The sequence below is a fragment of the Streptomyces sp. NPDC060000 genome, from assembly GCF_042737375.1.
Classification (GTDB): Bacteria; Actinomycetota; Actinomycetes; order Streptomycetales; family Streptomycetaceae; genus Streptomyces.
The window spans coordinates 1-49,234 of record NZ_JBHWUU010000073.1 but is presented as its reverse complement, the minus strand read 5'-3'; the positions used below and the strand labels follow the sequence as shown (position 1 = coordinate 49,234).

Sequence of the window (49,234 nt, the reverse complement as noted above, 5' to 3'; positions counted from 1 at the left end):
CCCTGACGCCCACACCACACACCCAAATCCCCACCAGAAACACAAAACAGCAAGCCATAACAACCCGACCACCGCAGACCCAACGACCCGTCACAAGGTGGCATAGCCCGTGGCCTCCATGTGTGGCTCAGCCTGGCCCGCAGCTCCATCGGCGGGATTGACTCCTAAGCTAAAGCTGATAGCTTTCAGTTAACGCAGTTAGCCACCGGGCTAGCAGGCCACACGGAGGTAGTCGTGACCGAGTTCCTGAACGTCAACGGTGGGACCATCGCGTACGAGGTCAGCGGAGTCGACGGACCGCTGGTGGTGGTCGCCCACGGCATGGGCGACAGTCGCGAGGCCTACCGGTTCTTCACCCCCGCCCTGGTGGAAGCCGGGTACCGGGTCGCCGCGGTGGACCTGCGCGGCCACGGTGAGTCCAGCGTCGGGTGGGCGTCCTACACCCGCACCGACCTCGCGGGGGACCTGATCGCCCTGGTGAAGCACCTCGGCGGACCGGCGGTACTCGTCGGCCACTCCATCGCCGGCGGTGCGGTCACGATCGCCGCGGCCAAGGCCCCGGAGCTCATCACCGCGGCGGTCGAGCTCGCGCCCTTCACCCGCAAGCAGCAGGTCCGGCTCGGTGACCTGCGAGTGGCCGGCTACCGCCGCGGCGCGACCCATCTCATGGGCACCACCATCCTCGGCAGCACCCGGCAGTGGGCCAAGTACCTGGACGCCGCCTACCCCGGCAACAAGCCCGCGGACTGGGACACGCGCATGGGGCAGATCACCGCGATGCTGGAAGAGCCCGGCCGGATGAAGGTCCTGCAGGCGATGGGCAGGATCTCCCCCGCAGATGCCGGTGAGCAGCTGGGCAACGTCACCTGCCCGGTGCTCATCGTGCAGGGCACCCTCGACCCCGACTGGGCCTCGCCACAGGCCGAGGGCGAGGCGATCGTCGCCGACCTGCCGACCGGCCTGGGCCGGCTGCAGATGATCGAGGGGGCCGGTCACTACCCGCACGTCCAGTTCCCCCAGCAGACCCTCACCGCGGTCCTGACCTTCCTGGCCGGTGTCGGTGCCTAGGGCAGGCCTGGACGCGGCCACGATCGTCGCCGCCGCCGCCGAGCTCGCCGACGAGATCGGCTTCAGCGAGCTGACCATGGGCCGGCTGGCCGAGCGGCTCGGAGTGCGCGCCCCCTCGCTCTACAAGCACATCGCCAGCCAGGAAGACCTCCACCGGCGCATCGCGGCGCTCGCCCTCGACGAGGCCGGCACCGCGATCGGCACGGCCATCCAGGGCCGCGCCGGCCGCGACGCCCTCGCCGCCGCGGCCGGCGCGCTCCGCGACTTCGTACTCACCCACCCCGGCCGCTACGCGGCCACCCTCGGCCTCACGCCGACCGGTCCCGACGACCCGATCATGCTCGCCGGCAGACGAGGGATCGGCCCCTTCGAAGCGGTACTGCGGGGATACGACATCCCCCCGCAGGACATGACCCACGCGCTGCGGGCAGTGCGCAGCGTCTTCCACGGCTTCGCCAACCTGCAGGCATCCGGCGGATTCCAGTGGTCCACCGACGTCGGCGAGAGCTTCGAATATCTCATCGACCTCGTCGACCGGGGCCTTCGCTCCGCCGCGGACACAGACTCCGCCGCCGCAGACCCCGCCGACCAACACCGGTAGACCACATGCTCGCCGGACCGCCAACCTCTCGTCCCCGCCCCCGCCCGCCCGCCAGAAGTGGAAAGCCGTCATGGACGCAGTGCTCACCGCCGTCATAGACATCGACGCCACCCCGGAAGAGGTGTGGGACGTCCTCACCGACTTCGCCACCTACGGCGAGTGGAGCAACTTCACCGCAGCCGAGGGAACCGCTCAAGTGGGAAGCAGGCTCACCATGCGCATGCCGGGCATGACCTTCAGGCCCACGGTCACCGTCGCGACCCCCGGCCAGGAGCTGCGGTGGGCAGGCACGCTCGGCACGAAGCGGCTCTTCCACGGCCAGCACTCCTTCGTCCTCTCCCTCAATCACGACGGCACTACCCGCCTGACCAACCGCGAGGAATTCTCCGGCGCCCTGACCACCCTGACCAGGCGGTTCCTCAAGACGCCCAAGCACGACGGGTACGCCGCGTTCAACACGGGCCTCAAGCAGTGGGTGGAAGGCCTCACCGACAGCACACGCTGACGACGCCCTCACCTGCCAGGACGACGCGATCCTTCTGTTCCTGGCCTCCCACCGCCGGCGAGCGCTGATCGGGGTCTTCCTCGCCATGGTGCTTGTCGGCGTACTCCTCGGAGTGACCCTCACCGTCTTCCGCGCGGAGCATCTGGACCACCTCCCGCCGGGAACGCACGCGGACGCCGCGGGCGCCATCTACGACTCACTCGTGAAATTTCTGCGCTCCAGCATTCGGGCGCTCGGTGCCCTGGTCCCTGGTCACCGCCCGCGGTGCATTCTGCGTCGGCCCCTCCCGGCCCGCCGTGTTCATTCGCCACTTCTGCAGCACGGGCATCGGGGCGGGCCGGGACGTGGCCGCTCAAGCAAGGCTGCGCCTGGGCGTGGTGGGCCTGTTCGTCCACCGTTTCAAGCCGTGGATCGGCGCGGCGATCCACGCGATGGCCGCGATCGTCCTGTTCACCTGGAGCTACCCGACCATGGCGGTCGTTATCTGGACGGCGGTGATCGTGCTGGTCGCCTTCGCCATCCGGGAGTTCCTGGACACCGCTCCAGTCATGACGCGACGCCTCGTCATGACCGGCGCTCACACATCCGGCACCAGATCACCCGCCGGGCGGTGCCCGACATGCCGTCGTGGTCTCGGCTGTCGGCGTCCGGTAGACAGTGCATGGCTCGGCCCGCGCGTGAGCCGTATGCCACCCACCTCACCGGGCACAGGAGCGGTCCGGCCAACGTCGCCTGGACGGACCGCTCTACAGGGGGAATAGGTGCGTCGTTTGCAGGTCTATCCGCCGCCTGCGGCCGGGCCGTTCATGGCCGGGCCCAGGTCCACCGGGGTGGACGTGGCGTTCGCCGGCGGGGGAAGAACAACCAGCGGCTGACCGGCGGGCGGGACCGGCGGGGTCATGTCCGACTTGGGCAGCTTCGGCGGGGTGGTCTGGGTGAACAGCGTGGTGTCGAAGTCGACCAGACCGGTCTGCTCCATCACCGTGATGTGGTCCAGGACGGTGTCGTTGGCCTGGTCGGCCAGCGCGCGCACCAGCGTGTTCTTCGTCGTCGAGCGGACCTTCGCCACCGTGTTGAAGATCGACCCGTGCGTCATGCGCAGGATGTTGGCGAAGTCGACGTCGAACTGCTTGCCCTGGTCCGCCTTGAGGGTGTTGACGAAACCTTCCTGCTGCGGACTGGCGATGTTGGGCAGGGTCACGTTCAGCAGCGGCGCGATCTTGCGGCAGGACTCGTCCAGCGCCGCATGTCCGTCGACCAGGTGCTGACTGGCGGTGATAACTCCCTTGCTCTGCCCTTTCTGCAGCCCGATCAGCCCGACCGGATGCTCCCACAGACCGGCCGCCCGCACCGCCACGACGAAGGCCCGGTCGCCCTCGGTGAACGGCCCCCACTGGGTGTTGGCGATGATCCGGTCGCCCGAGGTCGACACGGTGTCCAGTCCGAGCATCGACGGGTAGGCGAGAGCACCCAGCGTCAGGGCCAGGGCGCCCCCTACGACAACAGTGCCCACCATGTTCCGCGAAAGTTGCACCATTCCTCCTGCCCGTCAGGAAATCCGCTGACCTGCCCACCCGATGGGGAGCAGACGAAGAGAACTACGCGCGCGACACCCTTTCGGCTCACCAGACCAAGCAACAGCTTCACAGGCAGGGCACAGGAGGAGTCTCTGAGGTCCCCACAGTCGAACCGGCAAACCCGTACACCTAGAATCAAATTGGTGTTCGAAGACCTGCCGGAGGACCTGCCGCGTCTGGAGACGCTCGGGCGTGGCACACGCTGTGGCTGACCCGCATCGATGCGAAGATCGCCGCCGTGCAGCAGCGGCAGGCTGAGACCGAGCAGGGGCGGCGCCGCCGTCCCCAGCCGCCGCAGTGGACGGTCGAGCTGGGCATCGGCGCCGGACGCCCGCCGATCCAGGTCCATGCCGGTGACTGTCATATGGCGGGCGAGCGGCGGCGTCCCGTCGGCCGCGACGAAGCCCGCCGCCTCCTCGCCGGAGGCCTGCGTCCCTGCGCCCACTGCCGCCCCGACACCCAACTCGACATCCCCGGCTTACCCCGCGGCACCACCCCGGCCCCCGTCCCCTGCCGCAAGGACACCAGCACCATGAGCACCTCAGCGCCCCGCCTCCGATCGCAGACCCTGACCCGTCCGCGTTCGCCTGTCTGGGCAGCCAGGTCAGCCCTTGTGCCACCTGCCAGCAAGACACCCAAGTACGGCCACGGAGGCAGCCCCCTCTGCCAGTGGTGCCTGGCACACGTCCTGGAAGGCTGGGGACCGACCGCCCGATTCACCAGCACCCGCGCCTGACGGTCAGCACGCCCACCACCGAGTGCCGGACCGTCCCGGAGTACGCCCGAACGCCACGGCCGTCCGGTGGAAGAGAACTCCGGTGACATGGATGGGGTTTCGTTCTGTCCGTTGTCCACTGCAGGCATGGCTCAGGGCCCTCCGGCGTGAAGGGCCCTGGACCAGTGGTGGCGTCGGTTGGGGAGCCGTTAACGAGCGGCGAATCAGGTGCCAAGTAACTCGTGAACCACCTCCGAGTCGCCGCCGCAAAATTTCAGCTGGACGGCGAGCCCAGCCTGGTGGCGCCGCCTTTGTTCCGTAACCAGCCCGCCTCGTCACAGGACAGGGTGAAGTAGTCCACCACCCCGTCCAGACCCAGATCCCGCCCACCGACAGCCCCTCTCGGCACCCCCGTTCCCAGCGTTCGGGCTGGACGGTATGGGCGCCGGTGTACAGCGGGGACGGATATCGGCGAAGGACTCCCTCACGGAAGGCGGACCTGGTAAATGGGCCGCCGCCGGAAAACTGTCATAGGCGTCAGCTGTGGCCGAAGGCCGCGCACGAGAGCGATGTGCTCGACGAGGTCACCGAACGCAGGCTGCTGACCAGGAACTTGCGGACCGTCAACGCCCTGCCGGACCCGACGGTCCTCGAGCCGGTGATCGCCGGTGTGACCGCGGGCTCAAAGGGGCGGGCGCGGTGTCGCCGGTCGGGCGCCTGTCCATGTGTGAGTGGGGCTGCCGCATGGACAGGCGTGACCGTGGGCCTCAAGCCGCTTCGAGGAAGGGGTAGTCGGTGTAGCCCTCGGCGCCCGGCCCGTAGAACAGTTCCGGGCGCGGCTCGTTCTCCGGGTGGCCACCCTGCCAGCGCTCGACCAGGTCGGGGTTGGCGATGAGGGCCCGGCCCACGACCACGGCGTCGGCGTGGTCGGCCTCGATGTGCTGGAGCGCCTGCTCGCGGGTGGTCTGCCCCCCGAAGGGGCCGCTGTTGACGATCAGCTTGCCGTCGAAGCGCCGCCGCAGCTCCTGTACAAGGTCGCCGCCCGGCTCGGCGTGCAGTACGGAGAGGTAGGCCAGGCCCAGCGGGCGCAGTTGGTCCATCAGGGTGCCGTAGGTGGCCAGGACGTCGTCCCGGTCGGTCTCGAAGACGTCCCCGAGGTCGACCTCCGGCGAGATCCGCAGCCCGACCCGCTCGGCACCGACGGCCTGGGCGACCGCCGTGACGACCTCGACGACGAAGCGGGCGCGGTTGTGCGGCGAGCCGCCGTACTCGTCGGTGCGCTGGTTGGCCGCCGGGGAGAGGAACTCCTGGAGCAGGTAGCCGTTGGCGCCGTGGATTTCCACGCCGTCCGCTCCCGCCTCGATGGCCCGGCGGGCCGCGGCGACGAAGTCCTCCAGGGCTGCCCGGATCTCCGCGGTGGTCATCGCTTCCGGTACGGGGTAGGGCTGCTCGCCCTTCTCGGTGAACGTCTTGCCGTCGATGGCGATCGCGCTGGGGGCGAGGATGCGGCGGCCGCCGTTGATGTCGGGGTGGGTGCCGCGGCCGGCGTGCATGATCTGCAGGACGATGCGGCCGCCCTCGGCGTGCACCGCCTCGAACACCCGCTGCCAGCCGGCCGCCTGCTCGTCGGTGGCGATGCCCGGCTCACCGACATACCCCTGCGACGCGTGGTCGGGGTAGGTGCCCTCGGTGATGATCATTCCGACGCTCGCCCGCTGCCGGTAGTACTCGGCCATCAGGTCCCCGGGAATGCCGGAGGAACCGGCCCGGACCCGGGTCAGCGGTGCCATGACGATGCGGTTGGCGAGCTCGATCTTCCCGAGGGAGACGGGGGAGAAAAGCGGGGGAACGGGCGAAACTTCTGAAATGTTGACAGTCATGGGTTTCTTTCTTTCTGCAACACGAAGGAAAACGGGATGAAGGTCTGCGACGCAGGGTGTCCCGGCGGAGGCGCGGATGCGGTCCTCGGGCAGGCGTGGCCCGCTGACGGTGACGCGGTTCCATGACCGCGATCGGGGTGTGGGTGGTGTTGGCGGCGAACGCGGTGAGAGCCGCATGCCGTCGGCGCCGGCGCCGGCGCCGGTCAAGCGCAACTGCCCGCCGGAGTACGGGCGTTCGCCCCTTGCGCACGATCAGCAGTAAGCCAGGTGACGAGTCATGGGTGCCGCCGCCGGAGTCGGTACGGATCGGTGTCTGCAGGCCGCGCCGCGACCGGCTCCCTCGACGCGCCTCGGCGAAGAGGACCGATACACGGCTTCACCTGGAACGCGTTTTTCGGCGGTGGCGGGAACAGCGATCTCAGCGCTCCTCATTCTCACCGGCCTGAGGCACTTCCGCCGGCCGATCGCCCATCGGACAGCGCGCTCCACGAAGGCGCGGGCCTAGTTGAGCGGCACGTCCGCGACGGCCTTGAGGTGGCTGAACGTCTCGAGGGAGTACCGGCCGTGGTACCGGCCCATGCCGCTTTCGCCGACGCCACCGAAAGGCAGTCCCGGCATGAGCAGCTGCATCACCGGCTGGCCCCAGGCGACGCCGCCGGAGGACGTCTCATTCACGAGGCGCGACTTGGTGGCCTCGGACGTGGTGAAGGCGTAGAGCGCGAGGGGCTTTTCGCGTTCGTTGATGAAGGCGATAGCGGCATCGAGGTCTTCGACTTCGACGACGGCGAGGATCGGACCGAAGATCTCCTCCTGCATGACCGGCGATGCGGGGTCGACATCGGTGAGCACCGTCGGTGCGATGAACAGGTCGTCACGGTCGTGCCGGCCTCCCACCGCCGCCCGGCCGGAATCCAGCAGACGGGTGAGCCGGTCGAAATGCCGCTCGTTGATGATCCGGCCGAAGTCGGCTGCGGTCTGCGGAGTGGAGCCGAACTGAGCTTCGACCGCCGCACGCAGGGCGGGAACCAGTGCGGCAGCGGTGGCAGGATCGGCCAGAACGTAGTCAGGGGCTATGCACTGCTGCCCCGCGTTGCCGAACTTGGCGCCGACCAGCCGCTTCGCGGTCTCGTCCACGTCGGCGTCGGGCGCCACGAAGACCGGCGACTTGCCCCCGAGTTCAAGCGTGACCGGGGTGAGGTTCTTGGCTGCCGCGGCCATGACGATCCGGCCGACCGCGCCATTGCCGGTGTAGAAGATGTGGTCGAAACGCTGCGCCAGGAGGGCCGTGGTCTCCTCGGCGCCCCCCTCGACCACGGTGAGCACGTCGGCGTCGAAGTACTCACGCAGGAGCCGCGAAGCGACCGCCGAAGTGTGCACCGACATCTCGCTCGGCTTGGCCACCACGGTGTTCCCGGCGGCCAGCGCGCCGATGATGGGGTCGATGAGAAGGTGCAGCGGGAAGTTCCACGGGGCGATCACCAGGACGACCCCGAGCGGGTCGTACGTGGTGTAGGCCGTTGTCGTGGGACCGAAGTGGGCAGGAACCTCCACCGGGCGAGGCTCAAGCCAGTTCTCGAGATTCGCCAGTGCCTCGTCGATGTCGGCGACGGTGAAGTCGATCTCCTGAGTCTTGGCCTCGGCGGCGTTCTTCCTCAGGTCCGCCCAGAGCGCTTCGATCAGCTCCTGCTCGTTCTCGACCAGCAGGGCCCGCAGCCGCCGCAACTGGCTGACGCGCCAGTCCAGCCCGCGGGTCACGCCGGTGTTGAACGTCGCACGAAGGCGGCCCACCACCTCCGCGGCCGTTTCGGTCCGGTGCGTCCTCGACTCGGTCGCCTGTGTTGTGGTCATGGGGTGTGCTCCGCTCTTGATGCAGGCCGCGCCGTCAAAGGCGTTCGTGGCATGCCGTAGTACCGGTGATGGGCAACCCGGTGGATGACGGATGAAGGGTCAATCCGTGCCTTCACTGTAACCCATGTACGCGTTAGCGCGAACATGGGGCGGGGGATATTCTTCCCTCATGGCCAGTCGCACCTCATCCCCCCTCGTCCACCCCGACACGGACGACCTCGACCTCTTCAAGATCATGAGCGCGCTGACCGACGAAACCCGGCTCACCATCGTCGTCACCCTCTCCGTCTCCCCCGGACTGGCCTGCAGCGGCTTCACGCAGGACGTCACCGCGTCCGTACTCACCCGCCACTTCCGCGTCCTGCGCGAGGCCGGTCTCATCCGGCAGCACGACGTCGGCACCCGCCGCTTCAACACTCTGCGCAAGGAAGAACTGGACCAGCGCTTCCCCGGACTGCTCGACCTCGTCCTCAAGGAGAGCGTCGGCCGCGTGGAGCCCTACGTGAACACCGAGTGCGCCTGACCCTCCGGGGCACCCCTCCGTGGCCGCGACGAACCGGACCCACCGCAGCCAGGCGTCCTGCTTACGGTTGGCATCGATCACGTCGAACAACACCCCTGGCGCCGAGCGGCAGTAACCGGTGCCCCAGCAAGGCGCGCCAGACGCCTCCGGGGGCGGTGTCGGATTCAGGACGGCGCGGGCGTGCTGCGGGCAGGCAGTGGAAGAACGGTGCCGCCGCTGCGCAGGGCGTCGTTTTCGAGGGCCAGCTGGCGGATGGCCTCCTCGTACAGGGCGAGGGTGCGGCGCAGGTCGGTGTTCTCCTTCCGTAGCCGGCTCAGGTTGGCTTCGGTACGCGCGTCGGATCCGGAGGGTTCCGTCGGCGTCGCAGGCTGGGCTGGCGCCGGGATGCGGGACCGGAAGTGCACGTCGATCAGATCGGCGTAGTGCCGGTGGAAGGTGGCGTGCGGGATGTCCAGAAGCCGCTCGATCGCGGTCACGGTGGGGCGCCGTCCGCGGGCTGCGGCCTCGGCAAGGACGGTATCGATGGCGGCTTTGACGGTGTCGGTGCCGGGCAGGGCGCGTTTCACTCGGCGATCTCCGGGGCGTGGCGAGTGAGGAACGCGGCGGTGGCACGGTGCTGTTCCTCAAGGCGGTGACGGACGTACGGGGCAGACGGTCGTCGGCGGCCAGGGTGTGACGGGCCAGGATGCGGCGCAGGCGGGATTCGTCGGTGACGACCTGGCCGTCGAAGACCGTGTGGCGGACGAGCTCGGCGAGCCGGGCTTCGGCTTCCGCACCTGCGGGACCGGTCAGAGCCGGCCGTCAGCCGGCTGGCAGCGTTCCAGGACGGGGGCCGTTCAGAGTCCGGGGCGTCGCCGGTACCGTGGGCGCGGGCGGGACCGGGTGCATCATCTGGCGGATTCGGCAGCGCCGACCCGGCGCACCCGCTGATCCACAGTCGCGGAGTGTCCGTCCGGCCGGCGTCGGGGGTCGGACAGCGCGAGAACCTGGGGAAGCCGTGTCGCCACCGGCACCCGACTCGAGCCTGCGCCGCACCGGCACCTTCACGAGATGGCAGCCGGACTGTCCTTACTCCGAGCCCAGGGAGTAATGGACTCTGTAGTCACGGCCGAAGCGGTTGGCCTCTGCCGCGGACCCGGTCAGTCGGTGCAGCCAGAACCCGTAGGCCACCGACTCCATCTGCTCCTGCGTCAGATGCAGCCGCCACCTTCTCGCGCCCCGGTCGTACACGGCCGTACGGACCTGCTCGGCAAGGCCTGTCGCGGGCGGTGACTTCAGCTCGCCGGCCAGGCCGACGAACACCCGCAGCGCTGTCACCTGGGACGGCGCCAGCTCCACCAACCGCTGGCCCGGCGCTGCCTCCGGTCCCAGGGACATCGGAGTCGGCCGGACCCCGGCGTAGGCGAGCAGGTCGTGCCCGATCGCCGACAAGCGGACCGCCCAGCAGGAGGCCGGTCACCTGGATCCCGCCTGGGACTCCATCGACATCCTCGTCTTCGTCAGCCAGCTCGCCACGGCCTGGGCCGGCCAACTCGACCTCGTGGACGCGGCGGCCGACCAGGCCCGCGACCCCTCCCCGGCAGCCCGCCGCGCCGCCGTCGTCGCTGCCGTGCAGCGTCTGTTTCCTGCCACCGCAGGCGACGCCGGCGTCGGGGCTGGGAGCTGATCGATCGACTTCGGCATCAGCCCGGCCACATCCTTCGCCCGCTGGTAGGCCAACGTGTCGAAGAAGTAGGACTGCTCATCCCCCTGCCCCGAGCGCTCGGCCGATCGGTGTGGAGTGAGGACCTCCGCCAGGCTGGCCGACTCAGGTGCGGGCCGCCACCCTGCATCCGATGCCGGGAGGGGCCGACGACGGACGTTACCGCCGCCTCACCGTCCACCTCCCCCGCAGTACGCGCAGCGGCTCTTCGACCCCCGCGACGCCGGAGCCGGCGACGCGCAACTGCGCGGCATCGTCGCCGAAGGGCTCCAGGAGATCTCCTGCAAGGACGGCGGCCGCCGCGCCGACCACCTCGAAGTCGAACTCAACGACATCGACTACATCGACGTCAGCTTCTGACCCACACCGCACACACGACAGCGCCCGGACGGGGAGATGAGCCGAAGCGCGATAGTTGTCACGAAAAGCAGGCCTGTTGTCACCATGAGCCGCTAGTGGGTCCGTCGATGGGCGACCTTTTGAGATAGTGGCACCTGATCGAGGCGACTGACACCGACGGCCGTCAAATACCAGACGCGTGGTCGGTGGACTCGGGTGACCAGCGAGGACGCCCTGAGTGTCGGTGGCAACCGGTTCGAGCTTCCCGGACAGGTGCCAACCAAGATGGCCTTTTGATGCCGCCCATCGCGGCCAACCCGTAGGGGGGCAGCCCGGGCAACTCCGTTATGCCGACCCACCGGTGTCGGCCTGGGCCCCTGCATCCCAGCCCTGGAGCGCAGCCGGCTCTTCGATCAATCTTTGGGGCTGGTGTGCCCGGTTCGCCTCGCGAAGAGCCACCCAGGCGTCCGCTACGGGACCGACGTGCCCGAGCTTATCGGGGTTGTTCACCGTGTGGATCGTCTGGATCTGCCCGTCGAGTACAGCGAGCGCCCAGGTGCTGAGGACCTGGCCGTCCCGGTCGCGGAAGATCGCACCTGGCTGGCCGTTCACCTGCTGCGGCTCCACGACGCCACCGCCCCTGATAACCAACGGCACGAACGCCGCGAGCACCCGGACCACGTGCCCGGCACCGAGGACGACCGGCTTGAATTGCGGGGCCTTGCCGCCACTGTCGCCGATCATCTGAACGTCGGCGGCCAGCAGCTCGGCCAGCCCGTCGACATCCCCTTCCCGAAAGGCATCAAAGAAGCGTTCGGCGAGTTCCTCGCGCTCCTTCCGGTCGGCCTCGAACCGGGCCCGGCCCGCATCCATGTGACGGCGCGCCCGCACCGCGAGCTGGTGGCACGCCACTTCCGATCGCCCCACGACCGATGCGATCTCCGGGAAGCCGAAGGCGAACACCTCCCGCAACACGAAGACGGCGCGCTCAAGCGGGGTGAGTCTCTCCAGCAGGAGCAGAGCCGCCATCGATAGCGAGTCCGCCAGCTCCGCCGACCGCGCCGGATCCTCGTACGGATCGCTCAACAGCGGTTCGGGGAGCCACGGTCCGGCATACTCCTCCCGCCGGACGCGGGCCGAGCGCAGTACGTCGATCGAGATCCGAGTGACCACTGTCGACAAGAAAGCCTTGGCTGACCCGGGCCGGGTGGAGGTGGCCTGGTAGCGCAGCCAGGTCTCCTGGACCGCGTCCTCAGCCTCGCTCACACTGCCCAGGATCCGATAGGCGATCGAGAACAGCAGCGGCTGCTGCTCCTGGAACTCTTCGGTCTTGGTCATGCTGATTCCTCCTCGAATCTCTGCCGCCGGGGTGGCGCCGGCTCCCAGATGGGGGAGCCGCGCCCCTCGGCTATCAATGACCACTGCCTGTTGTGTGGCCGGTAGCAGGGCCGGGCACCTCCGGACCGGCTTTGGCGCCCGGCCCGGAGAACGCACCGCTGTCCTGGGCCGGCATCACCAGGGCACTGAGCCCTCCTCACTGAAGAATCCGGCGGTCGGGCCGTCCGCGCCGAGCGTGGCCAAGCGCACCACTACTGCGGCGCCCTGCGTGACCGTAAGGAATCCGGTGTGGTTGTTGCTGTCCGTGTCGACAAAGCCGGGGGCGACTGCGTTGACGAGGATGCCGTCCTTCCGCAGCTCATTGGCGTACTGCACGGTCAGCGCGGTCAGTGCGCTCTTGGACGGCGAATATGCAGCCGACGGCAGCAGTGCTGCGAAGGGGCCGTCCGGATCGCTGGTGAGACTCAACGACGCGGCGTGACTGCTGACGTTGACGACGCGTGGCGCCGGTGACCGCCGCAGCAGCGGCAACATGGCGTTGGTCACCGCGATCACTCCGAAGACGTTGGTCTCGAACACCGCCCGGACCATGTCCAAGTCGACAGAGCTGGGGACTTGGTCGTGGGCCTCGTCGGGCGAGACCTGCCCGGAGCCGGTGATGCCGGCGTTGTTGATCAGCACGTCGAGGTAGCCGAAGCGCTCCTCAACCTGCTTCGCCGCCTCCTGAACGGTGGCCTGGTCGGTGACGTCCAAGGTGACCGCGTGCGCGTCGCCGCCGGCCGCGCGCACCGTCGCAGCGGATTCCTCGCCGCGCCGCAGGTCTCTGGCGCCGATCAGGACCGTCATGCCCAGCGCAGCGAGTTGCTCGGCAACCCCACGACCGATCCCCTTGTTCGCCCCGGTAACCAGCGCGACCTTCTGATGTGTCATCCGCTCGCTCATGACCAGCTCCCTGTTGTCGAGGTGGGCTCTTCTCAGAACCTGTCTTCGCAACCTGAGACGAGACAGCCCGGCCGTCTCTGACACGCGGACAGAATCAACTGTTTTCGGCCGGGGCGACCTATGCCAGAGCCAGGCAGGACGGTCTGCTCGCCTGCGAGGTTCCCGAAGCAGAAACCGGTGACAGAAAGGCTGCACAATGGCCGTCAGTGACAAGCGGAATGCCTCATTGGTGACAACCAGCTTGCTTCACGAGACCCAAACCGCCGGCTCGCCCCGTCCGGAAGGTGACAAATCTCGTGCTTCGGCTCAGGAGAGGCCGCCGCACCGTCCGCCCCTACTGCAGGACGGCGTCGCCCTACACCTCGATGTATGCGACGACCACCACGGTGCGCAGCGCGGTGACGAACAGGATGCGCACGGCCTCGAGTTCGTCGGTGTACTGGCGCAGCCGGGGACCGGTCGTGTCGCCGGGGATCGCGTCGCCGATGTCGGGGTCGACGGAGATGACGACCAGGGCGCGGTCCAGGGCGTGGAGTTCGGTCTCGCTGATGATGGTCTCCAGCTGCTTGGCGGCTGCGTCGGAGAAGGCGATACTGGCGCGGCGGAGGCCGTGCGGCAGTGTCATCAGGCGACGGACTGACGCTGGCCGGTAAGACGGGTGAGGTGGGCCTCGCGCAGTTCCTCCCACGGCGTGCAGGTCTCCACCGCGGGCAGCCCGTGGGCGGCGACGTCTTCCAGGACGGCGGCGAACCGATCAGCGTCGGCACGCGTCTTGGCCGCTCAGGCGCGCACTGCATCGGCGACCGCGGGTTCCAACTGCTGCCGGGCCCCAGCTCCGCGGGGATCCTTCACGGCATATCGGAGCGGCCTTGCTGTTCGTCGGTGATGTAGTACTGGCGCAACCTGGCCCGTTCGGCCTCTCCGCGTTCCGTGTCGCGCATCGGCTCGTCGACGCCCGTGGACGCCTCGCGGTCCCTGGGGCTGTCGGAGCCGGCGGAGATGGTGTCCTCCTCCTGCTCCTTGCCGCTGCGGGCGATGCCCGACGCGGTGGTGTCGTCGTAGCCGCTCTGCGGGGTGGCGGTGTCGGGGTGCTCTTCGCCGCTGCGGGCGATGCCCGACGCGGTGGTGTCCTCGTAGCGGATCTCCGGCGCGCCGGCAGTAGTGGTGTCGGGAGAAGTCGTGGCACCGGCGTGAGCCCAGCCGCCTTCACCTGGCTGGTTGGCCTGCTGCCAGGCGGCGTCCCAGGCAAGGCCGTAATACTCGTACAGGTGGTGCTCCTCCTGTACGGACAGGTGGCCGCCTGCGTCGACGTCGACGTTGGGCGCGTCTTTGACCTTGTCCTTGGAGTAGGGCACTTCCAGGTGGTCCGCGACCACTGCGGCGTCCTGGATGGGCACGAAGGACTCGCTGGTGCCGAACAGGCCCGTTTTGACGCTCACCCACTCGGGACGACCGGTGACATCGTCGAGGAAGACGTGCTTGGCGTCGCCGATCTTGTTGCCCTCGGCGTCGTAGACCGGATGATCCAGCACTGTCGGGATCTGCTCTCGCGTGATCATCTCTCCTCCCACTTCCCTGTGTGATTACCGGTTACCTATCCGACAACCGTTCGTCTGCTCTCTGTTGATCATCGCGCTCCCTTTCCATGGGCCTCCTCGTCCGGCTAACCATAAAATGCGACAGAACACGCAAATCTTCGCTTTTGTCATGGATGCGTGTGTGGGGTGTGTACGTCCGGCTACCCGTACGACATGGTGCGAACGGTGAAACGCCATGGAAGGCACGGCGGGCACGCGGCGGCCGACCAGGAGGTCGAGGCCGGGCGGGGGACGGGTGCCGGGCCGGATGAGCAGGTGGAGGAGCAGGCGCCGGACACTCCGACGGACCTGCCGAAGGGCTCCTGGGTGGCGGTGCTGAAAGGCACCCTGAAGGAGTTCAAGAAGGATGAGCTGGCCGACCGGGCCGCGGCGCTGACCTATTAGCGCCCGGTGGGTGCTGCGGCAGGGCGGTAGCGACCCGGCACCGCTGTACCGTGCGCTGTGCGCCGACCCCGCAGCCCGACCCGCAGCCGCAGCCGCAGCCGCAGTGGGCCTCGGCGAGTGCGGGGTTCGCGAGGACGCGGACCTGGTCCGGGCGCTGCTCGCGCACTCGGCCCCCGGGGTGCGCGCCTGCGCGGTGGCGGGACTGCGAGCGCTGGAGGCGGTGCGCGTCGACGACGTACGACCGCTCCTGGACGACCCGTCGGCGGCAGTGGTCCGGCAGTCGACCGAGGTTCTGCTGCCGTGGTCCGACCGCGTACCGCAAGAGCTGCTGCACGAGCTCCTGGCCGACGACCGTCCGCGCCACCAACGGGTCGCGGCGATCCGGCTGCTGCGGGTGGTCGGAGTGCACGCCTACTAGGTCGTTTCTGATGGCGTCTATGCGGCTCGGGCCAGGGCGATTGCTGTCGCTCGGAAGTCGATTTCGTAGGCGACCGGAGACCGCCGACCGAGGCGGGAGTGCCTGCGGCGGGTGTTGTATCGGGCCAGCCAGCGGAAGACGTCGAGTCGCGCTTTACTCTCGCTCAACCAGCCTTTGCGGCCCTTGAGCGTCTCCCTCTCGAAGGCTGCGTTGATCCACTCGGCGGCGGCGTTGTTCGCGCTGGAGCCGACCGCGCCCATGCTCTGCCGAACCCCTGCTGAGCAGCAGATTTCAGCGAATGCTCTGCTCGTGTACTGGGATCCGTGCTCGTGTGCAGCACCGCTCCGGCCAGGTTTCAGCACCGCTCCGGCCAGGTTTCTGCGGGTCTGCTGGGCTGTCGCAAGGGCGTCGATGACGAGTTCGGTCCGCATGTGGTCAGCGATTGCCCACCCGGCCAGCCGTCGTGAGCACAGGTCGATGACGGTCGCGAGGTAGAGCGGCTTCGAGTGCGCGGGCCTGGCTCCGAGACCCTGCGCTACGGCCGTGCACAGCGCGGGCGGCACTTCTGCGCGTTTGGCCACCTGGCCCCACCTGGTCGAAAGAGCGGCGCGTGACGTCCCGAGGCGGCTACTGCCGATCGCCCACAGGCACGAGCACGAGGTGGGGCCACCGCAGACCGTCATCGAACGCCTGCCGGCGCCACCGTCGACCGCGGCGAGGATGGCGCGGCACCGCGGCCGACGACCGCGGGCTCGGCGTTGCCGGCAGGCACGCGTTCTCCGACGGAGCGTCAGGTCTGCTGCGCTGTGGCGTGCTGCCGGGGAGCGGCAGGATGGGGAAGCGGGATCTTCTGCGCGAGTTTCTCGCCTTCGACGTCCAGGTCGGGCAGGAGACGGTCCAGCCACACGGGAATCCACCAGGCCTTCTCCCGCGCGAGTGCCATGGTGGCCGGGATGAATGTCATGCGGATGACGAACGCGTCGATGAGGATGCCCGCCGCCAGCGCGAATCCCGCCTGTTTGATCATGGGCTGGGCGTTGAAGATGAATCCGGCGAAGACCGAGACCATGATCGTGGCCGCGGCGACCACGACGGCGCTCGCCCGGGCGAAGCCGGAGACGGTCGCGTCGAGCGGGTCGGCGCCGTGCATGCGGGCCTCGCGCATCGAGGTGACCAGGAACACCTGGTAGTCCATGGCCAGTCCGTAGAGCACGCCGGTGACGATGATGGGCAGCAGGCTCACCACAGGTGCGCTCGCGTCGAGTCCGAACAGCGCCTGCAGCCAGCCCCATTGGAAGACTGCCGTGGTGATGCCGAAGGTGGCGGCGATGCTGAGCAGGAAGCCGACAGTGGCCATCACCGGGACGACGACCGAGCGGAAGACCAGGAGCAGGACGATCAGCGAGAGCCCGAGAACGGTGGCCACGTAGAGGGGCAGGACGTCCCCGAGGCGGTCGGACACGTCGATCGCGAGGGCGGTGAAGCCGGTGATGCCGATGGTGACGCCATGGGTTTCGCGGATCTCCCGGCTCTTGTCCCGCACGGAGGTGACGAGGTCCTTGGTGCCGTCGTCGTTCGGACCGTCGCCGGGAACGAGGCTGAGGACGGCCACGGTGCCGGCGGTGTTCATACCTGCCAGAGAGATCGAAGTGGCGCCCTCGGTGTCCTTCAGCTCGGAGACGACCGCGGCGAGCGCCGTGGGAGTGAGCGGCCGCCCGCTGTCGGAGGAGCGGGCGACGAGCATGAGGGGGCCGTTGTAGCCGGGGCCGAAGGTGTCGCTGACCTCCTCGTAGCTCTGGCGCTGGGCGGTGTCGGGGTTGTAGCTGGCGCCGGACGGCAGGCCCATCCTCATGTCGAGGGCGGGCAGCGCGAGAACCAGGGGGATCAGGAACGCCGCCGTGAGAGCGGGGTACTTGTGGCGGACCAGGCGTGATCCCCAGCGGGTGGCCCGTGTCCGTGCGGCGGCGGAGGCCTGCTGCTGCGCCGTGCGTCGGGTTCCGGCCGAGCAGATGCGCTCCTTGACCAGGCCCAGGAGCGCCGGCAGCAGGGTCAGGGCGAGCAGGACGGTGACGGCGATCGTGGCAGCGGCGGCGAGGGCCATGGTGCTGAGCAGCGTGATACCGACCACCAGCAGTCCTGCCAGGGCGATGATGACGGTGCTGCCGGCGAAGAAGACCGCGCTGCCGGCGGTGCCGATGGCGCGGCCGGTCGCCTCGTGCGCGTCCAGGCCGGTGTCCAGGATGAGCCGCCGTTGCCGGTTGACGATGAACAGGGCGTAGTCGATGCCGACGGCGAGCCCCAGCATCAGGGCCAGTACGGCGGTGAGCGAGTGGATCTCGAAGACGGTGGAGAGGGTGAAGGCGCCGCCGACGCCCACCGTGACACCGACCAGAGCGATGACCAGGGGCAGGCCCGCCGCCACGACCGACCCCAGAGTGGCCAGCAGGACGATGGCCGCCACCACGACGCCGACGATCTCACCGACGCCCACGATCTCGGGTATCTCCAGCATCGCCGCCGACGGCAGGACGTCGAGGTGAGCTCGTTCGGCCTGCCGCTCGGCGGCCTCGACGGTGCTGTCGATCGTGCCGGAGGGCAGCTCATAGGTCTGCTCGTCGAACTGGAACTGCATCAGGGCGGTGGAGCCGTCGGCCGAGACGACGACCCCGGGCACCGGTCGGCCGTCCCGTAGCAGCGGGGCCGGCACCTTGCCTCCCGTCGGCTGCCCGGCGGCTTCGGCCACCGCCGCCTGGGCCCGCAGCAGCGGACTCCTCTCCCCCTTCGACAACTCCTCGGCGAGGACCTTGCGGGCGTCGATGACGTGGTCGTGGCGGTAGACCGCGTCCACCGCGGCGATGAGGGCGGCGCGGCTGTCCTCGCCGTCGATCCGTGTCCCGTTCTGCGCGCGGAACACCAGCATGCCCTGCCCGCCGGACGCCTCGGGAAGGGACTTCGCCAGATCGTCGATGACCTCCTGGGCGGGGGTGCCGTCGATGCGTACCTCGTTGCTCAGTTTGACGGGGTTGACCGCGAGCAGCGCCACCACGGCGGACACGATCGCCAGCCAGCCGGCGATCACATACCAGGGCCTGGCGTAGGCGAAATGCCCCAGCCGGTACAGCAGTACAGACATGCCCTTCTCCCTTCTCCGGCGCACCCTGCCTGGGCACGCACACTCGAACGAAGTGAGAGGGTACTACCAAAACAATAGTTGTCTATCAAAACGGTAGGGTGCTACCGTCCCGCAGGGGATTGAGTAGTCTGCGGTGCAGAACGGAAGGGTCACAGATGCCGAACGCCGCACCGCGCACACACCGGCTCCGCAGGGTTGACGCCCGCTCCAGCGTGGAGCGCATCATCGCGGCCGGACGCAATGTCCTGGGTGCGGGTGAGGGCTCTCTGGAGCAGATCGCCGCCGAGGCGGGCGTGGGCATCGCCACGCTCTACCGGCACTTCCCCAACCGGGAGGCCATCGTCCGGGCCGTCCTCGACGACATCCTCGAAACCGACCTCCTCCCACTGATCAACGACGCCACCGCCTCCAGCCACCCACGCCAGACCCTCCTGGACATCGCCACCCGGCTGCTCGACCTGATCACCGAGGAGCGGGGACTGGTCACCTTCGCCGCCAACTTCGCCGACGTCGCCGTGGATGCCCTCCAGCGCCTCAGCGAGTCCCTCCGCCCCCTCCTCGAGCACGCACAGGAGCAGGGCGAGATCCGTACCGACCTCACTGCGGACGACATTCCGCACTTCCTCGTCATGGGTATCGCAGGCCTCGCGCTCCCCGGCACCGCACCGTCCATGCGCGCACGCTTCATGGCCCTGCTCTTCGACTCGCTCAACCCCGCCGGCGCGTCCCCTCTCCCACCGGCACGCGCGGAAACGGAGGATGACGACCTCCGCGCCGCGATCAGCAGCGCCGTCCGGGACTGACTCCCGGAGCCGAGGCCGACGCCCAAGGGCGCCATCGCCGCGAGGCCGAGGAGCCCTCCACGGCAGAGCCCGGGCTCCCGGAGGTGAGGGGAGGGAGTGTCGGGCAGTCCTCGTGTGTGTCTGCCCCCTGGGCCGGAATGACCTGGCTCGGCCGATGACCAGCGCCGCCCCGTGCCGGAACCCGTGCGCTGTTCGGCGTGGTCTTCGGGTCCTTGGCGCCCGCGCCTCGCCGAATACAAGAAGCCGCTGACTGTGCGTCGATCGCGGCCGAAGGCCCTACGGGACGCCATGGTCCGTGCAGCGCATCGTCCGGGCACGTGGTTCGGGCTGCCGGAGGTGGGGTGGGTGCGGCTGGCGGTGGGGTGCGGGATGAGGGTCCGGCCGGGCAGGTGCCCGGCGTGCCCAGCGGGGTCTGCCCCGGTCGGCACCTGCAGGTGGAATCCGCAGGTGACAGCCCGCCCTGCGAGCTGGTGGCGGTCAGTTGGGTCCAGACGGCCGTCTCGCCGCGGTCCGCTGCCCGCCTCCCGAGTTCGTCGGTCCAGGCACGTTCGCCGGCCACGGCGTCGCGCCACGCCCACAGCCGGCGGGTGACGTGGTGCAGTGGGTACTCCTGGGTGATGCCCAGGGCACCGTGCAACTGGTGTGCCAGGCACCCGACTTCGGTTGCCGCCTGGGCGGTGGTGATGCGGGCCACGGCTACGGCCGCAGTCGCTTCATCCGGTTCGACGGGTTCGGTGCCCGCGTGCCCAGGGCCGGAGGCGATCGGCGTGGCCGGAGTGCGGTGCAGCAGAACCGTGTCCCGTGGCTCGCCGGCCAGGTTCTCGCCCTGCCGTACCGTGGTGTTGGATTCGAGAACCGTCACACCGCGCTCGGCAGGTCGAGGCCAGACTGGCGACGGCCCGCGCTGGGGGTATCCCCCGTTCCGATCTTGGGGTGCGCCGGATCGCGCCCCGTAGGGGGGCGAAACTAGCGTCCAGCCATGACTTCGACTCTGCGAAAGCACCTGGCCATGGCACTCGGTGTCGCTACGCTGCTCACCGCCGAGGTGGTCTCGGCCGTCGCCCAGCCCGCCGGTCCCTCCCCTGTGGAGCAGTTACGCCAGGACACCGAGGCGATCCACGCCCTCGGTATCAGCGGTGTGCAGGCCCTCGTCATCGCGCCTAACGGTCGGCAGTCGGTCGCCATCAGCGGTACCGCCGACCTGAACACCGGCCGCCCGGTCCCTTCCGGCGGCTACTTCCGCATGGCCAGCACATCCAAGACGCTGGTCGCCACCGTGGTCCTCCAACTGGAGGTCGAGGGCAGGCTGTCCCTGGACGACACGGTCGACCACTGGCTGCCCGGTGTGGTGCGGGGTAACGGCAACGACGGCAGCCACATCACCATCCGCCACCTGCTCCAGCACACCAGCGGCATCCGCGACGCCCTGCCCGGATACACCACGCCGGAGGAGTACTACCACCAGCGCCACAACATCTACGAACCCAAGCAACTGGTCGACCTCGCGATGGCCCAAGAGCCGGAGGACTTTCTGCCCGGCGAGGGCTGGGCGTACTCCAACACCGGCTACGTCCTGCTCGACATGATCATCCAGAAGGCCACCGGTCACCCCGCCCACCAAGAGATCAAAAACCGCATCCTGCGCCCGCTGGGCCTCGACCAGACCCGGTGGATGGGCACCTCGCCCACCCTGCCCCGACCCCACGCCCAGGCTTACCAGCTCTTCGGCCCCGGTTCCCGGGTGGACGTCACCGACCAGATACCGGTGGACTACGCGAACCTTTCGTGGGTCACGACCACCCGGGACGAGAACCGCTTCCTCCGCGCGCTGCTCGATGGCCGCCTCCTACCGGCACGGCAGCTGGCCAAGATGAAACAGACCGTCCCCGTGAACGCGGAGGTCCAACAGCTGTGGCCCGACGGCCGATACGGGCTCGGGCTGGTCGACCGCCCTTTGAGCTGCGGAGGAACCTACTGGAGCCATGAGGGCGGGGACGGTGGCTACATCACCCTCAACGGCGTCACCGACGACGGCAGGCGAAGCGCCGTGGTCTCCATGTCCGAGGCACGCGGCGACACCCAGGAGCACATACTGGAACAGGAGAACGCGGCCAGCACCCTGATCGACCACGCACTGTGCGCCGGGGGCCCCAGCACCCCGTGAACGGAGGTGTCGTCGAGGTGGGCGGTGACCTCAGCGCAGCGCTCGCTGGTGCCGCAGATCAGCGCTGCGCGCCCCCTTGCCTCTCATGGCCCCCTTTCGTCTCCGCGATACCCCGTCTTTGCCGTCCACATTGCTCCTGTCGGCCGTGACGATGCGCCGTCTGGGTGAGGCTGCGTGTCGGCGGTGAAGACGGGCATGCCGAGGTCGACCAGCTGTGGCCGGCCATCGGTCGGGGCCCGCTTGAGCCCTCGAGACCGTGCGCACGTACGCCGGCCCCGGCCGACTTGTACAGGTTCACCAAATCCGGGGCCTGCTCCTGCATCGTGGACAAACTGATAGCCGCGGCTTCGTTCGAAACCCTGCCCATGGTCACCACTCCTGTGTCGCGAACACCCTCATCCTCGCGGTCGCGGCGGTATCACGGGGAGAGTTCTCCAACGGGGCCCGGGCCCCCCTCGGCGACGTCACCGGCCGGTGTGTAGGCGATCTCGGCGCCGGGGCGGCCCGGCACGCTGCCCACCTGGCCGTCCACCACGAACCACCCCGCATCGTCGCGGTCGACGCCTCGCCCGCCCAGCACGCCATGGCCAAGGACCTGTACGGCCATCTCGCCCCGCGGCTGCGCCTGGCTCATTGCGATGTGCTGGCCCACCTGAGGGCCAGCGCCGACACCTACGACGTCCTCTACAGCGTCTTCGGTGCCGTTGACTTCACCGAACCGCGCGAGCTGCTGCCCGCAGCGGCGAGCGCGCTGCGCCCCGGCGGGCGGCTGGTGTTCTCCACCCTTGCCCATCACCTCGGCGGCACGCCCGCCCACCCCGACGTGCAGCACACCGAGATCGGTGCGAAGACGCCGGACGGCGTGGCGGCCCTCATGCGCCGCCGGGTACTCCAGGAGCAGGTGTGGACCAAGCTCCTCGAGGAGGCCAGGTTCAGTACCGAGGTGCTGCCCGGCGGACCAGAGCCGCGCGCCGCCGACACGCTCCTGGTGACCGCGTTCCGCACGGGCGATCAGCGGACCATCTGATGCGAGGACAGACCGGCTTGGCTTCCCAGCCTGGTCAGGGCGGGCTGGGGGCGTGCAGGTCAATGAAGAAGCACAGCCCCACGGCGGGCTCGCCCAGCTCCCGGTTCGGGCGGTCAGCCGGCGCGACGGCACATCGCGCGGCAGACAGCTGACCTGCGCGGAGGGCTGTCGCTGCGAGGAGCCGGCCGCCGTGACAGAGGAGGGACCATTCCCGTCGGCGCGGGGACGTTCCCCAGAAGCTCGGACGCGTGCTGATCGTCACTGGTACCGGCCCCTGCCGGCACAAGCCATGTTCATCTCCGGAGGGCGCCGCACGGTGGCCGACGACGCAGTCCAAGAGGCCTTCTCGCAGTGCTGGCAGCGCGGGCACGCCTCGCATCTTGAGCCGGTGCGATCCTGGCCGCCCTGGCTGCGCACCACAGTGGTCCGCGAAGTGCTCCGCTTACGGTGCCGTGAACACGCTGGCCGCGCTGAAATCGATCCGCGCCGCCCGGCCCGACGGCGCCCCGATCTACGTGGAACCGGCCCGGCTCGCCGTCGCCGCCCCTGTCCGTGCTCTGCTCGGATGCCATGCCGTCAGTGTCACACCGCGCTGACCTGGGTGGCAGGCGCGTGGGGGCCCTGTCATTACCCCGAACGCCGCTCCCCGGCACAGCCCGACCTGCCACCTGGACCGGAAAGGCGGGATGCTCGAGGAACCCGCGAAAAGTAAGGAACGCCCCATGCAGACCGTCACCCTCAACAACGGCGTCGAGGTGCCCATCCTCGGTTTCGGCGTCTACCAGATCCCGCCGGAGCAGACCGAGCAGGCCGTCACCGAGGCCCTCGCCGCCGGCTACCGGCTGCTCGACACAGCAGCCGCGTACGGCAACGAGGAAGCCGTCGGCCGGGCGATCAAGAGCAGTGGCATCCCGCGCGAGGAGCTGTTCGTCACCACCAAGCTGTGGGTCCAGGACGCGCCCGCGCAGGAGAACACCGAGCGCGCCTTCGAGACGTCCCTGACCAAGCTCGGCCTGGACCACCTCGACCTGTACCTGATGCACCAGCCCTACGGCGACGTGTACGGCCAGTGGCGCGCCATGCAGGACCTGAACCGCGAAGGCCGCGTCAGGGCGATCGGCGTCGCCAACTTCTACCCCGACCGGCTTCTCGACCTCGTCATCAACAACGAGGTCACGCCCGCGGTCAACCAGATCGAGACCCACCCGTTCTTCCAGCGCACGGCCGACCAGGAGCTGATGCGCGAGCACGGGGTCCAGATCCAGTCGTGGGGCGGGTTCGCCGAGGGCAGGAACGACATCTTCACCCACCCGGTCCTGAGCGAGATCGGCACGAGCCACGACAGGTCGGTGGCGCAGGTCGTGCTCCGCTGGCTGACCCAGCGCGGTGTGATCGCGATCCCCAAGTCGGTCCGTGCCGACCGTATGGCCGAGAACTTCGACATCTTCGACTTCGAGCTCACCGACGACCAGATGGCGGCCATCACCGCCCTGGACACCGGAGCGACGCTGTTCTTCGACCACCACGACCCGGCAATGGTCAGCTGGCTCAGCGCACGGCGCCTGGACGCCTGAGCCGGCGGACGTCAGCGCCACCGCACCAGAACGAACTCGCGCGCGGTACTCCGCGCCTCCACGGACCGAGGAACCCGTCCGGGAGGGGCACCTCCTCGACGTCCTCACGACGGCACCCACCTCACGGACCGGGACCTCACCATGTCCAAGAAGCAGAGCATCACCGACGTACTCATGGCCGGCGCCACCGGCAGCATCGGACGGCTCGCCGTGGAGGCCGCACAACGGCATGGTCTGCGCCCGCGGGCACTGGTGCGCGACCTACAGCGAGGGCGGAGGTCGAGGGCGTCGTCGCCGACCAGTGCACCGGACTCGACGGCGTCCGCTGTGACATCGCGATGGTCCGGACCCCGGACGGTCACAGCCGGCTCGAGCTGGCGAAGTACCGCAGCCCCGCGGTGATCAGCGTCGGGCCGCGCAACCGGCCGCACAACATTCTGGGCACGCACCGCGTCATGTTCGCCGTCGACGACATCGAGGACACCGTTGCCCGCCTGCGCCCTCACGGCGCCGAACTCGTCGGCGAGATCGCCCGGTTCGAGGACAGCTATCTGCTCTGCTACCTCCGCGGCCCGGAGGGCATCATCGTCGGACTGGCCGAGCAACTGCGCTGAGAAGGAGGAACCGAACCATGCGGCCGAACGAGATCGACGAGGTTCTGAACCGCCCGATCGGCCAGGAGCTGCCGGCCCGTGACGTGACCCGCCTGGCCTGCGTCGACAAGGACGGAACCCCCGCGCAACGTAGCGATCGCCTTCACCTGCAACGGGTCATACATCGTCATGTGCACGACGAAGAAGGCGCCCGAACTCCCGTGGCCACCCTCGCGCACAGGCTCCTGAAACGACGGCACCAGTAGGTGAGACATCTTGCGGGCGTCGATGCCGAGGCGTTTCGCCACCCCGGCGATCGGCGGCCAGAGGAGCAACCGCCAGCGATCGGCATCCGGGGATCACGTCTAGGCTTTCCGGGCCAGTCCGGCGGCGATGAGGTGTTCCCAGACCGTGAGCTCTCGTCGTTCGCCGCTGTTCCACGGGTTGTCGGTCTCCTCGGGACGCCACAGGGACGCGGGGACGATCCCGGGGTCGAGGATCTCCAGGCCGTCCAGCAGGGAGGCGATCTCCGCGTCCGTGCGCCACCGGCCGCGGCCGAACGTCTGCTGGAGGATCTTCTCGGCCTCCGCGGTCTCCGGGTTGTTGCCGGAGCGGAAGTGGCTGATGAAGAAGTAGCTTCCGGAGGCGACGTGGTCGCGCCAGTAGCGGACGATGCCGGCCGGGTCCTCGTCATCGTTGACGTGGTGGAGGATGGCGCTGAGGATGACGGCGACGGGACGAGTGAAGTCGATGATTTCGAGGGTGTCGGGGTGAGTGCGTATGCCTTCGGGGTTGCGCACATCGACCGCGACGACGCGGGTGCGGTCGTTGTTCTCCAGCAGTGCGCGGCCGTGGACCAACACCTGGAGGTCGATGTCGACGTAGACGACCCGGGATTCGGGAGCGTGCCGTTGCGCGACCTGGTGGACGTTGTCCGCGGTCGGCAGGCCACTGCCCAGGTCGATGAACTGCCGAACGCCGGTGGTCTTCGCGATCTCCCTGACCGCCCGGGTCAGGGCCGCGCGGTTGGCGAAGGCGATGGCCACCGAACCGGGCAGGTCGCGCTTGAACACGTCGCCGATCTCACGGTCCACGGCGTAGTTGTCCTTGCCGCCGAGCAGGTAGTCGTAGACGCGGGCGATGCTGGGCTTGGCCGGGTCGATGGAGGAGCCTTCGTACGTCATGGCGGCCATTCTTCCCGGAACGCCGCCTGCGCACCCCCGTTTTGGGGTCCTCCAGCCGGTCGGGCCGGCGCGAGGGCATGGACGCGCGTCGAGGCCTCAACGTAGACCGGTGCGCGGTCGTGGTGCTGTGGTGGCGGTCGCGTGCGTCAGGCGCAGGCCTGTCGATCGCCGTCGACGCCTACGCAAGGCGCCGTCGCGTGAGTGGCGAGTTCGGGTCACCCGGTGGGCTTGACGGCGTGGCTGGTGACAGTGATGCCGAGCCCGATGATGAGCAGCGTCCATGAGACGAAGGCCAAACTGGAGACCATGAGCAGCATGCCGGTTCCCCAGAGTCTGGGGTTTCGTACTGTTTTGCCGAACAGTCGTCCAGGCACCCGGTTGCTGGTCAGGGCGTAGATACCGAGCCCAGCACCGGTCATTCCCAGAACTGCCATGGCGAGGAGCGAAAGCGCCACGAGCTCACCGTAGGCCATCGTTCCCCCAAGTTCGGCTGCTGCAAAGCTACTCGTCGGGTCACGCGAAGGGGTCAGCGGGTGCTGCAAGTGGTCGAGCCCCTGTGACCGGCGACCGGCATCCGACATGCGTCCAGGACCTCGTCGGCGTCCCACTCGATCCGGTTCAGCAACCGGTGGATGCGATCGGGACCCGCGTGCCCGGCCTCCTCCGCCAGAGTCCAGCCGTTCTTGCGCTGCAGCGGCGCCACCAGCCCCCGCATATAGGCCAGCGCCGACTGACGCGGCTCCCCCGGTTGAACCGGTGCACGAACCGCTCATGCGGAGGACCCGGTTCACCCGCCCACAACGTGACATCAGCAAGGTTGCAAGCACCGTTGCAGTACCGACTCATGAACCGCCCTCTGCGGTCCGGCGGGTGTGGCCTGTTGGGCTGCTACTGGCTGGGTGAGGTGAACAGAGTGCGCAGGGTTTGGGTGGCTGTTTCGCGTAGCCAGGTGTGGGCGGGGTCGTTGTCGTGGCGTTGGTGCCAGAGCAGGTGCAGGGGTACTTCGGGCAGGTCGAGTGGCACTGGCAGGGTGGTCAGGCCGAGTTGGCGGCGGGCGGAGCGGGTGGCCGCGTCGGGGAGGGTGACCACGAGGTCGGTGTCGCGGGCGAGTTGGAGTGCGGTGGAGGTGGTGGGGGCGGAGGCGATGACGCGGCGTTTGTGGCCGAGGGCGCTCAGGGCGTCGTCGATCCGGTTGTGGAGGAGTCCGCGCCGGGAGACGGTGAGGTGATCGGCCGCCGCGTATCTCTCGGGGGTGACGGGCTGTTGGGTGAGGGCGTGGCCTGGGCGGACGGCCAGGACGAGCCGGTCGCGGCCGATGAGGCGGTGGCGGATGTCGGGCAGGGACGGCGGGCCGGCACTGGAGGCGAGGTCGACCTCACCGCGGCGGAGCTCGGGGGTGTCGTCACCGGGCTCGGCGGTCAGCCGGAGTTGCACCCCGGGGGCCTGGCGGTGCACTGCGGCGATCAGGGCGGTTGCACAGGTGGTGGTGAGGGCGTCGTGCCAGCGGACGGTGAACACTCGCTCCAGCCCCGCCAGGTCGAGTTCGGTCTGAGCGGACAGCAGGTGGTGGGCCTGCTGCACCAGGGCGTGGACCTGGGTGCGCATGGCCAGGGCGCGGGTGGTGGGAGTCATGTGGCGTCCGGTGCGGACCAGGATCTGGTCGCCGGTGGCTTTGCGGATGCGGCCCAGGGAGCGGCTCATCGCCGGGGAGGTGACATGAAGGCGGGCGGCGGCACCCTGGACGCTTCCTTCCTCGAGGAGCGCGTCCAGGGCGGCGAGCAGGTTCAGGTCCAGTTGCATACCAGTAACTATATAAGTGAAAACGATGCACTTGCTGTTAACAGTGACGGCTTCTACCTTCGAGGTGCGGGGCAGGGACAGCGTCCGTGAACACCCCGCCTCTACCGACCCGAGGGAATGCCCCATGACCACAGCCATGCCTTTTGACCCCGACGCCACGCTCCTGTCCGCGGTGACCGCTGCGGTGGAGGACGCCGGAGTCACCCTGCGGGAGCGCTACACGACCCACGCCCGGGGCGTGAGCCTGGAGGAGGTCGTCGGCGAGATCCACGCGAATGACGACGCAGTCCTCGCCGTGCTGCGAGAGCCGCTGCTGCGGGCGAGGGCGGGATCGCAGTGGGCGGAGGACGAGCTGGCCGGCGGGGCGCTCCCGCCGGGCGAGTGGTGGGTCGTCGACCCGGCCGAGGGCAACATCAACCACGTTCACGGCATGCCTGACTGGGCCGTGACCGCCACCCTGGTGCGCGACAACCAGCCGGTCCTCACGGTCGTTCACCTCCCGCTGACCGGCGACACCTATACCGCCACCGCCGGCGGTGGCGCCCACCTCAACGGCCGTACGCTGACGGTGTCGGCGAAGAGTGACCTGGGGGCCGCGTTGGTCGGCACCGGACAGGCCCGGCCCGGCGAGAGCACCGACACCTTCCGCCGCATCGGGCAATCGGTCACCGCCATGCTCACCGCCGGTCTGGTTGTACGTGTGTCCGTGCCGGCCACCCTGCAGCTCATCCACGTCGCCGCCGGACGTATGGACGCCTTCTGGCAGTTCTCCGACGTCCGCTCCGGTCTCGTCGCGGGCGCCCTACTGGTCGCCGAGGCCGGAGGCACCGTCACCGACTTGGACGGCAAGCCCTGGAACGCGGCCAGCCGCGATTTCCTGGCCGCCGCCCCCCAGATCCACACCACCGCGCTGGACGTCCTGTCCTCGATCTGATCGGCTCCCCTGCCGGACCACCTTGGCCCTGCCACCCCAACTCGCAATCGCGCGGGCAGAGCCGGGTGTTGTGGCTGGTGGGGTGTTGTGGGTGTACACGAAGGCGCGTACGCCTGGCCGTCGGGTCCGCTCCGTTCCACTTCGTTCCGCCCCGAGCAATGTGCGTCGTGCCGTCGTGCCGTCGTGCCGTCGTGCCGGGGGTACGGAAAGTCCTCACCACCCAAGCGCAGTTGGTATCCGTCTTGCCGGCGCCGCTACGAACGTAGGGAATTACGCATGACGATCACCGTGCCCTGTGGCGTTGCCGAGCTGACCGAGATCATGGCCTACGCCGACTTCGCGACCAGCGCTCCGGCATCAGTGCAGGAGGCCCTGGGACTCGGCACCGTGCACACCGGCGCCACGCAGGCACTGGTGATCCGCGAGGACCCGAGCCACTTCTTCAACCGGGCAGGCGGTTTCGGCACCGACCGCCCGATCACCGTCGAGGACGTGAGCCAGGTATGCGACTTCTACCGGGAGCAGGGGGTGGCGCAGGGCTCGCTCATGATCGCACCACCCTTGCTGCCGCCCGACTGGGACGCCACTGCCTCGAAACTGGGCCTCACCGAGGGCAGCCGATACACCAAGCTCGGCCGAGACCTCGAAACGGCGCCCACCCCCACCGGCCTTCCCGTCCTGGACCCCGGCTGGCGGGTCGGCGTCTTCGATGTCCAGCAGACCCGTGAGTGGGCCACCGTCATGATGACCACCTTCGGGTTCACCGCACCGGACATGATCGAGATGGCCGCGTCGTTCGTGGGCAAGGCGAACTGGCGGCAGTACGCGGTCTGGGCAGGTGAGCGCATTGTCGCGGTCGGGAGCGTCTTCTTCAACGCCGACTGCGCCCACATGTTCGCCGGGGCCACGCTGCCGGACGCGCGCGGCCACGGCGCCCAGTCCGCGCTACTCGCCGCCCGCCTCCGCGCGGCCGCGGACGAGGGCTGCCGATGGATCGTCGCCGAGACGGGCGCGGCGGACCCCGCTGAACACAACCCGTCCCTGCACAACCTGGTGCGCGCCGGCTTCGAGCCGATGTATGACCGGGTCAACTGGCTGTGGCGCGCATAGAGCGAGGCCATGGTCCGCAGTGCTCCGGACAGACAGACAGACAGACAGACAGAAGACAGACAGGCCGGACGGCCGCACACCGCATGTCACCCATCCGTTCAGGGCGGGACCCGTCACAGGCTCCGACCGCTGAGCCGTAGCCGGCACGATCCACAGACTAGGACAGCCATGACCACGCTTTCCACAGCGCCAACCACCCCACCGCAACGGGCTCGCCGGGTCCTGTGGAGCATCCCGGCCCGGCTGCGCAAGAGCATCCTGGTCACGCACGTCGCCTCGGCGGGAGCCTGGATCGGCATCGATGTCATCTCCATCGTCCTGGTGGCGATCGGTTGGGCACGCGCGGGCGAGGAACGCACCACCGTATATCGCGCACTCGCGGACTTTTTCGTCGTCCCTCTTCTGCTCTCAGCACTCATAGCAGGGGCGGTCTGCCTGCTCACCGGTGTCCTACTGGGGTTGGCGACCAAGTGGGGCCTCGTACGCTACTGGTGGGTCGCTGTGAAGCTGGTCCTCAACGTCGTCGCCTGCGCGATGATGCTGGCGTTCCTGGGTCCCGTCACCGAACTCGCCACGGGCGAGCAGCCGTTGCAGGACATCTGGTTCGTCTCGTTCCTCGCCGCCACCGCCATGGCGCTGTTGAGCTTTGCCATGGTCCTCTCGGTCTTCAAACCGTGGGGCCGAGTCCGCAAGTAGCGCAGCCCCCGGACGATCGTGGCACAGGGGGCCTTTGGTCAGCGTGGTGCCGCGTGCGGTCCTCTACGTGCGTATGCCCGCGCCCGCCATCCACCAGCTGTCCCGGGTCGCCGCAGGACGTATGCCTATGCACCGGCAGTACGGGGAGCGCGCGCGGTCCGGCTTGGGCGGGATGGTGTTGCTCGCCAAAACCGGCGGCATCATCACCGGCGAAGGGCCGGCCGTCGCAGCCGGCTGACGAGCATCACGTCAGCACGCCGGCTCTGCACGCCGACGCCGACGCCGTCGCCCTGCTCGCCGCAACCCTTTGAACCCGCCCTCGGCCGCCTCGCGGGCCGATCTCGGTGGCGCCTCGCATCACCCGTACACGAACAACCACCGCTGAAGCAGCAGCTTCTGCTCTCATGTCCCTCAACTCTCGGAGATACCTGCCATGTCTACTCCTGCCATGTCCGCTCCTGCCGTGCCGAGCGCCCTCACCGACGACTCGGCAATGCTCCCCGCCGTCGTCGAGGTCGCCGAACGGATCGGCGCCCGCGTACTTGCCCGCTACTCACCAGATGCCCGACCGGTCACCCGTGAGGACATCATGAGCCGCTTCGGACCTATGGAAGAAGAAGCCGCCGAGGGCGTTCAGGCTGCCCTGGCCGCGATCCGGCCGCAGGCCACCTGGCTGGGCGAGGATGAGGAGGAACAGCACCAAGGCGGCCTGCCGGCCGGCGAGTGGTGGGTGAGCGACATCGTCGAAGGCGCGATCAACCACCTGCACGGGCTGACCGAATGGGGCACCACCATCACCCTGGTCCGCGACAACGAGCCTGTGCTCGGCGTGGTGCATCAGCCCATCGGCAACGTCACCTATACCGCCGTGCGCGGCGGCGGTGCCTTCCGCAGCGGAACTCGGCTGCAGGCGTCCGCCAAGACCGACCTCAAAATGGCGATGATGACCACCAGCCAGGACGGCGGCGAAGACCAGGCGCAACGCCGGCACATGGCGAAGGCATTCGCCGCCATGCTGGGCAACGCGTTGCTGGTACGCAGCACCATCCCCACCACCTTCCCGCTGCTGGGCGTGGCCGCCGGCCAGTACGACGCCTACTGGCAGTTCCAGCCCGAGATGTCAGGGGTGGGCGCTGGTGTGTTGCTCGCTACCGAAGCCGGCGCCATAGCCACCGACCTGTACGGCCGGCCCTGGCGGCCGGGCGCCGACCTGCTGGTCGCCGCGCCAGGAGTGCACGCCGCCGCTCTGAACGTGCTGTCCAGTACCACCTGAACCGCCGCGGCGTCCGTCACCCGGCAGAAATCGCCAAACCACCAAGTACCGCCTTCCTATGAGGAGTTCGACCATGCATCTCACTGTTTTGGGCGCCACGGGCGCCACCGGGCAGCTGCTGATCCAGCAGGCCCTTGATCGTGGCCACACCGTCACGGCCGTCGCCCGTAATCCCGACCGCCTCCCGGCCACCGGCCATGACGACCAGCTGATCCGAGTGCGCGCCGACGTACGGGACACCGACGCCATCGGCCGTGCGCTCAAGGACGCCACCACCATCATCTCCGCACTGGGTATCCCCAGCCGTGACCAGGTCGGTGTGCTGACCGCGGGTGCTCGTGGCGCCGTGGCCGCCGGCCCCGAGCGCATCATCTGGATGGGGGCGTTCGGCACCGGCGCCTCCGCCGCCGCGGCCGGCGCCCTGACGCGCACTCTGCTGCGGGCCATGGGTGCCGAACTCACCGACAAGGTCACCGCCGACACCACCGTCCTCGACGCCGGGGGCACGGTCTTTCACTGCGGGCCGCTGTCTGCCGGACCGCTCAGCGAACACCGTCGCACCGTGGACTTGAGCCAGGCACCCCATCGGCTCTTCCCCGCCCGCGTCAGCCGCGCCACCGTCGCCGCCGCGATGCTCGACGCCGCCGAAACACCGGACCTGCCCGGCGGCACCTACGTGCCCCTCGACCGCTGAGTGTCTGCCTGGCGTACACGCTGCTCTTCCGGCGACACCGACGTCACCACCATCGTCCTGGACGACCGCCCCTCCCCCAGCCAGGCCTGACCACCACACATCCGGCGACCGGGACGGGGGCCAAGACTTTTCCCGACCGGTCCTTCGAGTCATGGCCGGCCAGGGGGCGGTACCGGCCGGCACCGGTGCTCGTTGGCCCTGCTGCGGCCTCGGGGGGCGGCGGACCGGCGCGGGCCCGCAGGGACCTCGGCCGCCGCAGCCGGTGAGCGAAAGGCAGTCGGGGTGGAGGCAATCCTGCACGTGGCACCTGTTGCGGGTGGGACGACGTGGTCCTTCCTGCACCGGGTGGCGGGACTGCGAGAAGAACGGTGTGACTCCTGATCATGGAGTATGCACTGACGACCAGGTTGTCACGGTGGCCAGGCCGAGCCGTTCAGCGGCCGCGTTGAGCAGTGCGCTCCTCAACCGGTCGGCGGTCTCAGGCAGTGGCTGCCCGAGGGATGCGGTGAAGGCGGCTTCGATCCTGAGCGGGCCACGCGGCAGGGCCGCTGGCCGGCGGACGGACGCCGGCTCGGACACGGGCTCGAGCGGTGCCGACCCGATGCGCAGAGACTCCAGCCGAACACCGGGAATCTCTGCGGCAGCGTGCCCGAGGGCCCGGACGGCTGCATGCTCGGTGATCCAGTCCCGTAGCCGGGCCCGCCGAGCGGGAGCAGCCGGCCCAGGTCGAGCTGGCGCCGTACTGCCTGCCTCCCACACCTCGGTTTTCACCGGCCCTCCCACCCTCTTTCTTCCAGGGGCGCTCGGGCCACTCGTTGGATCACCCCACCGCACGCATGGTCCGCAAAATCGGTCAAAAGATACTAAAGAGAATATAATCTCAATAGAAAGTGCTATCCGAGTGCCGCAAGGGAGGAATTCCCGATGACTGAGAACACCGGCGTAAAGCTTGGCGGTGCGCCCCGTTCTCGCGGCCGGACGACCGTCGCCGATGTGGTCGTGGAGAAAATCGCCGGAATGGCGGCACGCGATGTGCTCGGCGTCTACGCCCTGGGCGGCGGGTTCGCCCGCTCGATGGGATCCATGCGTGAGCGGATGCCTGGCGCCGGTAGTGGCAAATCCGCCACGCGCGGGGTCAGTGTCGAGGTCGGAGAGCTGCAGGCGGCCATCGATCTGGAGATCGTCGTCGACTACGGCGTCTCGATCACAGACGTGGCCGGTGCGGTGCGGGAGAACGTGATCTCCGCGGTGGAGCGGATGGCGGGCCGGGAAGTCGTGGAAGTCAACATCATGGTCAGCGACGTGAAGCTGCCCGACGAGGAGGACGAGGGGGAAGAGCGGCAGCGGATCCAGTAGCCGGGGCGCGCACGGAGCAGCCCGCTTGAGTGAAGGAGCGCGTGATGAGCAGGGCCGTGGTGGGCTTGATGGCCGGAATGGCGCTGGGTTTCGCGGCGTATTTCGGTGACTTCTGGGCTTTCCTGCTGGTGCTGGTGCTGGGTGTCGTCGGTCTCTTGGTCGGGCGGTTCACGGAAGGTGATCTCGAACCGGGCGACTTCATCCACCGCCGGGACCGGCAGGAGCGGATCCGCGATGACCGGCGACGGACTCGGGGAGACTGGCGGCAGTGACCGGTGAAGCCGATCGGCGTCCGGGCGTCCCCGGCGGAGAGCGCGGTGCGATCACCGTCGCCGACAAAGTCGTTGCGAAGATCGCTTCCCACGTGGCGCGTGAGGCGCTGAGCCGGTTCACCGCGGCGGCCGGCCATGTGCCACCCAGCCGCCGGACGCCACGCGTGACCACATCCGTGCGGTGGGCACCGGAGCGGAATACCGCAGGACGAGACGCCGAACCCGCCGCGGGACGGCAGGCAGTGCTCGGCGAGGCACGGCTGCGCATCGCCGTCGAGCTCGGCTATCCGTCCGACATCGGGGCGCAGTGCGCCGCAGTGCGCCGGGAGGTGACCGAACGGCTCAGGACCTGGGCCGGCATGGAGGTCTCCGACCTCGCGGTGTCGGTCGAGAGGCTGCACTCGGTGCGGGCCCGGCCCACGGACCAGGAGAGGGTGAGATGAGCGCGAACACCTGGCGGCAGTCGACCGGCGACAGCGGCCTTCCCTCCGAATCCGCAGAGGCGGCTCCGTCCGCCGATGGCACACCGGGCACGGGCGCGACGGCGGCGATCGACGGATCAGACCGGTCGGCGCGCCGTTTCTGGTCTGTGCGGCGGATTCCCGCGGCCTTGGTGGCGCTGCTGTCCGCCGCGGCCGTTGGACTGCTCCTGTACGACGTGGTCTCGGTGCGGACAGACCGGTCCGCGATGCGCTGGCGGCGGCGGCTCGCCGAGGAACTGGCCACACGGCCCCTGGACGACATCTGGATGATCGTCGGGGCCGCGGTGGCGATGGCCCTCGGCCTGTGGCTCTTCCTGCTGGCGGTGACGCCGGGACTGCGCAAACTGCTGCCCATGCGGCAGCCCACCGGTACCCCCGGGACGGGGGAGGTCCGCGCCGGGCTCGACCGCCGCGCGGCGGCCCTGGTTCTGCGCGACCGGGCCATGCAGGTGCCCGGTGTCCAGTCGGCACAGGTCGATGTCGGCCGCCGGAAGGTCAATGCCCGGGCCCGGGCACATTTCCGCGATCTCCAAGAGGTTCGCGCGGACCTGGACGCCGCGCTGGGAGAAGCCGTGACGTTCTTGGGTCTCGCCCGGCAACCCACGCTGACCGTGCGCGTCCGGCGCCCGAAGAAGGGCTGAGGTGATCCTGATGCTCAAGACGGTGAACCGGGTGCTGCTGGGGCTTCTCGGCCTCGGACTGTTCGCTCTGGGCAGCGGCGTGCTGCTGGGCGGGCTTGATCTGCAGCGCCGCTGGGGTTTCGGCATGCCGGGCTGGTGGCCCTTCCGTGGGCCGGACGATGTGGTGCTGGGCGCCGAGGGACGTACCCGGTGGCGGGAAGAGGGCTGGTGGTGGCCGACCGTCATCGCGGTGCTCGCCGTGCTGCTGGCCCTGCTGCTGTGGTGGCTCCTTGCACAACGCAGACACCGCCTGGACCGGGTCCTCGTCGACAGCGAAGACGGCGCGGTGGCCCGACTCGACGGCCGCACACTGGAGGACGCGATCGAGGAAGAGGCGCAGACCCTGGAAGGGGTCTCGCGGGCGCATGTCCGGCTGACGGGCCGACGTACTGCTCCGACCGCACGCGTGCGGCTGTTGCTGGAGCCTTACGCGGATCCCGCGCGGACTCTGGGGCGACTGAGCCGGGAATCACTCGCACACGCACGAGACTCGGCCGGCCTGGACCGCCTCCCCTCGAAGGTCCGGCTCCGGGAAGCCCGCCACCGCGCCCGACGCACCGCCTGAGATCCCCTGGGCCGTAGCCATATGGGGGTACATGGAGCTCGTGCTGCGAGGCGCTCCGGATTCCCGAGACCACGCAGACACCGCACGGTTCCTTCCCAGGAGGCATCCCGTCATGGTCGTCTTCCTGACCCTGCTCATCGCCGGAATCGCTCTGGTCGCCATCGGCGCGGCCGTCGACGGCATGCTCTACCTGATGTCCATCGGCGTACTGCTTCTCATCGTCGATCTGCTCTACATGGCGGCCCGCTCCATCTGGCGCTCCACCCGGCGCCCGGCCCGCTGAACAGACCGGCCTCTTCTGGATGCTGGTCATCGAGGCCGGCTCCTGGCCCACGTTCGACGCTCGCCGTATACCTGGAGGCGATCTTCCTCCACGTTCGTCCTGACCGGCCGGAACCGGGAGGCTGCCTTCCAGCAGATCAAGGCCGACCACGATCTTCCGGGCAGGAGTTGGAGCTCAAGCCAACACCGAGCTGACGCGACCGATCCACGTCATCCACGTCATCCACGTCAACCGCACCGCCGTCTGATCGAGGACGGCGCAGAGCGGTAGCGGGCCCGTGCCAGGGCGTGGGTCAGGCCACCAGTCCGGCGAGGGGTTCGGAGTCGTCGATGAAGGCGCGGGCCACATCGGCCAGGCGCCGGTTGTGGGCGCGGGCGTAGCCGCGCAACGCGCTGAACGCCCGCTCCATGTCGACGCCCTGGCGTTCGGCGAGCTTCCCCTTGGCCTGTTCGATCAGCACCCGGCTGTGCAACGCCGCCTGCAGCTGCTCGTTGAGCACGGTGCTGCGCTGGGCGGTGCGTTGTTGCAGCAGGCTGATGGTGGCGACGTCGGCCAGAGCCTGGGCGATGAGTGTGGCGGGCGGGTCGAAGGGGCCAGAGGCGGCGCGGAAAAGGTTCAGGGCGCCCACGGTCTCGTGCCGCAGGCGCATGGGCAGGGCCTGGACGGCCCCGAAGCCGCTGCGGTGGGCCATCGTGACGAAGCGCGGCCAGCGGTCGATCTCCCTGGTCAGGTCGTGGACGATCACCGGTGCGCCGGTGCGGAAGCACTCGAGGCAGGGGCCTTCGTCGTTCTGGAGCTGGAAGAGCTCCAGCAGCCGCACCTGTTCGTCGGAGGCGGCCATGACGCGGAGTTTGCCGTCCCGGTCGGCGAGCAGCACCCCGGCGGCGCTCGCGTCGAGCATGCTGACGCAGCGGTCGGTCAGCAGGCGCAGGAAGTCGATGAGGTCGAAGTCGGCGACCAGATTGTCGGCCAGCTCGACGAAGGTCTTGGCCAGAAGCTGTTGATCCATCGTGGGCACCCTCGATTGAGACCAGTCCCTGCCCGAAGGGGCGGGAAGTACGGCACGTTCCTCGGCCGGCACCGATACGTCAGGTTGCCTCCCGGGTCTGATCCGGCTCCGCGTCCGGTGGGAAACGAAGCCGGCGGGCCACCACGTCCGCAGCCACGTCGGCGAGCCGTCGTCCCTGCGCATAGGCGTGGGCGCGGAGCCGGACGAAGGCCTCATCGATGCCGACTCCGAGCTGGACCGTGAGCATCCCGGTGGCCTGGTCGATCTCCGCCCGGTAGGCGCCCAGGTCCTCGAAGCCGCGGTGCGGCACCGGTCCGTCGGTGGGTGCGCCCCTCTCGTCGATCGTCGCATCGAGCAGGAGGAGGGTCGCGAGATCGGCGAACGCCAGCGCGTCGGCCAGTTCCTCCGTGTCGAGCACGGTCGGAGTGCCGGCGTAGAGGTCCAGAACTCCCGGGCTGATCGCCCCCATCTGCAGGGGGAGCGAGAAGACCGCGCGGGCTCCGGCTTCCAGGGCCGCATCGGCGAACACTGCCCAGTGATCCTGCAGTTCGATGGTGAGCAGATCGGGTGTCAGGACGGCCGAGCCGCGTGCAAAGGCCTCCACGCAAGGCCCCTCACCCAGTGTGAGCTGGAGCTCTTCCAGTTGTCGGCTGATGTCGTCGGTGCTGCACAGCGGGTGGCTCGCCGCGGTCCGGGACATCGCCGACAGTCCGGCCCCTGCGACCGGGAGTGCGGCCACGGCCGCGGTGCACACGTCCACCACACCGGCCCGGGCACCACGCCGGGCGGCCTGCTCGGCCACCAGTGCCTGGATACGGGCCGACCGGCTGTCAGGGCCCACTCGGGCCACCGCATCCGGGCATCGTGACAAGGCCCTTCAGCCTCGCCGTGGTTCCTTCCCCGAGGGGGGCTGCCGGCGTACGCAACGTGGTGGGACGAGCCGGACTGTGGAGCTTTCCGAGGTGCAGCCGCCCGGGGGAGAAAAGCACAGCGGAGGTCGAACGAGCGGCCCGGTCCACCGAGGTGTCGAGTGACGCCTGATGGCCGGTCGACGGCCCCTCCTGCACGGGAGGGGCAAGGACACAGGCCCGCGGGTGCGGCCGGATCGGGACGCCACCGAGCGCGAAAGCCCTTCCGGGCACTGTGAGTCGTCTGATGCCGCGTGGCGGTGATCCGTCGAAGCCGAGCCACGAGGAGCCGTCGCCGCGTACCGGAGACCGACGTGATCGCACCGGACCCTTGGCGGACGCCTCACCGCCTTCGGGCTTCCAGGACTGCTGCTGCCGAGGGCCGACCGTCATCGCACATCGCCCAAGAGAACAGGCGCCGGCGGGACCGGCCCGTGCGGCGGGGCTGGGGCGGGCGCGGCCGGAGCGTCCCCGGGAGGAGAGGGCCGCGGGCCGAAGGGAGGGCCGAGGAGCAGGAAGCCGCAGCCGGTGAGCTCGAGCATCCGAGCCAGCATCGGCGGCGGGTGGTGCAGCCGCAGGGCCCCGCCGGCCACGGTGGTCTGTTGCGCAGCGCGGAGGAAGGCGTTGAGGCCGCTGCAGTCGCAGAAGCGGACGGAGGTGAGGTCGACGTCGATGGTGTGGCTACCGTCGCGCAGGCACCGCTCCAGGGAAGCACACAGCAGCGGCGCGGAGTCGAGATCGATCTCGCCGGACAGGGTGATGAGCGCCCGATCCATTCGGGCATGGCGGTACACGGTGAGCTGGGGAAGGAGCATGACGCCTCGGTTCGGAAGACCATCCGGCAGCGGGCGCGGTGGCGCCGGGGTCCCGGCCTTCTGGGCGCGCTGCCGACAGGGCGTACGTTCGGCGGAGGCAGGGCAACGGCCGGTCCGACAGCCTGCGCAGCAGGACGGTGGGCCCACCCGGTTCCCTCCAGGAATGCGCCGGGTGACAGACGAAGAGTCCGCACCCCGCAGCCATCTGCGTTCAGCAACAGCATGGCGCCGGGGTCTGGGACGTCTGCACAGCAGCATAGCCCTCGTGCCGTGTGGCGGACGGTCCGAAGCCGCCGGGTCCCAGGATGCGGACGATGCAAAGACACCGTGGCTCGCTCTTGTCCGAGGCACTGAACGGTATCCGGAGGCGAAGCGTCTGGGCACCCGAGTGCGGCAGTTCCGTGCACGCCGGCCTCAGAAGCCGGGCCCAGTCCGGAGTCCCCGCACGCGTCTGGGCCCGAGGCTGCCGACGGTGTCGGAGCACCGTGGCAGAACAACCATTGCGGAGGCCGGTCGGAAGCGGGCCGCAGCAGGATTCCGGGAGCGGGTCCACCACGCACCGTTAAGCCGACTGTGATGCCCAGAGCGGCAACTGGGACGTCAGTCACGCCGCTGTGACTGAACAACGCGGGGAGCGCTTCAAGGGGCGCGTCGGCGCGGCAGCGGCGAGCGCCGGGACACCGAGACACCGAGACCTAAACGATCGTCTTACACAAACGTATTGTACAAGCGTATGGATTTCGTCTACGGTAAACCCATGACCACCGACATCGCCAAGCGCTCCGCGCTCACCATCGACGACCGCGCCCTCTCCTACGTGGACTTCGGCGGCCCGGGCCTCCCGCTGATCGCCCTGCACGGACACATGTCCGAGGGCATGTCCTACGCCGATCTCGCTGGCCGCCTCGCCCCGGAGTGGCGGCTCATAGCCCCCGATCAGCGCGGCCACGGCGACTCCGACCGGGCGGCCGACTACAGCCGGGAGGGCTACCTCGCCGACCTCGAAGCCCTCATGGACCACCTGGGCCTGGACCAAGCGGTCCTCCTCGGCCACTCGCTCGGCGCGATCAACGCCTACCAGTTCGCCGCACGCCACCCCGAGCGTGTGACCGCGTTGATCAACGCCGAGGGCTGCGCCGAACTCGGCCTGGACGGAAGCAATCCGCTGGCGTTCGTCCTGAACCTGCCGGACGGCACCGCTCCCAGCCGGGAGAAAATCGTGGCGCAGCTCGGCCCGTTCGCCCCGTACCTCGAGTCCGCCGTCCGCGAGCGGCCGGACGGCACCTGGGGCCTGCACTTCCACCCCCAGGACATCTACGACTCCGAGGACGAGGTCCACGGTGACCACTGGGCCGACTGGACCGGCTCCGCGTGCCCCGCGCTGCTGGTGCGCGGCGCCGAGGGCGGTGTGCTGTCGGCGGAGCAGGCCGGGCGGATGGCCGCCCGGCGGCCCGGCACCCGCCTCGTCGAGCTGGAGACGGACCACTTCGTGTATGCCAACGACCCGGCCGGCTTCGCGGCCGCGGTCCGCGGGTTCCTCGCCGCGGTCTGACGCTGTCCGCGGCCGTCCCGGCTGCCCAAGGTCACCAAACAGGACAGCTGGTGACTGAGCGCTTCACCGCCGCCCGCCGCCCTCAGGCGTCCTCCGCGTTCGGGCGGTGCAACACGTCGCGGTCGCGGTCGAGCGGTCGAAGCGGCTGGCTTCCGCTGCGGATCCGGTCAGCCGGTGCAGCCAGAATCCGTACGCCGCCGACTCCATCCACTCCTGCGTCAGATGCAGCTGCCACCGTCTCGCGCCCCGGTCGTATACGGCCGTACGCACCTGCTCGGCAAGCCCTCGCGCCGGTGGCGATTCCAGCCGGCCGGCCAGGCCGACGAACACCCGCAGCGCCACCATCCGCGACGGCGCCAGCTCCACCAACCGCCGCCCAGGCCCCGGTCCCGGCTCGCAAGCCGTCGGGGCCGGCCGGACACCGGCATAGGCGAGCAGGTCGTGCCCGGCTGCCGACAAGCCGACCGCCCAGCGCACCGGACGGCCCTCCCACGCCGACGATTCAGCGCGCGTCTCCCGGCCGGCCGTCTCCACCAGGCCCTCCCCCGCCAGAGGACGCGCACGCCGCTGCAGCGACGGTGCTACCGCCTGCGGCACCCAGCCGTGCTCGGCTTCCTCCTTGAGCAGTGTGATCACCTACCGCCAACGATCGCGACGCCGCAGCGCCACCCCACCCGATCAGGAAGGTTCAACTCCGGTGGCAGTCGGGATCCCTGCGAATAGTCGCCGATGAGGCGCCCGTGGCCGCCACCCGGGCTGTGTCGGCTTTTCCAGGATGGGGCCGGGCAGGGTCCACGGCATGCGCTGCGCGCGTGCGGGGCCCCGGCCTGATGGACCGGGACCCCGCACGGCCTTCTGGTACGCCGTCGTCGGCTCCATCACCGCGATGGTCATCTTCGCCAAGCGCGTCGTTCACCTCGCCGAAGTCACCGCCGTCACCGACCCCGACGGCAGCACGGTGGTCTACCGGGTCACCGGAGAGATGTTCTTCGCCTCCTCCAACGACCTCGTCGGGCAGTTCAACTACGCCGGCGACCCCTACAAGGTCGTCATCGACCTGACGGCCGCCCACATCTGGGACGCCTCCTCCGTCGCCGCCCTGGACGCCATCGAGACCAAGTACGCCCAGCGCGGCAAGACCGTCGAGATCATCGGGTCCAACGAGCCCAGTGCCCGGATCCACGAGAGGCTCAGCGGCGAACTCGCCGGCGGTCACTGACCAGCGCATAGGAGCAGTTGAGGGCTGCCAGGAGGTGCCACTTCCCGTGGCGCCCCTCGTGCTCGGGCGCCGGGCTGGAACCGAATCGGCATTGCACCGGGTTCCCGGTCGGGCTCAGCGGTGCTCGGGGTTGTCCGCCCCCGGCCGGCAGCCGGCGTCCCACTCCGTGCGCTGGTTGCCGTGGGCGGGGATGCCTCCGGCGCGTTTGAGCATGGCCGCCAGGTGCATCAGGTTCCAGGTCATGAAGCTGGTGTTGCGGTTGGTGAAGTCGTTCTCCGGGCCTCCGGAGCCGGGGTCCAGGTACGAAGGACCCGGCCCCGCGGCGCCGATCCAGCCCGCGTCGGCCTGCGGCGGGATGGTGTAGCCGAGGTGCTGGAGGCTGTAGAGGACGTTCATGGCGCAGTGCTTCACGCCGTCCTCGTTGCCGGTGATCAGACAGCCGCCGACGCGCCCGTAATAGGCGTACTGCCCTTGGGAGTTGAGCAGGCTGGAGCAGCTGTACAGCCGCTCGATGATCTGCTTGGTGACCGAGCTGTTGTCGCCCAGCCAGATGGGCCCGGCCAGCACGAGGATGTCCGCGGTCATCACCTGCTCGTACAGCGCGGGCCAGGCGTCCGCGGTGAAGCCGTGCTCGGTCATATCGGGGTAGACGCCGGGAGCGATGTCGTGGTCGACGGCACGGATCTCGTCCGTGGTCACTCCACGCCCGTCCATGATCGCCCGGCTCTTGTCGATGAGTCCCTGGGTGTGGCTGAGCTGGGGGGACGGCTTGAGTGTGCAGTTGATGTAGAGCGCACGCAGGTCGTCGAAGCGGTAACTGTCCTCAGCTGGGAGGGGCGGTGCTGCCATGGCGGGCTCCGGGAGGAGAACGGACAGAGTCGAGGGGCGGGGACGATCAGAGCTCCGCGCCGCCATGGCGGCAGCGTCTCGCGGAATGCGCGCATTGTCCCGCTGCGACGCACCGGCACACGGAGCTTTCCCGTGACTCCTCCCCCGGTTGAAGCCGGGGGCCTCTCGCTATACCGGGTTGGCGTCGCGGCGGACCAGCCCGGCCCGTAGAACAGAACATTGGTGGCTCCGACTGTGTCGGCGTGTGCGGTGGGGTCGCAGGAGACGCAGTGGAACTTGATTCACTCACCGGGGGCGGCGCGCCTCGCCCGATTTCTGCGGTCAGGCGGTGAACCCGTGAGGTGCCGGGCCGTTGCTCGGCACCAGTTGGGTGAGCAATAGTCGGTGAGTTCCCGGCCCCGTCCACGACCGACCGGCGTTCTTGAGAGTGCCTGTACCAGGACCTGTTACCTCGTCCGGGTGACGGGAGCCGGTTCTGACCCAACCTCGCCCCGAGTACGCAAGCCTCATTGCTGACGGGATTCCTTCAGTCTGGGTGAAGTCGAGGAGGCGTGGGTTGGCTCTGGCCGTCGTACGCGACCTGCGCGAGTACCGGGCCCCGGCGGGCGAGGAGGAACTCGCCCAGTTCGAGACCGATGTACTGGCGGGGTTCGTACTCGCACGGGCGTCGGCCGGGCTGGTCGACAGCACGATCCGCAACGACACCAACCACCTGGACCTGATTCGGGACTGGTTCGGCCGCCCGCTGTGGGACATGGAGCCGGCCGACGCGGACGTGTACTTCGGCAAGGTGCTCCGCGACGCCAAGCCCTCGACCCGGACCGGCCGGGCGGGGGCGCTGGCGGTGTTCTTCCAGTTCCTTGAGCTGCGGCACAAGGTCGAACTGCACAACCTCACCGGCCGTGTGGTCGAGTGCCCGCTGGACGAGATGAACCGGCCGCGGGCCTCGGTGGAACCGCAACTGCGCATCCCGCCCAGCGAGGACTCACCCCGCACGTGCTGCGGCACTTCTGCGCGTCCCAGCTCTACCTCGCCGGCATGACCCTGTTCGCCATCCAGGAGCTACTCGGACATGTCCTGCTCGACGGTGACAGCCGCGCCAGGCCCCGGTCACACACCTGCCTATACGTCTACTTCGGGTGCGTCAGACCCCTGCTGGAGAACTGGGCGGCCATTCGCGGGCACCTACGGGAGATAACCGTCGCCGACGTCACCACCGGCCTGGCTCCGTTGCGCGGATGGCAGCGGCGCAACGCCATCGTCGGACTGCGCTCGCTGTTCCGCTTCGCCAAGAAGCGCGGCCTGATCTTCGCCAATCCCACTACCCGGCTCAAGACCGAAGAGATCGAGCGCAACCTGCTGCCGATGACCGACGCCGAAGTGCTCGCCGTCGAACGGATCGCCGTCACCCCGGCACAACGACTGATCGTCGCCCTGGCCGCCGTCCACGCCGCCCGCGCCACGGCCATCCGACACCTCACCCTGGACAACCTCGACCTGCCCAACCGCCGCATCTCCATCGCCGGACACACTCAACGACTCGGCGAACTACCCCACCAGACCCTGCTGGCCTGGCTCAACCAACGCCGCACCGTCTGGCCGAAGACCCCCAACCGGCACGTCCTCATCAACGCGAAGACCGCCCTGGGGACCGGGCCCGTCAGCGCCGAATACCTCAAGCGGCACCTCCTGCACCAGGGCATCTACCTCGAACGCATCCGCGGCGACCGGGTCCTGCACGAAGCGCTGACCGCCGGCGCCGACCCGCTGCACCTCGCCCTGGTCTTCAACCTGTCCCACACCACCGCGAGCCGCTACGCGACCATCGCCCAGGACTTGCTCGACGATCAGATCGAGCAGGCCGCCGAGAGCGAATGAGTATCCTGCCGATACAGCAGCGATCGTTATCTAGGGTTATCAAGTCTTTCTGCAGGTTGAGTGGGTGGACTGCTGTGAGTCACATTAGGCACGTTGGTTGCTGGTTCAGCCCAGGAGAGGCCGCTTGGCAGGGCGATGCCTCGACGTTCGTCATGGCCTGCGTCGGCACGGGCCGGCTCAGGAGCGGGTGGCGATGGTCGCTTCGGTGCGGATGGTCTCCTCGAAGCGCCCGTCGGGCTTGAAGGCGATCAGTGCTGTCGCGGGTGCGGCGTGAAGGCCGTCGGCGTGTACGCCGGCTCTGTCCGTCGCGGTCACTTCGAGGGCGCCGCGCTCCTGACGTTGTCGATGTTCTCCTCGACCCAGGACCGCAGCAGATGCAGCGGAACGGCTGCGCTCTGGCCGAGGCCAGTTAGGGCGTACTCGACGTGCAGGGGCACCGCAGGATAGATGGTGCGGTCGACGAGCCCTGTGTCCTCCAGGCGTCGCAGCGTCTGGGTGAGCACCTTGGGGCTGACACCCTGCAGGAGTCGCTGCAGGGCGCCGAAACGCTGTGGGCCGTCTTCCAGGGCTCCGATGGCTAGGGCTGACCACTTGTTCGCGAGCAGGTCCAGCATGGCGCGGCAGGGGCACTGGGCCGCGTAGACGTCGTGGTGGGCGTGCTGCCCGGTCTGGCAGTCGGTGGTCACGGGAACACTCCTCAGCAGCATGCTTCCCATTGGGAAGTAGGTTCCCTTGATGGTAACTACCTCCCTGAGGATACGGTCAAGCCCACTGGACCGGGGGCGGATAAGCGGCCTTTCGGCATGTTTGGTTCAAGGGAGACGACACATGTCCTCGATGCGCGCGGTGGTGCAGCACACCTTCGGCGGCCCCGACGTCCTGCGGGTGGAGGAGGTCCCCCGGCCCGTGCCGCTGCCGACCGAGGTCCTGGTGCGGGTGCACGCCGCCGGGATCAACCCGGTCGACTGGAAGACCCGGGGCAGCGGCGGCATGGCCGGGGTGCTCGGCGAGCCGCCGTTCACCTTGGGCTGGGACGTCTCCGGCGTCGTGGAGGAGACCGGCTTCGGTGTGACCACCCTCAAGGCCGGCGACGAGGTTTACGGGATGCCGTGGTTCCCCCGCGCGGCCGGTGGCTACGCCGAGTACGTCACCGCCCCCGCGCGCCAATTCGCCCGCAAGCCTGCGAGCATCAGCCACGAGCAGGCCGCCGCCGTACCGCTGGCAGCTCTCACCGCCTGGCAGGCACTGGTGGACACCGCCGACATCCGCCCCGGCCAGCGCGTGCTGATCCACGCCGCCGCCGGAGGCGTCGGCCACTTCGCCGTCCAGTTCGCCAAGCACCTGGGCGCCCACGTCACCGGCACCGCCAGCAGCCCCCGCCACGACTGGCTCACCGCACTCGGCGCCGACGAACTCATCGACTACACCACCAGCCGCTTCGAGGAGGCCGCCAAGGACATCGACGTCGTCATCGACCTCGTCGGCGACGCGCACGACAACACCAGCACCCGCTCCCTCGACGTGCTGCGCCCCGGCGGACTGATCGTCGCGATCCCCGCCGGCGTCTCGCCCGAACTCCTCCAGGCGGCCGAGTCCCGGGGGCTGCGCACCAGCGCCTTCCTGGTCGAGCCCGACGGCCCGGCCCTGACCCGCATCGCCGGACTCATCGACGCCGGCGAGGTGAGCGTGGAGGTCGAGGAGGTCTTCCCGCTGGAGCAGGCCACCCAGGCCCACATCCGCGGCGAGAGCGACCGCACCCGCGGCAAGCTCGTCCTTCGCGTCACGTCCTGACCCCCGCCCAGCCACGTACACGAAAGGAAGTTCGCCATGTTCTACGAGCTTCGGCGCTACCAGACCCGGCCCGGGCGCCGGGATCAGTGGGTCCGCTACATGGAGGAAGTTGTCATGCCGTTCCAGGCATCGAAGGGGATGTCGGTCACCGCGTCCTTCGTCGATGAGGAAGACCCGGACGGTTACATATGGATCCGCCGGTTCCAGGACGAGACGCAGCGCGAGGAGTTGTACGCCGCCGTCTACGGGAGCGACCGCTGGCGGGACGAGATCGGTCCGGTCGTCCACGACCTGCTGATCCCGGAGAACTCCGTGATCACCCGCGCCGTCCCCACACCGCGGTCCGCGCTCCGCTGACGGCACTAGAGCCGAGACGCGTCACTCATCAGCAAGAGAAGGTTTTGATGAACACCGCAGTACAAGCGAAGTCCGTGCCCGCACTCTCGATCAGCCGCTCCGCCGCCTCAGCGCTCATCGAAGCGGTGCGCGCGGCGGCCGAGGAAATCGGATTCGCGGCGGCTGTCGCTGTCACCGACGCCGGCGGCCACCTGAAAGCGTTCGAACGTGCCGACGACGCACCGTTCCTGGCCGCCGAGGTCGCCGTGGACAAGGCGTGGACGGCGGTGTCCTACCGCATCGCCACCCATGTCTGGAACTCCTACGTGGCCAACCCCCAGGTCGCCCCACTCACCCACCACCCCCGGCTGATGGCCGTCGGCGGCGGCTACCCAGTGATCGAGGACGGCATGGTCATCGGCGGTATCGGTATCTCCGGCGGCAGCTACGAGCAGGACCAGCAGGCAGCGGAAGCCGCGCTCAGCTCGCTCGGCTTCGACACCCCGGCCTGAGACACGGCCCCTCGCGCCCATGCGGGCGGTATCCGGCAGGACTGGCAGCCGGGCACGCTGTGGGGGGCCGACGCCCCCAGGACGCGCTGAACCTCGCCAGGGACATCGACGTCCACCTCGCGGAAACCCGACGCAGCGCCGCCTCCCTCGACTCCTGGCCAAGCTAGGGGGCGCCCCAGGGGTACGGCGGCCGGAGAGTGTGCCCCCGGCAAAGACGACGGTGGCACCCAGGTCGCACCAGGTGATCGACATGCCGCCGGAGCTGGCACGGTTGCCGAAGTGCCGGTACGTGCCGTACCCGGGCTTGCGGTGTTGAATTGAGCTGGAGGTGTTCCACGCGTGCGATAACGACGAACCCACCGGACTTTCGAGCCCGCCGGCAGAAGACGTCGTGGGTTCCCGGTGAAAGTCCCTCAGTCACGCTGAACTCACGGCCGTCGTGCCGGTAAGAATGCTGTCACCAGCCGCAAACGGCGGTGATCAGTCTTCGGACCTGGTGGGTTGGGGCAGTTCCGCCGTGCTCGTCGCCTCAGCTAGTGCGAGGCGACCGCCCTTCAGCTCAGGCACGTAGTTGTAGATCGTGTTCCTGGAGACGCCGAGGAGCTTGGCGATCGAGGTGACGGTGTTCTCCGGGCGGGCGAGCAGGTCGCGGGCGTGACGTACCTGCTCCTCCGTCATCGCCAGCGGGCGGCCGAGCCGGGCGCCACGGGCACGGGCGGCGTCCAGGCCCTCATTGGTGCCCTGCACGATGAGTTCGCGGATGAACTCCGCCAGGGCCGCGAACACGTGGAAGACCAGGCGCCTGATGGGCTCCGTCGACCCCGATCTGGTCATCACGGCCGAGCACGCCCTGCGCGATGTCCGAGACGTGGGACAGGTCCGCATGCGCTGGATCGGCCACACACTGCGTGCCGAAGCCGACTTCGTCGTCGCCCCGCAGCTCACCGTGGTCCAGGCCCACGAACTAACTCGCGGTCGCCGCCGAACACGCCTCATCCACGCCGTCCCCCGGCTGACTGCCGTCACTGTCCACACCGATTGACCGACGGCCACGGCAAACCAGACGTCGCGCTCGCCCACCACACCGAGGCCTGAACCCCGGCAACCCTCCAGGCAGACCTTCCTCGATCTCCCGCTGGAGGTCTCGCAACCTGAGGTAGCGGGCCACGAAGATGGTTTTCTGCGCACGGCCGACCTCCAGCATCGCCGCGTGCGTGGGGTGGGAGGCGTTGCGGGTGAAGCGGCGCAGGATCGCCTCGGTGGACGCCGTCCGGGTTCGGATCGCGGTCGCGTACTTGATCATCTGGTCGTACTGCTGGGTGATGAGTTCCCAGCGGATCGGGCGGGTCAGCGCCGGGGTCAGCTGCGGGTAGGCGTCCGGTTCGCCGGCCACGGGCCGGTACAGCTTGACCTTGTTGATCCGCTTGATACGCGGCAGCAGGTCGAAGTTCAGCAGCCTCGTGATGCCGAACCCGATTTCCGACTGGCCGTGCGAGTCCGTGTAGTTGGCCTCGACGTCCATGGTGGTGCCGTGCCGCATGGCGCCCTCGATCATCGCGGCGACCTCGGAGGCGGTGCAGTCGATCAGCTGGGAGTGGATGGCCAGGTCCCGCAGGGCAGCCCCCACGATCCGATCGCACCGGCCCGGCGTCGGCGGCTCGATGCTCTCGGCGCGGCAGCGCGCCAGAAGTTCCACCCGGACCTGCTCGGGCCTGCGCTCCTTGTGCGCGACGTGCTCGGCCAGATACGCGGTCAGCTTCTCCGCGTCCGCGACGCTGCACTCACGGAAGCCGAGGTGCTCCCGGACCTGCGCGCGGTGGTACTCGACCGTACGGCCCGTCCAGTCGTAGGACTCCAGCTCCGAGGCAGGAACCTGCACCTGCCGGGCGACGAACTCCACGGCCTCACCGGGCAGCTCTGCCCGGTTCCGGGGAAACCGGCCATACTGCGTATAGAACTTCAGCAGCACGGCGAAGCCCAGTCTCGTCGCACCGCGCTTGCCGGACACGAGCGCCTGCTCGTCCTTCAACAGCGTCCAGTGCTCGACGAGTTCGTCCAGGTCCAACGGAGTACGGGCCACGATCGCCGATCGTCGTCGCAGAGCTTCACCCACCGCAGCCGTACGGCCCAGGACTCACCCACACGGGTGACCCCGTCGCAAGATCAGCGCCGTTTGCGGCTGGTGACAGCATTCTTACCGGCACCCCCAGATCCCCGTGGGTTCAAGGAAACCGAAGGTCCTTCAGCCTGAACCCGCAGGTCCACCGATCTGCTTCAGGTCGGTAGATCCGTGGGTTCGGTTGG

The 49,234-nt window shown here is 69.1% G+C and carries 55 protein-coding genes and 9 pseudogenes; 36 read left to right on the top strand and 28 right to left on the bottom strand.

Translation table 11 applies throughout. The annotated features are described in order from the left end of the window. Window positions 1-234 precede the first annotated feature (234 nt). The 3 genes from ACFWBB_RS32090 to ACFWBB_RS32080 all read left to right on the top strand — a co-directional run bounded on the left by ACFWBB_RS32090 (window position 235) and on the right by ACFWBB_RS32080 (window position 2,174). Window positions 235-1,068 (top strand): alpha/beta fold hydrolase, encoded by an 834-nt coding sequence (locus ACFWBB_RS32090; RefSeq protein WP_385279322.1) that lies wholly within the window; start codon window positions 235-237, stop codon window positions 1,066-1,068. A gap of 22 nt (window positions 1,069-1,090) precedes the next feature. Next, window positions 1,091-1,669: a TetR/AcrR family transcriptional regulator gene (locus ACFWBB_RS32085; RefSeq protein WP_385279326.1), complete on the top strand. Its 579-nt coding sequence runs from the start codon at window positions 1,091-1,093 to the stop codon at window positions 1,667-1,669. Window positions 1,670-1,739: 70 nt separating this feature from the next. Further along, complete coding sequence (locus ACFWBB_RS32080) at window positions 1,740-2,174, top strand: SRPBCC family protein (RefSeq protein ID WP_385279320.1); 435 nt, start codon at window positions 1,740-1,742, stop codon at window positions 2,172-2,174. Here the strand turns inward: ACFWBB_RS32080 and ACFWBB_RS32075 are convergent. Together ACFWBB_RS32075 and ACFWBB_RS32070 are read right to left on the bottom strand one after the other, a co-directional pair. Next, window positions 2,155-2,316 carry a hypothetical protein gene (locus ACFWBB_RS32075; RefSeq protein ID WP_385279318.1) on the bottom strand — a complete coding sequence of 54 codons (162 nt, stop codon included), beginning with the start codon at window positions 2,314-2,316 and terminating at the stop codon, window positions 2,155-2,157. The genes ACFWBB_RS32080 and ACFWBB_RS32075 overlap by 20 nt on opposite strands. Window positions 2,317-2,952: 636 nt before the next feature. Beyond that, the gene (locus ACFWBB_RS32070) at window positions 2,953-3,690 is read right to left on the bottom strand and encodes a DUF4142 domain-containing protein (RefSeq protein WP_385279316.1); all 738 of its coding nucleotides are present in this window, start codon (window positions 3,688-3,690) and stop codon (window positions 2,953-2,955) included. Window positions 3,691-3,989: 299 nt separating this feature from the next. On the opposite strand from ACFWBB_RS32070, the gene ACFWBB_RS32065 reads away from it, so the two are divergent. Further along, window positions 3,990-4,487 carry a DUF6233 domain-containing protein gene (locus tag ACFWBB_RS32065; protein WP_385279314.1) on the top strand — a complete coding sequence of 166 codons (498 nt, stop codon included), beginning with the start codon at window positions 3,990-3,992 and terminating at the stop codon, window positions 4,485-4,487. A gap of 746 nt (window positions 4,488-5,233) precedes the next feature. Here ACFWBB_RS32065 and ACFWBB_RS32060 read toward each other — a convergent pair. Continuing rightward, a complete protein-coding gene (locus tag ACFWBB_RS32060; RefSeq protein WP_385279312.1) occupies window positions 5,234-6,346 on the bottom strand; it encodes an alkene reductase in 1,113 nt (370 codons plus the stop codon). A 501-nt stretch (window positions 6,347-6,847) separates the two neighbouring features. Beyond that, complete coding sequence (locus ACFWBB_RS32055) at window positions 6,848-8,194, bottom strand: aldehyde dehydrogenase family protein (RefSeq protein ID WP_385279310.1); 1,347 nt, start codon at window positions 8,192-8,194, stop codon at window positions 6,848-6,850. A 169-nt stretch (window positions 8,195-8,363) separates the two neighbouring features. Here ACFWBB_RS32055 and ACFWBB_RS32050 point away from each other — a divergent pair, with 169 nt between their 5' ends. Continuing rightward, window positions 8,364-8,717, top strand: a complete 354-nt coding sequence (locus tag ACFWBB_RS32050) for an ArsR/SmtB family transcription factor (RefSeq protein ID WP_385279308.1) — start codon at window positions 8,364-8,366, stop codon at window positions 8,715-8,717. A 164-nt stretch (window positions 8,718-8,881) separates the two neighbouring features. Here ACFWBB_RS32050 and ACFWBB_RS32045 read toward each other — a convergent pair whose 3' ends face one another. Continuing rightward, window positions 8,882-9,283, bottom strand: a complete 402-nt coding sequence (locus ACFWBB_RS32045; RefSeq protein WP_385279306.1) for a hypothetical protein — start codon at window positions 9,281-9,283, stop codon at window positions 8,882-8,884. A 502-nt stretch (window positions 9,284-9,785) separates the two neighbouring features. Next, window positions 9,786-10,148: a DUF6417 family protein gene (locus ACFWBB_RS32040; protein ID WP_385279304.1), complete on the bottom strand. Its 363-nt coding sequence runs from the start codon at window positions 10,146-10,148 to the stop codon at window positions 9,786-9,788. Here ACFWBB_RS32040 and ACFWBB_RS32035 point away from each other — a divergent pair. Both ACFWBB_RS32035 and ACFWBB_RS32030 read left to right on the top strand, forming a co-directional pair. Next, window positions 10,138-10,383 carry a hypothetical protein gene (locus tag ACFWBB_RS32035; RefSeq protein ID WP_385279324.1) on the top strand — a complete coding sequence of 82 codons (246 nt, stop codon included), beginning with the start codon at window positions 10,138-10,140 and terminating at the stop codon, window positions 10,381-10,383. The genes ACFWBB_RS32040 and ACFWBB_RS32035 overlap by 11 nt on opposite strands. 114 nt (window positions 10,384-10,497) lie before the next feature. Further along, on the top strand, window positions 10,498-10,779 hold the full coding sequence (locus ACFWBB_RS32030) for a hypothetical protein (RefSeq protein WP_385279302.1): 282 nt from the start codon (window positions 10,498-10,500) through the stop codon (window positions 10,777-10,779). 324 nt (window positions 10,780-11,103) lie between these two features. Here the strand turns inward: ACFWBB_RS32030 and ACFWBB_RS32025 are convergent, their stop codons facing one another. From ACFWBB_RS32025 to ACFWBB_RS32005, 5 genes and pseudogenes are all read right to left on the bottom strand, one after another. Further along, window positions 11,104-12,096, bottom strand: a complete 993-nt coding sequence (locus ACFWBB_RS32025; RefSeq protein WP_385279300.1) for an RNA polymerase sigma-70 factor — start codon at window positions 12,094-12,096, stop codon at window positions 11,104-11,106. A gap of 174 nt (window positions 12,097-12,270) precedes the next feature. Then, on the bottom strand, window positions 12,271-13,038 hold the full coding sequence (locus ACFWBB_RS32020; RefSeq protein ID WP_385279298.1) for an SDR family oxidoreductase: 768 nt from the start codon (window positions 13,036-13,038) through the stop codon (window positions 12,271-12,273). Window positions 13,039-13,393: 355 nt separating this feature from the next. Beyond that, the gene (locus tag ACFWBB_RS32015) at window positions 13,394-13,663 is read right to left on the bottom strand and encodes a hypothetical protein (RefSeq protein ID WP_385279296.1); all 270 of its coding nucleotides are present in this window, start codon (window positions 13,661-13,663) and stop codon (window positions 13,394-13,396) included. Then, window positions 13,663-13,890: pseudogene (locus tag ACFWBB_RS32010) on the bottom strand (hypothetical protein). Before ACFWBB_RS32010 ends, ACFWBB_RS32015 begins: the two are co-directional and overlap by 1 nt. Continuing rightward, window positions 13,887-14,597 carry a PRC-barrel domain-containing protein gene (locus ACFWBB_RS32005; RefSeq protein ID WP_385279294.1) on the bottom strand — a complete coding sequence of 237 codons (711 nt, stop codon included), beginning with the start codon at window positions 14,595-14,597 and terminating at the stop codon, window positions 13,887-13,889. The pseudogene ACFWBB_RS32010 and the gene ACFWBB_RS32005 overlap by 4 nt, the downstream one beginning before the upstream one ends. 192 nt (window positions 14,598-14,789) lie before the next feature. Here ACFWBB_RS32005 and ACFWBB_RS32000 point away from each other — a divergent pair. Both ACFWBB_RS32000 and ACFWBB_RS31995 read left to right on the top strand, forming a co-directional pair. Beyond that, window positions 14,790-15,017 (top strand): annotated as a pseudogene (locus ACFWBB_RS32000) (ribonuclease BN); the annotation flags it as partial. 13 nt (window positions 15,018-15,030) lie between these two features. After that, a complete protein-coding gene (locus ACFWBB_RS31995) occupies window positions 15,031-15,438 on the top strand; it encodes a hypothetical protein (RefSeq protein ID WP_385279292.1) in 408 nt (135 codons plus the stop codon). A 17-nt stretch (window positions 15,439-15,455) separates the two neighbouring features. On the opposite strand, the gene ACFWBB_RS31990 is transcribed toward ACFWBB_RS31995, so the two are convergent. Together ACFWBB_RS31990 and ACFWBB_RS31985 are read right to left on the bottom strand one after the other, a co-directional pair. Beyond that, window positions 15,456-16,121 (bottom strand): DDE-type integrase/transposase/recombinase, encoded by a 666-nt coding sequence (locus tag ACFWBB_RS31990; RefSeq protein ID WP_385279290.1) that lies wholly within the window; start codon window positions 16,119-16,121, stop codon window positions 15,456-15,458. 107 nt (window positions 16,122-16,228) lie between these two features. Then, window positions 16,229-18,571: an MMPL family transporter gene (locus ACFWBB_RS31985; protein WP_385279288.1), complete on the bottom strand. Its 2,343-nt coding sequence runs from the start codon at window positions 18,569-18,571 to the stop codon at window positions 16,229-16,231. A gap of 155 nt (window positions 18,572-18,726) precedes the next feature. Here ACFWBB_RS31985 and ACFWBB_RS31980 point away from each other — a divergent pair, with 155 nt between their 5' ends. After that, entirely contained in the window at window positions 18,727-19,374 is a 648-nt protein-coding gene (locus ACFWBB_RS31980) for a TetR/AcrR family transcriptional regulator (protein ID WP_385279286.1), read from the top strand. On the opposite strand, the gene ACFWBB_RS31975 is transcribed toward ACFWBB_RS31980, so the two are convergent. Continuing rightward, window positions 19,352-20,236, bottom strand: coding sequence for an acyl-CoA dehydrogenase family protein (locus ACFWBB_RS31975; protein WP_385279284.1), 885 nt, complete (start codon window positions 20,234-20,236; stop codon window positions 19,352-19,354). The genes ACFWBB_RS31980 and ACFWBB_RS31975 overlap by 23 nt on opposite strands. A 117-nt stretch (window positions 20,237-20,353) precedes the next feature. Here ACFWBB_RS31975 and ACFWBB_RS31970 point away from each other — a divergent pair, with 117 nt between their 5' ends. The 6 genes and pseudogenes from ACFWBB_RS31970 to ACFWBB_RS31945 all read left to right on the top strand — a co-directional run bounded on the left by ACFWBB_RS31970 (window position 20,354) and on the right by ACFWBB_RS31945 (window position 24,998). Then, window positions 20,354-21,538: a serine hydrolase domain-containing protein gene (locus ACFWBB_RS31970; protein WP_385279282.1), complete on the top strand. Its 1,185-nt coding sequence runs from the start codon at window positions 20,354-20,356 to the stop codon at window positions 21,536-21,538. Window positions 21,539-21,992: 454 nt separating this feature from the next. Then, window positions 21,993-22,565, top strand: a pseudogene (locus ACFWBB_RS31965) (class I SAM-dependent methyltransferase); the annotation flags it as partial. A gap of 452 nt (window positions 22,566-23,017) precedes the next feature. Next, window positions 23,018-23,161 carry a hypothetical protein gene (locus ACFWBB_RS31960; RefSeq protein WP_385279280.1) on the top strand — a complete coding sequence of 48 codons (144 nt, stop codon included), beginning with the start codon at window positions 23,018-23,020 and terminating at the stop codon, window positions 23,159-23,161. A 126-nt stretch (window positions 23,162-23,287) separates the two neighbouring features. Beyond that, the gene (locus ACFWBB_RS31955) at window positions 23,288-24,139 is read left to right on the top strand and encodes an aldo/keto reductase (protein WP_385279278.1); all 852 of its coding nucleotides are present in this window, start codon (window positions 23,288-23,290) and stop codon (window positions 24,137-24,139) included. A gap of 266 nt (window positions 24,140-24,405) precedes the next feature. Continuing rightward, window positions 24,406-24,753 (top strand): annotated as a pseudogene (locus tag ACFWBB_RS31950) (VOC family protein); the annotation flags it as partial. 17 nt (window positions 24,754-24,770) lie between these two features. Beyond that, a complete protein-coding gene (locus tag ACFWBB_RS31945) occupies window positions 24,771-24,998 on the top strand; it encodes a hypothetical protein (protein ID WP_385279276.1) in 228 nt (75 codons plus the stop codon). 99 nt (window positions 24,999-25,097) lie between these two features. Here the strand turns inward: ACFWBB_RS31945 and ACFWBB_RS31940 are convergent, their stop codons facing one another. From ACFWBB_RS31940 to ACFWBB_RS31925, 4 genes and pseudogenes are all read right to left on the bottom strand, one after another. Beyond that, on the bottom strand, window positions 25,098-25,925 hold the full coding sequence (locus tag ACFWBB_RS31940) for an SAM-dependent methyltransferase (RefSeq protein ID WP_385279274.1): 828 nt from the start codon (window positions 25,923-25,925) through the stop codon (window positions 25,098-25,100). Window positions 25,926-26,131: 206 nt separating this feature from the next. After that, on the bottom strand, window positions 26,132-26,371 hold the full coding sequence (locus tag ACFWBB_RS31935; protein WP_385279272.1) for a hypothetical protein: 240 nt from the start codon (window positions 26,369-26,371) through the stop codon (window positions 26,132-26,134). Between the two features lie 95 nt (window positions 26,372-26,466). After that, window positions 26,467-26,762, bottom strand: a pseudogene (locus ACFWBB_RS31930) (transposase); the annotation flags it as partial. Window positions 26,763-26,804: 42 nt separating this feature from the next. Continuing rightward, entirely contained in the window at window positions 26,805-27,716 is a 912-nt protein-coding gene (locus ACFWBB_RS31925) for a LysR family transcriptional regulator (RefSeq protein WP_385279270.1), read from the bottom strand. 124 nt (window positions 27,717-27,840) lie between these two features. Here ACFWBB_RS31925 and ACFWBB_RS31920 point away from each other — a divergent pair, with 124 nt between their 5' ends. The 12 genes from ACFWBB_RS31920 (at window position 27,841) to ACFWBB_RS31865 (ending at window position 36,061) form a co-directional block, all read left to right on the top strand. Then, the gene (locus tag ACFWBB_RS31920) at window positions 27,841-28,650 is read left to right on the top strand and encodes an inositol monophosphatase family protein (protein ID WP_385279267.1); all 810 of its coding nucleotides are present in this window, start codon (window positions 27,841-27,843) and stop codon (window positions 28,648-28,650) included. A 276-nt stretch (window positions 28,651-28,926) separates the two neighbouring features. Further along, on the top strand, window positions 28,927-29,760 hold the full coding sequence (locus tag ACFWBB_RS31915) for a GNAT family N-acetyltransferase (protein ID WP_385279265.1): 834 nt from the start codon (window positions 28,927-28,929) through the stop codon (window positions 29,758-29,760). Between the two features lie 168 nt (window positions 29,761-29,928). Beyond that, window positions 29,929-30,456: a hypothetical protein gene (locus ACFWBB_RS31910; RefSeq protein ID WP_385279263.1), complete on the top strand. Its 528-nt coding sequence runs from the start codon at window positions 29,929-29,931 to the stop codon at window positions 30,454-30,456. A gap of 67 nt (window positions 30,457-30,523) precedes the next feature. After that, entirely contained in the window at window positions 30,524-30,694 is a 171-nt protein-coding gene (locus ACFWBB_RS31905) for a hypothetical protein (protein ID WP_385279261.1), read from the top strand. A 210-nt stretch (window positions 30,695-30,904) separates the two neighbouring features. After that, window positions 30,905-31,729 (top strand): inositol monophosphatase family protein, encoded by an 825-nt coding sequence (locus tag ACFWBB_RS31900; RefSeq protein WP_385279259.1) that lies wholly within the window; start codon window positions 30,905-30,907, stop codon window positions 31,727-31,729. A gap of 73 nt (window positions 31,730-31,802) precedes the next feature. Then, the gene (locus tag ACFWBB_RS31895; protein WP_385279257.1) at window positions 31,803-32,423 is read left to right on the top strand and encodes an NAD(P)-dependent oxidoreductase; all 621 of its coding nucleotides are present in this window, start codon (window positions 31,803-31,805) and stop codon (window positions 32,421-32,423) included. A gap of 924 nt (window positions 32,424-33,347) precedes the next feature. Beyond that, on the top strand, window positions 33,348-33,779 hold the full coding sequence (locus tag ACFWBB_RS31890) for an Asp23/Gls24 family envelope stress response protein (RefSeq protein ID WP_385279255.1): 432 nt from the start codon (window positions 33,348-33,350) through the stop codon (window positions 33,777-33,779). 44 nt (window positions 33,780-33,823) lie between these two features. Continuing rightward, entirely contained in the window at window positions 33,824-34,051 is a 228-nt protein-coding gene (locus ACFWBB_RS31885) for a hypothetical protein (protein ID WP_385279253.1), read from the top strand. Beyond that, window positions 34,048-34,494 carry an Asp23/Gls24 family envelope stress response protein gene (locus ACFWBB_RS31880; RefSeq protein WP_385279251.1) on the top strand — a complete coding sequence of 149 codons (447 nt, stop codon included), beginning with the start codon at window positions 34,048-34,050 and terminating at the stop codon, window positions 34,492-34,494. The genes ACFWBB_RS31885 and ACFWBB_RS31880 overlap by 4 nt, the downstream gene beginning before the upstream one ends. Then, a complete protein-coding gene (locus ACFWBB_RS31875) occupies window positions 34,491-35,174 on the top strand; it encodes a DUF6286 domain-containing protein (RefSeq protein WP_385279249.1) in 684 nt (227 codons plus the stop codon). Before ACFWBB_RS31880 ends, ACFWBB_RS31875 begins: the two co-directional genes overlap by 4 nt. A 10-nt stretch (window positions 35,175-35,184) precedes the next feature. Beyond that, on the top strand, window positions 35,185-35,778 hold the full coding sequence (gene amaP / locus ACFWBB_RS31870; protein WP_385279247.1) for an alkaline shock response membrane anchor protein AmaP: 594 nt from the start codon (window positions 35,185-35,187) through the stop codon (window positions 35,776-35,778). 112 nt (window positions 35,779-35,890) lie between these two features. Beyond that, on the top strand, window positions 35,891-36,061 hold the full coding sequence (locus ACFWBB_RS31865; RefSeq protein ID WP_385279245.1) for a hypothetical protein: 171 nt from the start codon (window positions 35,891-35,893) through the stop codon (window positions 36,059-36,061). A 292-nt stretch (window positions 36,062-36,353) separates the two neighbouring features. On the opposite strand, the gene ACFWBB_RS31860 is transcribed toward ACFWBB_RS31865, so the two are convergent. From ACFWBB_RS31860 to ACFWBB_RS31850, 3 genes are all read right to left on the bottom strand, one after another. Continuing rightward, on the bottom strand, window positions 36,354-37,070 hold the full coding sequence (locus ACFWBB_RS31860; RefSeq protein ID WP_385279244.1) for a GAF and ANTAR domain-containing protein: 717 nt from the start codon (window positions 37,068-37,070) through the stop codon (window positions 36,354-36,356). Window positions 37,071-37,149: 79 nt separating this feature from the next. Next, on the bottom strand, window positions 37,150-37,911 hold the full coding sequence (locus tag ACFWBB_RS31855; protein WP_385279242.1) for an ANTAR domain-containing protein: 762 nt from the start codon (window positions 37,909-37,911) through the stop codon (window positions 37,150-37,152). A 456-nt stretch (window positions 37,912-38,367) separates the two neighbouring features. After that, window positions 38,368-38,754, bottom strand: coding sequence for an STAS domain-containing protein (locus tag ACFWBB_RS31850; RefSeq protein WP_385279240.1), 387 nt, complete (start codon window positions 38,752-38,754; stop codon window positions 38,368-38,370). Window positions 38,755-39,550: 796 nt separating this feature from the next. On the opposite strand from ACFWBB_RS31850, the gene ACFWBB_RS31845 reads away from it, so the two are divergent. Further along, the gene (locus ACFWBB_RS31845) at window positions 39,551-40,345 is read left to right on the top strand and encodes an alpha/beta fold hydrolase (protein ID WP_385279238.1); all 795 of its coding nucleotides are present in this window, start codon (window positions 39,551-39,553) and stop codon (window positions 40,343-40,345) included. A gap of 63 nt (window positions 40,346-40,408) precedes the next feature. Here ACFWBB_RS31845 and ACFWBB_RS31840 read toward each other — a convergent pair whose 3' ends face one another. After that, the gene (locus ACFWBB_RS31840; protein ID WP_385279236.1) at window positions 40,409-40,981 is read right to left on the bottom strand and encodes a DUF6417 family protein; all 573 of its coding nucleotides are present in this window, start codon (window positions 40,979-40,981) and stop codon (window positions 40,409-40,411) included. Between the two features lie 229 nt (window positions 40,982-41,210). Here ACFWBB_RS31840 and ACFWBB_RS31835 point away from each other — a divergent pair. Next, window positions 41,211-41,564, top strand: a pseudogene (locus ACFWBB_RS31835) (STAS domain-containing protein); the annotation flags it as partial. 114 nt (window positions 41,565-41,678) lie between these two features. On the opposite strand, the gene ACFWBB_RS31830 reads toward ACFWBB_RS31835, so the two are convergent. Continuing rightward, the gene (locus ACFWBB_RS31830; protein WP_385279234.1) at window positions 41,679-42,413 is read right to left on the bottom strand and encodes a flavodoxin family protein; all 735 of its coding nucleotides are present in this window, start codon (window positions 42,411-42,413) and stop codon (window positions 41,679-41,681) included. A 556-nt stretch (window positions 42,414-42,969) separates the two neighbouring features. Between ACFWBB_RS31830 and ACFWBB_RS31825 the strand changes: the two genes are divergently transcribed. After that, entirely contained in the window at window positions 42,970-43,455 is a 486-nt protein-coding gene (locus tag ACFWBB_RS31825; protein WP_385279232.1) for a hypothetical protein, read from the top strand. Beyond that, window positions 43,410-44,291: a hypothetical protein gene (locus tag ACFWBB_RS31820; RefSeq protein ID WP_385279230.1), complete on the top strand. Its 882-nt coding sequence runs from the start codon at window positions 43,410-43,412 to the stop codon at window positions 44,289-44,291. Before ACFWBB_RS31825 ends, ACFWBB_RS31820 begins: the two co-directional genes overlap by 46 nt. Before the next feature lie 177 nt (window positions 44,292-44,468). Here ACFWBB_RS31820 and ACFWBB_RS31815 read toward each other — a convergent pair whose 3' ends face one another. Both ACFWBB_RS31815 and ACFWBB_RS31810 read right to left on the bottom strand, forming a co-directional pair. After that, entirely contained in the window at window positions 44,469-44,606 is a 138-nt protein-coding gene (locus ACFWBB_RS31815) for a hypothetical protein (protein WP_385279228.1), read from the bottom strand. After that, window positions 44,603-44,977, bottom strand: coding sequence for a winged helix-turn-helix transcriptional regulator (locus ACFWBB_RS31810; RefSeq protein WP_385279226.1), 375 nt, complete (start codon window positions 44,975-44,977; stop codon window positions 44,603-44,605). The genes ACFWBB_RS31815 and ACFWBB_RS31810 overlap by 4 nt, the downstream gene beginning before the upstream one ends. Before the next feature lie 142 nt (window positions 44,978-45,119). Between ACFWBB_RS31810 and ACFWBB_RS31805 the strand changes: the two genes are divergently transcribed. The 3 genes from ACFWBB_RS31805 to ACFWBB_RS31795 are packed head-to-tail and all read left to right on the top strand — an operon-like array spanning window position 45,120 to window position 46,930. Beyond that, window positions 45,120-46,082, top strand: coding sequence for an NADP-dependent oxidoreductase (locus tag ACFWBB_RS31805; protein ID WP_385279224.1), 963 nt, complete (start codon window positions 45,120-45,122; stop codon window positions 46,080-46,082). A gap of 36 nt (window positions 46,083-46,118) precedes the next feature. Then, a complete protein-coding gene (locus tag ACFWBB_RS31800; RefSeq protein WP_385279222.1) occupies window positions 46,119-46,439 on the top strand; it encodes an NIPSNAP family protein in 321 nt (106 codons plus the stop codon). Between the two features lie 47 nt (window positions 46,440-46,486). After that, the gene (locus ACFWBB_RS31795) at window positions 46,487-46,930 is read left to right on the top strand and encodes a heme-binding protein (RefSeq protein ID WP_385279220.1); all 444 of its coding nucleotides are present in this window, start codon (window positions 46,487-46,489) and stop codon (window positions 46,928-46,930) included. A 480-nt stretch (window positions 46,931-47,410) separates the two neighbouring features. Here the strand turns inward: ACFWBB_RS31795 and ACFWBB_RS31790 are convergent, their stop codons facing one another. Beyond that, complete coding sequence (locus ACFWBB_RS31790) at window positions 47,411-47,764, bottom strand: helix-turn-helix domain-containing protein (RefSeq protein ID WP_385279218.1); 354 nt, start codon at window positions 47,762-47,764, stop codon at window positions 47,411-47,413. Between ACFWBB_RS31790 and ACFWBB_RS31785 the strand changes: the two are divergent. Beyond that, a pseudogene (locus ACFWBB_RS31785) lies at window positions 47,727-48,025 on the top strand (cation transporter dimerization domain-containing protein); the annotation flags it as partial. The gene ACFWBB_RS31790 and the pseudogene ACFWBB_RS31785 overlap by 38 nt on opposite strands. Window positions 48,026-48,044: 19 nt before the next feature. Here the strand turns inward: ACFWBB_RS31785 and ACFWBB_RS31780 are convergent. Continuing rightward, window positions 48,045-48,536: pseudogene (locus tag ACFWBB_RS31780) on the bottom strand (Tn3 family transposase); the annotation flags it as partial. A 21-nt stretch (window positions 48,537-48,557) separates the two neighbouring features. Next, window positions 48,558-49,010: pseudogene (locus ACFWBB_RS31775) on the bottom strand (DUF4158 domain-containing protein); the annotation flags it as partial. Between the last annotated feature and the right edge of the window lie 224 nt (window positions 49,011-49,234).

Bases quoted from the DNA above. Each gene is read 5' to 3' on its own strand.
- ACFWBB_RS32080 (WP_385279320.1), top strand. From the start codon at position 1,740: ATGGACGCAGTGCTCACCGCCGTCATAGACATCGACGCCACCCCGGAA.
- ACFWBB_RS32075 (WP_385279318.1), bottom strand. From the start codon at position 2,316: ATGCTCCGCGCGGAAGACGGTGAGGGTCACTCCGAGGAGTACGCCGAC.
- ACFWBB_RS32070 (WP_385279316.1), bottom strand. From the start codon at position 3,690: ATGGTGGGCACTGTTGTCGTAGGGGGCGCCCTGGCCCTGACGCTGGGT.
- ACFWBB_RS32060 (WP_385279312.1), bottom strand. From the start codon at position 6,346: ATGACTGTCAACATTTCAGAAGTTTCGCCCGTTCCCCCGCTTTTCTCC.
- ACFWBB_RS32055 (WP_385279310.1), bottom strand. From the start codon at position 8,194: ATGACCACAACACAGGCGACCGAGTCGAGGACGCACCGGACCGAAACG.
- ACFWBB_RS32050 (WP_385279308.1), top strand. From the start codon at position 8,364: ATGGCCAGTCGCACCTCATCCCCCCTCGTCCACCCCGACACGGACGAC.
- ACFWBB_RS32025 (WP_385279300.1), bottom strand. From the start codon at position 12,096: ATGACCAAGACCGAAGAGTTCCAGGAGCAGCAGCCGCTGCTGTTCTCG.
- ACFWBB_RS32020 (WP_385279298.1), bottom strand. From the start codon at position 13,038: ATGAGCGAGCGGATGACACATCAGAAGGTCGCGCTGGTTACCGGGGCG.
- ACFWBB_RS32015 (WP_385279296.1), bottom strand. From the start codon at position 13,663: ATGACACTGCCGCACGGCCTCCGCCGCGCCAGTATCGCCTTCTCCGAC.
- ACFWBB_RS32005 (WP_385279294.1), bottom strand. From the start codon at position 14,597: ATGATCACGCGAGAGCAGATCCCGACAGTGCTGGATCATCCGGTCTAC.
- ACFWBB_RS31990 (WP_385279290.1), bottom strand. From the start codon at position 16,121: ATGACGGTCTGCGGTGGCCCCACCTCGTGCTCGTGCCTGTGGGCGATC.
- ACFWBB_RS31985 (WP_385279288.1), bottom strand. From the start codon at position 18,571: ATGTCTGTACTGCTGTACCGGCTGGGGCATTTCGCCTACGCCAGGCCC.
- ACFWBB_RS31980 (WP_385279286.1), top strand. From the start codon at position 18,727: ATGCCGAACGCCGCACCGCGCACACACCGGCTCCGCAGGGTTGACGCC.
- ACFWBB_RS31970 (WP_385279282.1), top strand. From the start codon at position 20,354: ATGACTTCGACTCTGCGAAAGCACCTGGCCATGGCACTCGGTGTCGCT.
- ACFWBB_RS31955 (WP_385279278.1), top strand. From the start codon at position 23,288: ATGCAGACCGTCACCCTCAACAACGGCGTCGAGGTGCCCATCCTCGGT.
- ACFWBB_RS31945 (WP_385279276.1), top strand. From the start codon at position 24,771: ATGCGGCCGAACGAGATCGACGAGGTTCTGAACCGCCCGATCGGCCAG.
- ACFWBB_RS31940 (WP_385279274.1), bottom strand. From the start codon at position 25,925: ATGGCCGCCATGACGTACGAAGGCTCCTCCATCGACCCGGCCAAGCCC.
- ACFWBB_RS31925 (WP_385279270.1), bottom strand. From the start codon at position 27,716: ATGCAACTGGACCTGAACCTGCTCGCCGCCCTGGACGCGCTCCTCGAG.
- ACFWBB_RS31920 (WP_385279267.1), top strand. From the start codon at position 27,841: ATGACCACAGCCATGCCTTTTGACCCCGACGCCACGCTCCTGTCCGCG.
- ACFWBB_RS31915 (WP_385279265.1), top strand. From the start codon at position 28,927: ATGACGATCACCGTGCCCTGTGGCGTTGCCGAGCTGACCGAGATCATG.
- ACFWBB_RS31910 (WP_385279263.1), top strand. From the start codon at position 29,929: ATGACCACGCTTTCCACAGCGCCAACCACCCCACCGCAACGGGCTCGC.
- ACFWBB_RS31900 (WP_385279259.1), top strand. From the start codon at position 30,905: ATGTCCGCTCCTGCCGTGCCGAGCGCCCTCACCGACGACTCGGCAATG.
- ACFWBB_RS31895 (WP_385279257.1), top strand. From the start codon at position 31,803: ATGCATCTCACTGTTTTGGGCGCCACGGGCGCCACCGGGCAGCTGCTG.
- ACFWBB_RS31890 (WP_385279255.1), top strand. From the start codon at position 33,348: ATGACTGAGAACACCGGCGTAAAGCTTGGCGGTGCGCCCCGTTCTCGC.
- ACFWBB_RS31885 (WP_385279253.1), top strand. From the start codon at position 33,824: ATGAGCAGGGCCGTGGTGGGCTTGATGGCCGGAATGGCGCTGGGTTTC.
- ACFWBB_RS31875 (WP_385279249.1), top strand. From the start codon at position 34,491: ATGAGCGCGAACACCTGGCGGCAGTCGACCGGCGACAGCGGCCTTCCC.
- amaP (WP_385279247.1), top strand. From the start codon at position 35,185: ATGCTCAAGACGGTGAACCGGGTGCTGCTGGGGCTTCTCGGCCTCGGA.
- ACFWBB_RS31865 (WP_385279245.1), top strand. From the start codon at position 35,891: ATGGTCGTCTTCCTGACCCTGCTCATCGCCGGAATCGCTCTGGTCGCC.
- ACFWBB_RS31860 (WP_385279244.1), bottom strand. From the start codon at position 37,070: ATGGATCAACAGCTTCTGGCCAAGACCTTCGTCGAGCTGGCCGACAAT.
- ACFWBB_RS31850 (WP_385279240.1), bottom strand. From the start codon at position 38,754: ATGGATCGGGCGCTCATCACCCTGTCCGGCGAGATCGATCTCGACTCC.
- ACFWBB_RS31845 (WP_385279238.1), top strand. From the start codon at position 39,551: ATGACCACCGACATCGCCAAGCGCTCCGCGCTCACCATCGACGACCGC.
- ACFWBB_RS31830 (WP_385279234.1), bottom strand. From the start codon at position 42,413: ATGGCAGCACCGCCCCTCCCAGCTGAGGACAGTTACCGCTTCGACGAC.
- ACFWBB_RS31805 (WP_385279224.1), top strand. From the start codon at position 45,120: ATGTCCTCGATGCGCGCGGTGGTGCAGCACACCTTCGGCGGCCCCGAC.
- ACFWBB_RS31800 (WP_385279222.1), top strand. From the start codon at position 46,119: ATGTTCTACGAGCTTCGGCGCTACCAGACCCGGCCCGGGCGCCGGGAT.
- ACFWBB_RS31795 (WP_385279220.1), top strand. From the start codon at position 46,487: ATGAACACCGCAGTACAAGCGAAGTCCGTGCCCGCACTCTCGATCAGC.
- ACFWBB_RS31790 (WP_385279218.1), bottom strand. From the start codon at position 47,764: ATGACCAGATCGGGGTCGACGGAGCCCATCAGGCGCCTGGTCTTCCAC.